This is a genomic window from Mycobacterium sp. E2238, from assembly GCF_001672665.1.
Lineage (GTDB): Bacteria > Actinomycetota > Actinomycetes > Mycobacteriales > Mycobacteriaceae > Mycobacterium.
Genome location: NZ_LZKF01000217.1, coordinates 1 through 44,296 on the forward strand (window position 1 = coordinate 1; position 44,296 = coordinate 44,296).

The following is a 44,296-nucleotide window of genomic DNA, read 5'->3' on the forward strand; positions in this document are numbered from 1 at the left end:
ACCGCTGGATGATCCGCTGCGTGATCAACGGCCCTCACGAGACCATGGAAGCCCTCGAGCAGGAGGCGCGGGCGGCGTTGGCGGACACCGTGGTTCGCCGCGGTGACACACCCCTTCCGGTGCGCACGCCGTTGACCGTGCAGCTGCCCGAGCCGATGGCGCAGCAATTGCGGGAAGCCGCGGCCGCCCAGCAGGCCGAGGCGCAACAGGCCCAGCAACAAGACGACGCGCAGGAGGGGGCCAACCAGCCGGCGGCCCGTCGCAGCGTCGACGGCTCGGCCATGCAACAGCTGCGCACCACCACCGGGGGCTGAACCGAAACCGCTAGCTCAGCTCGGCGAGAGCGGCCAGGCACGCCGCGCCCAGCGCGGCGGGATCCGAGCCGATCTGGTCGAGCGTGACCGTCCGCAGCGCCGCCCGCGGCGCGGCCTCAACCCATTCCACGCCGACCTGCAGTGGGTGGATGGGATCGTCGACGGCGGACGCCACAGCCAGTGGCACGGCCAGCCGGGCCAGCTCGGCGTGGTTGGGCGCCACGTGGCCGGCGGCTTCGTCCATGGCGTCGGGCAGTTGTGGCCACTGGGCGCGCCACGAGCGCGCCAGCTCGTCGGCCAGCCACGGCGGGCTGGACGCCCGCATCTGGTTGGTCGTCGCCTCCAGTCCGTCGGCGCGGAGCTGCGCTGCCGTATGCCGCGCCGCAAGGGCCGCGGGCGCCGTTTCGGGTTCCCCGGCCCAGGCCGGCAGCGCGGCCAGGACGGCGACCGTCCGGGCCGGGTGCGCCAGTGCCCAGGCGACCGCGACCGCCGCGCCGATCGAGACGCCGCCGACGGCTATCGGGCCCGTGCGCGCGGCGGCGTCCAACGCGGACACGTAGCCGTCGATCAGCCGATCCGGGTTGGGCGGCGGGGTCACCAGAACGGCGCCGGCCTCGCGCAGTGGGCCCGAAAACGCCCGGCGAACGTAGTCGTCGTCGGACCCCGTGCCGGGCAGCAAGACGGTCGTCACACCCCGCAGATCGACAGCCATCCCCTGATATTGCCCCGGCGTTCATCTGCGCCCAACATCGGTGTTTGAGTCGGTTGGCGCGTGGGAACCAACAGGTCTACGGTGTCCGTTGGCATAAATGGAAGCGCCAAGGCTTATCGGCATTGTCAGGAGGGGCCATGGGGGCCCAAGGATATCTGCGCCGGCTCACCCGCCGCTTGACGGAGGCACCGGAGCAACGCGACTCGGAGGAGTTGTCCGACGAGGTCGCACTTACCGGCGCGCAACGAGTCATCGACTGCGAGCGCGGCCAAGAGGTCACGATGGTCGGCACGCTGCGAAGCGTGGAATGTAACGGCAAGGCCTGTGCGGGCGGTGTCCGCGCCGAGCTGTTCGACGGCACCGACACCGTCACTTTGGTCTGGTTGGGGCAGCGCCGGATACCCGGCATCGACTCGGGCCGCAAGCTGCGGGTACGCGGCCGGCTGGGCAAGCTGGAGAACGGAACCAAGGCCATCTACAACCCGCACTACGAAATTCAGCGGTGACCCAACCCGGCGATTTGGGGTCGAGTTCGGGACCCCACGAGTCGGGCGCTGCTGAGCGCGCGACCGTCAACCGCGTCACGGCCGAACGTCTACTGCGCCAGGCGGGCGGGGTCAGCGGCGTCATCTATTCTTCGCTGCCCGTTGTGATCTTCGTCATTGCGTCGAGCCTGTCGGGCTTGTTGGCGGCCATCGTCTCCGCGTTGACCGCGGCCGCGCTGGTCCTGGTGTGGCGCCTGATCCGCCGCGATTCAGTACAGCCGGCCCTCTCGGGATTTTTCGGCGTGGCGATCTGCGCGCTCATCGCCTACATCGTGGGGGAGTCCAAGGGCTACTTCCTACTGGGCATTTGGATGTCGCTGGTGTGGGCGGTGGTCGTCGCGGTGTCGGTCGTCATGCGGCGGCCGCTGGTCGGCTACGTGTGGACCTGGGCCACCGGGCGGGGCCACGGCTGGCGCGATGTTCCGCGCGCCGTCCACGCGTTCGACCTCGCCTCGGTCTGCTGGGTGCTGGTGTTCGCCGCGCGGTTCGTGGTCCAGGGTCTGCTCTACAACGCCGACCAGACCGGCTGGCTGGCCGTCGCGCGCATCGCGATGGGGTGGCCGCTGACCGTGGCGGCCGCGCTCGCGACGTACCTGGCGATCAAGTCCGCGCAGCGTTCCATGCTCGCGGTCGGCGACTAGCCGTCGAGCGGCGGGCCGTCCGGCAGCAGGAGCTTGCGCAGGTCCTCTTCGACCTCGGCGACCGCGACGAAGAGCAGTTCGTCGCCGCCCTCCAGCGGCTCGTCCGCCTCGGGCACGATGACCCGCGGACCGCGCAGGATCGTGACCAGCGAGGCGTCCCGGGGCAGTTGCAGGCGGCGCACCGGCTTGCCGCCCCAGGGCGTGTCGTCGGGCAGGGTGATCTCGACGAGGTTGGCCTGTCCGCGGCGGAATTCCATGAGCCGCACCAGATCACCGACGGCGACGGCCTCTTCGATGAGCGAGGCGAGCATGCGCGGCGTGGACACCGCCACGTCCACGCCCCAGGCGTCGGTGAACAGCCACTCGTTGCGGGGATCGTTGACCCGGGCCACGACCCGGGGCACCGCGAACTCGGTCTTGGCCAGCAGGCTGAGCACGACGTTGGCCTTGTCGTCGCCGGTCGCGGCGACCACCACGTCGAAGTCCTGCAGATGCACCGATTCCAGCAGGCTCAGCTCGCAGGCGTCGCCGAGCCGCCAGTGCGCGGCGGGGATGGCGTCGACGTCGACGTGATCGGGGTTGCGCTCGATGAGCGTCACGTCGTGGCCGTTGCCGATGAGTTCGCGACCGACGGAGCGGCCGACCGCGCCGGCCCCGGCGACAGCTACCTTCATGTTCGCCGCTCCTTAACCGAGGTCTTCACTGGGGGGCATGGCCGCGATGGCGATCGCCTCGGCGGCGCGCCCGGAGATCGCGGCGACGTAGACCTGATCGCCGGCCTGGATGACGGATTTCGGTTCCGGCAATACGCCTGCACCGAACCGGATCAGGAACGCCACGCGGGCGCCGGTGGCCTGCTCGAGATCGGTGACGCGCTGCCCGATCCACTCCTCGTGCAGGACGACCTCGGCGACAACCACCGTGCCGGTCGGGTCCCGCCATTTCGCGGTCTCGGTGTCGCGCAGCAGCGCGTTCAGCAGGCGATCGGTGGTCCAGGGCACGGTGGCGATGGTGGGGATGCCGAGGCGTTCGTAGACCTCGGCCCGCTTGGCGTCGTAGATCCGGGCGACAACCCGCTTGACGCCGAAGGTCTCCCGGGCCAGCCGTGCCGAGATGATGTTCGAGTTATCACCGGACGACACGGCGGCGAACGCGTCCGCCTCCTCGATGCCGGCCCGCAGCAATACGTCCCGGTCGAACCCCTGCCCCAACACCCGCTCCCCGGCGTACTCGGGGCTGAGCCGGTTGAACGCGGTGCTGTCGCGGTCGATGACCGCGACGTCGTGGCCGATCCGCGATAGCCCGTCGGCCACGGAGGAACCGACGCGGCCACAGCCCATCACCACTACTCGCACTTTCCGATCCTCTCGGCCGCGTCCTGCGCCCCGATCGGCAACCCACGTCGGCCAGCCGATTTCGGGTCGGCAAACATTCTCGCCTACGAAGCTACCGCCAAACCCTTGTGGGCTTACTCTTGGCTCTCGTGTCCAAACTTTCAACCGCAGCGCGTCGGTTGCTAATTGGCCGGCCGTTTCGCAGCGACCGGCTGAGTCACACCCTGCTGCCCAAGCGGATCGCCTTGCCGGTGTTCGCCTCCGACGCGTTGTCATCGGTGGCGTACGCGCCCGAAGAGGTCTTCCTGATGCTCTCGGTGGCCGGCCTGTCCGCGTACGCGTTGACGCCCTGGATCGGTCTCGCCGTGGCCGCGGTGATGTTGGTCGTGGTGGCCAGCTACCGGCAGAACGTGCACGCCTACCCGTCGGGCGGCGGCGACTTCGAGGTGGTCACCACCAACCTCGGTGACACCGCAGGCCTGGTGGTCGCGAGCGCCCTGATGGTGGATTACGTTCTGACCGTTGCCGTTTCGACGGCGTCGGCGATGTCTAACATCGGCTCCGCCATCCCGCTGGTGGCCCAGCACAAGGTGTGGTTCTGCGTGGCCGCGATCCTGCTGGTGATGGCGTTGAACCTGCGCGGCATCCGGGAGTCCGGGGTGGCGTTCGCCATTCCGACCTACGCGTTCATCATCGGCGTCTTCATCATGATCGGCTGGGGCCTGTTCCGGATCTTCGTGCTGGGCAACCCGCTGCGCGCGGAGTCGGCCGGCTTCCAGATGCACGCCGAGCACGGCCAGGTCGTCGGCTTCGCACTGGCATTCCTGGTGGCGCGGTCCTTCTCCTCGGGCTGCGCGGCGCTGACCGGTGTGGAGGCCATCAGCAATGGCGTCCCGGCTTTCGAGAAGCCCAAGTCGCGCAACGCGGCGACGACGTTGCTGATGCTGGGGGCGATCGCGGTGGCCCTGCTGATGGGCATCATCGTGCTGGCCCAGCAGATCCGCGTCCAGCTGGTCGAGGATCCCGCCACGCAACTGGCCGGCGCCCCGCCGGGCTACTACCAGAAAACCCTGGTCACCCAGCTGGCGGAAACGGTGTTCGGCAGCTTCCACATCGGCTTCCTGCTGATCGCCACGGTGACCGCGCTCATCCTGGTGCTGGCAGCCAACACCGCGTTCAACGGCTTCCCGGTGCTCGGCTCGGTGCTGGCGCAGCACAGTTACCTGCCGCGCCAACTGCACACCCGCGGGGACCGGTTGGCGTTCTCCAACGGGATCCTGTTCCTGTCCGGTGCGGCGCTGCTGGCGATCATCGCGTTCCGCGCCGAGGTCACCGCCCTGATCCAGCTGTACATCGTGGGCGTGTTCATTTCGTTCACCCTGAGCCAGATCGGCATGGTGCGGCACTGGACTCGATTGCTGCGCACCGAGACCGATCCGCGGGCGCGGCGCAAGATGATGCGCTCCCGGGTCGTCAATACCGTCGGATTGCTCTCCACCGGCGCGGTTTTGTTGGTCGTCCTGGTGACGAAGTTCGTCGCCGGCGCGTGGATCGCGCTTTTCGCCATGGGGTTGCTGTTCGGGATGATGAAGATGATCCACCGCCACTACGGCACCGTCAGCCGGGAACTGGAGGAGCAGGCCGCCGCCCAGCACGACGTGGTGTTGCCCAGCCGCAATCACGCGCTGGTGCTGGTGTCCAAGCTGCATCTCCCGACGCTGCGCGCGCTGGCCTACGCCAGGGCGACGCGCCCCGATGCGCTCGAGGCGCTCACAGTCAGCGTGGACGACGGGGAAACCCGCGAGTTGGTGCACCAGTGGGAGGAAAGCGACATCAGCGTGCCGCTGAAGGTCATCGCCTCGCCGTATCGCGAAATCACCCGGCCCATACTGGATTACGTCAAGCGCGTCAGCAAGGAATCGCCGCGCACCGTCGTCACCGTGTTCATTCCCGAATACGTGGTGGGCCATTGGTGGGAGCAGGTGTTGCACAACCAGAGCGCGCTGCGGCTCAAGGGCCGGCTGTTGTTCATGCCCAACGTGATGGTGACTTCTGTTCCGTGGCAACTGAATTCGTCGGAACGGCTGCAGACGCTGCAGCACCACGTGGCCCCGGGGGACACTCGTCGGGGAATCTTCGATTGACCCGCGAATCCCCCCGCGCACCCGCAGCGGTGGCGCCCCCGCACGAGGAGCTGACGTTGGTCACCGGCGCCCCGGCGAACGGCGGCAGCTGCGTGGCGCACCACGAGGGACGCGTGGTGTTCGTCCGCTACGCGTTGCCGGGTGAGCGGGTGCGGGTCCGGGTCACCGCCGACCGTGGATCTTATTGGCACGCCGAGGTTGTCGAGGTGCTCGAGCCTTCGGCCGACCGCGTCGAGTCGCTGTGCCCGATCGCCGGGGTGGATGGCGCCGGGTGCTGTGACTTGGCGTTCGCCGCCCCGGAGGCGGCCCGCGCGATCAAGGCGCAAGTGGTGGCCAATCAACTGGAGCGGCTGGGCGGACACCGCTGGGATGGCGGGGCGGAACCGCTCCCGGGCTCCGGGCCGACGGGTTGGCGCACTCGGGTCCGGCTCGACGTGGGCGCCGACCGCCGCGCCGGGTTTCACCGGTATCACAGCGACGAGCTGGTGACCGACCTGCGCTGCGCGCAATTGCCGGCCGGCATGCTCGACGGGATCGCCGAATCCGAGTGGCCGCCGGCCGCTCAGCTGCACGTCGTCGTGGACGACGACGGTGCCCGCCACGTGGTGCGCACGCTGCGGCAGGGCAAAAAGACCGCGACCAAGGTCGTCGAGGGCAGCTACGAGGCGGTGCAGCGGGTCGACGGCCGCAGCTGGCAGATCCCGGTGACGGCCTTCTGGCAGGCGCACCGCGGCGCGGCCACCGTGTACAGCCGCCTGGTCGCCGACTGGGCGCAGCCGGACACCGGCGCGACCGCATGGGATCTGTACGGCGGCGCCGGCGTTTTCGCCGCGGCGCTCGGGGCCGCGGTCGGGGAGTCCGGTCGGGTGCTGAGCGTCGATACCTCGCGCGCGGCCACCCGCGCCGCCCGGGCCGCGCTGAACGACCTGCCGCAGGTGCAGGTCGTCAACGACTCGGTGCGGCGGGTACTCAACGCGCAGCGATCCAGCGCCTCAACCGCAGATGTGGCGGTGCTGGATCCGCCGCGTGCGGGGGCCGGGCGCGAAATCGTCGATCTGCTGGCCGCGGCCGGTGTCCCGCGTATAGTGCACATCGGTTGCGAGGCCGCGTCTTTCGCCCGTGACATCGGGCTCTACCTCGGCCGCGGCTACGCCGTCGAGAAGATCAAGGTGTTCGATGCGTTCCCGCTCACGCATCACACCGAATGCGTCGCGCTGCTGACCCGTTAGCGATTAGAGGAAGGGCGCCGCAGCCGATAGACTCCGTCACGGTGTGCCGGGAAGTCTGGTCGGCGATGTCCTTGTCGACCGACCGAGAGGCTTAGGTGCCTACCACCGAAGTGCGGGCCGCGCCCGTCGATGTGTCCAGCGGTAGGGGACCGCGGCCATCGTGACGGAAACTCTTCGCTACGCGCTGATCATTTTGTTCTGCAGCGCAGTCGGTTTGGTCGCGGTCCTGGCGAACCGCCTCACCGAACGGGTGAAGATCCCGGTGCCCCTGCTCGTGCTGGTCGGGGCCGCCGTGGCGGTGCACGCGGTGCCGGCGGTGCAGTCTCCGTCCGAGCCGACCGTCGAGCGGGTGATCACCATCGCGCTGGTGTTGGTGTTGTTCGACGGCGGCATGCATATCGGACCATCGCGGTTCCGCGCGGCGGTCGTCCCGATCCTGTCGTTGGGCGTGGTGGGAACCGCCCTCACCGCCGCTGGGGCGGCGCTGGTGGTGCACTACGCATTCGGGATCGGCTGGTTCCCCGCGGTACTCGTCGCCACGGCGGTGGCCCCTACCGATCCGGCCGTGGTCTTCTCCGTCCTGGGCAAACGCGAGATCAGGGGGCGCAGCAGCACCATCCTCGAGGGCGAGTCCGGCGCCAACGACCCGGTCGGCATCTCCCTGATGTCCAGCCTGATCTTCGCCGGTGGCCTCAGCGCGGCCGGATTCGCCGATGTGGGAACGCAATTCGCTCGCCAGATGGTGGTCGGACTGGCCGTCGGGGTGATCGGCGGCCGGGCCCTGCTCGTCTTCATGCGCCGGGTCGCCCTGCCGAGCGAGGGCCTCTACTCGCTGCGCACGCTGGCGTCGTGCCTGATGCTGTACGGCATCGCCACGCTCGCGCACGGCTCGGGTTTCCTGGCCGTATTCGTCGCCGGCATCGTGATCGGCGACGCCCGCGCGCCGTACAAGCCGGAGATCAAGCGGTTCCACGCCGCCCTGGCCGGTCTGGCCGAAATCGTCGCGTTCGCGTTCCTCGGGCTGACCGTCGACATCAACGTGCTCGCCCATCCGGACGTGTGGATTCCCGGCGTCGCCCTCGGTGTCGCGCTGACATTGGTGATCCGGCCGCTGGCGGTGGGCTCCTGCCTGGTTCCCGTCCGGCTGCAGCGAAACGAACGCGTCTTCATCATGTTCGCCGGGCTCAAGGGCGCGGTGCCGATCCTGCTGGGCGAGTTGCTGCGCGCCGCGCACGTCGCCGACGCCGAACGCCTCTACGGCATCGTGGTCGTGGTCGTGATCTTCTCGGTGCTGGTGCAGGGCAGCTCGGTGCCCGGCGTCGCGAACCTGCTGCGGCTGCCCATGCGGACCGTGGAGACCCAGCCTTGGGAGATCGGCGTCCGGCTGGCGGACGAACCGCACGGGGCGCATCGCTTCAGCGTTGCGAAGGGGTCCGCCGCGGAGGGCTACACGGTCGAGGGGCTCGGTGACCGGGTCGGCGACATCTGGGTGAGCATCGTGGTTCGCACCACCGGTCTGGTCCCGGTCCGCGGCGACACCAAACTTCAGGCCGGCGACGAGGTCGTCATACTGGCGGATCCCGAACTCCACGACACCCTGGCCGAGCTGTTCGGACCCGCGTAGGCCGGCTACCTCGGCTCCCTGCTGTTCCTGCGGTGGCTGCGTAGACTATCGGGATGCTGGAACAGATCCGCGGGCCCGCTGATCTGCAACACCTGTCCCAACAGCAGCTGCGTGAACTGGCCGCCGAGATTCGTCAGTTCCTGATCCACAAGGTCGCTGCGACCGGGGGACACCTCGGGCCCAACCTCGGCGTCGTCGAACTGACGCTGGCGCTGCATCGTGTGTTCGACTCGCCGCACGACCCGATCGTCTTCGACACCGGTCACCAGGCATACGTCCACAAGATGCTGACCGGACGCGCGCAGGACTTCGAGAGCCTGCGCAAAAAGGGCGGGCTGTCCGGCTATCCGTCGCGCGCGGAGAGCGAACACGACTGGGTCGAGTCCAGCCACGCCAGCGCGGCGCTGTCCTACGCCGACGGCCTGGCCAAGGCGTTCGAGCTGACCGGCCACCGCAACCGGCACGTGGTCGCCGTGGTCGGCGACGGCGCGCTCACCGGCGGCATGTGCTGGGAGGCGCTGAACAACATCGCGGCGTCGAAGCGGCCGGTGATCATTGTGGTCAACGACAACGGCCGCAGCTACGCACCGACGATCGGCGGCGTCGCCGACCATCTGGCCACTCTGCGGCTGCAGCCGGCCTACGAGCAGGCCCTGGAGAAGGGCCGCGACGCGGTGCGCTCGCTACCGTTCTTCGGCGAGCTCGCCTACCGGTTCATGCACAGTGTCAAGGCCGGCATCAAGGACTCCCTGTCCCCGCAGCTGCTGTTCACCGACCTCGGCCTGAAGTACGTGGGACCGGTCGACGGGCACGACGAACGCGCCGTGGAGATGGCGTTGCGCCACGCGCGTGGCTTCGGCCGGCCGGTGATCGTGCACGTCGTCACCCGCAAGGGCATGGGTTTCGGTCCCGCGGAGGACGACGAGGCCGAGCAGATGCATTCCTGCGGCGTGATCGATCCGGTCACCGGCCAGGCCACCAAGGTCGCCGGTCCCGGTTGGACCGCCACCTTCTCCGACGCGCTGATCGGCTACGCGAAAAAGCGCCGCGACATCGTGGCCATCACCGCGGCGATGCCCGGCCCGACGGGGCTGAGCGCCTTCGGGCAACAGTTCCCGGATCGCCTCTTCGACGTCGGCATCGCCGAGCAGCACGCGCTGACGTCGGCGGCCGGCCTGGCGATGGGCGGCATGCACCCGGTGGTGGCCATCTATTCGACGTTCCTCAACCGGGCCTTCGACCAGATCATGATGGACGTGGCGCTGCACAAGCTGCCCGTCACCATGGTGCTCGACCGGGCCGGGATCACGGGTTCGGACGGCGCCAGCCACAACGGCATGTGGGACATGTCGATGCTGGGCATCGTGCCCGGCATGCGGGTCGCCGCGCCCCGCGACGCCACCCGGTTACGCGAGGAACTCGGCGAGGCGCTTGACGTCAATGACGGGCCGACGGCGCTCCGCTTCCCCAAAGGCGATGTGGGCGAAGACATTCCGGCGCTCGAGCGACGCTCGGGTGTGGACGTGCTCGCGCTGCCGGCCGCCGGACTCAACCACGACGTGCTCCTGGTGGGCGTCGGCGCGTTCGTCCCGATGGCGCTCGAGGTCGCCAAGCGGCTGCACAACCAGGGGATCGGCGTGACGGTGATCGACCCGCGTTGGGTGCTGCCGGTGTCCGAGGCTGTCATCGAGCTCGCCGCGCAGCACAAGCTGGTCGTCACGTGCGAGGACAACGGTGTCAACGGCGGCATCGGGTCGGCGGTGTCCGCGGCCCTGCGGCGCGCGGAGATCGACGTGCCGTGCCGCGACGTCGGCCTGCCGCAGCGGTTCTACGAGCACGCCTCGCGGGGAGAGCTGCTGGCCGACCTGGGGCTCACCGATCAGGACGTGGCCCGCCGCATCACGGGGTGGGTCGCCGCGCTGGGTAACGCCGTCACCGAAGCGGAGATCCGCGAGCACCTCGACTAGTCGGTTTCGGCCTCCGGCTCGTCGGGTGGTTGCAACGCCCGAGCGAGCACGGGATCCACCAATTCGCGCTGCCATGACCGGGCCTGCCCGGCCCGCAGAAACGTATCGACGGCCTCCAAAGGGTCGGGGGCGGGCTCCCAGTCCCAGCACAGCCGTCGAACCAGGTCGGGCGAGACCAGGTTCTCGGTGGGGACGTGCACCCGCTCGGACACCTCCGCCAGCGCCGCACGCGCCGCCTCCAGCCGCGCGGCCGCCTCCGGTTTGCGCCTGCTCCACCGCGCCGCCGGCGGCGGCCCGTTCGGCGCTTCGGCATCGACGGGCGGGTTCTTGGTTTGCCGCGCCGCCTCCAGCGCACCCAACCACGTGGCGGCGCTGCGACGCTGATTGCGCCCACCGAACACCGGCAAGGCGGTGAGGTCCTCGATGGTCTTCGGGTCGGCGATAGCGGCCTCGATGATGGCCGAGTCCGGCAAGATGCGTCGCGGCGCGATGTCGCGGCGCTCGGCGATGCGGTCGCGCGTCAACCACAGCTCGCGGACCGCCGCCAGGCCGCGCTGGTCGCGCACCCGATGGATCCCCGACGTCCGCCGCCACCGGTCCCGCCGCGTCGCCGCGCTGGGCTCCTTGGCGCCCGCCACCCGTAGGTAATCGAATTCCTCTGCGGCCCAACCGCTTTTGCGTTGCTCGGCCAGCACGTCGGCGATCGCGGCCCGCAGTTCGATGAGCAGTTCCACATCCAGCGCCGCGTAATTGAGCCATTCGCTCGGCAGCGGGCGTTTGGACCAATCGGCCGCCCCATGCCCCTTGGCCAACCCGGACCCGAGCAGCCGCTCCACCATGGTCGCGAGGTTCACCCGCTCGAAGCCGGCCAGCCGCCCCGCGAGCTCGGTGTCGTACAGCGCGGGCGGCCGCAGGCCGACCTCCGCGAGGCAGGGCAGGTCCTGGTCGGCCGAATGCAGGATCCATTCGTCGTCGCTGAGCACCTCGGCAACGGGCCGCAGTGCCTCGAGCGGGTCGGCGCCGTGGCTGACGGGGTCGATGAGCACCGTGCCCGCGCCGGCCCGCCGGATCTGAATCAGGTAGGCCCGGTTGGAGTACCGGAAACCGGACGCCCGCTCGGCGTCCACCGCAAACGGTCCGCGACCACTGTCCAGGAACTCCGCCGCCTCCTGGATCTGGCGGACGGTCACCGAGAGGTCCGGAATCCCTTCGGCCGGGTGCAGCAGGGGCGTCGGCGCGGGTTCGATGTCTTCGGGTGCCGCGCTGCCGGCCCCATGGGCCGCCGGTTCGCACATGTCAGGCGCGTGACCGCGAGCTCAGATCGGTGACGCCCGTCGGCGGGAGACCCGCCGCGTGTTCCAGTACCTCGCAGAAGGCCTCGACATGGACGCCGACCTGCGGCGTGGTCGCCGTCCACGATGCCCGCAGCTCCAACTGGTGGGCGCGCGGCGGCCCCGAGATGTCGCCGTAGCGCACCGAGGTGGTGGCGGTGACCGTGCCGCCGAGGGCGGTGACCTGCTCCATCCGAGACTCCAGCGCGTCGACCAGCCAGCTCCACGCCACCTCCGGCAGCAGGGGGTCGACGGCCTCGCTGGGATCGAGGTCGGCCTGGATGTAGGCGACCAGGCGGATGGTGCCGTCCCACGCGTCGGCGCCTTCCGGGTCGTACAGCAGGATCAGGCGGCCGAAGGCGTCGCCGTCGGATCGCTCGGGCACGATTTCGCGGTCGGGATGCTTGACCTCGGCCCCCAGCGCGTAGCTGTAGGGCGCCAGGCGTTGCGGCGGGCGAATGGGGCCCAGCTCGATTTCCGCTCGGACGGTGACGCCGTTCATCGCCGCTACCGCCTCGCGGAATGGCTCCGGTTCAGCTGAGGTCACTTGGCGCCGCTCCTGTTCATCCCGGCCACTCTGCGTCGGCGCGGCGTACGTCATGAGCGCCGCTCCTCCACATCGCTGCCATCCCCCACAAGCGGGTGGGGGAACCTCCCACTTGAGGGGGCGTGCCCCCACTGCATCGTCGCGGTGCGGGTCACAGCGTCCGACGGTAGACCTATCGGCCGACACGCGGAACCAGGCGCGCCGACCGCTACCAACCCGTTACCCGACCTCATGGGCCGGTATCGCCCCTGCTCAGGAGGCATTTCCGCCGGTAAATCGGGCCGGCCGCTTCTCGCGGTGCGCGGCCAGCCCTTCCTGCACGTCGGGGCCGCTGAAGCTGAGGAATTCCAGGCCGAGCGAGGTCTCGAAGGTGGGTGCGAACATGCGGTACCAGGAGTTGAGGCTGTGCTTGGTCCACCGGATGGCGTTTTGCGCGCCGCGGGCCAGATCCTCGGCGATCTGCGTCGCCGTGGACAGCACGTCATCGTCGTCGACGCAGGTGGACACCAGGCCGATCCGCTCGGCTTCCTCGCCGAGCAGCGTCTCGCAGGTCAGCAGGTAGTACTTGGCCTTGGCCATGCCGACCAGCAGCGGCCAGCAGATCGCGGCGTGATCGCCGGCGGCCACGCCCAGCTTGGTGTGCCCGTCGATGAGCTTCGCGGTGCGGCCCGCCACCGAGACGTCGGCGAGCAGGGCCACCACCAGCCCCGCCCCGACGGCCGGGCCCCGGATCGCCGAGACGACGGGCTTGTCGAAGTTGACCATGTTGAGCACCAGGTCGCGCGCCTCCCGCATGATGCGCATGCGGCCCTCGTAGTCGCCGATGGTTTCGGCGATCAGGTCGAAGCTGCCGCCGGAGGAGAAGGCCTTGCCCTCGCCGCGGACCAGCACGACGCGCACGTCGGGGTCGCGGGCGATCGCCGGCCAGATGTCGGCCAGGTCCCGGTGCATCTGCGGCCCGACCGAATTGAGGCCGGGGGCGTCGAGAACCAGCGTCAGGATGCCGTTGTCGCCGACCTCGCAGCGCAGGCTGGGGAACTCGTCGTAATTCACGGGCGGGTGGCTGACTGGCACGGTCGTCGATATTACGCAGCAGCACCCTCGTGGCAGCATTGAGGACAATGAGTACTCGCCGCGACCTCCCCGAGTCGCCGTATCTGGCCGCCGTCACCGGTGGCAAACCCGGCCGGACCCCGGTGTGGTTCATGCGGCAGGCGGGTCGTTCGCTGCCCGAATACCGGGCGCTGCGGGCCCAGACCGACATGTTGTCGGCCTGCTTCGACGCCGAGCTGGTCTGCGAGATCACCCTGCAGCCGGTGCGCCGGCACGACGTCGACGCGGCGATCTTGTTCTCCGACATCGTGGTGCCGCTGCTCGGCGCCGGCGTCGACCTGGACATCGTCGCGGGTGTCGGGCCGGTGATCGCGTCGCCGGTGCGCACCGCGGCCGACGTCGATGCGATGAAACCCCTTGACCGGCAACGGATTCAGCCGGTGTCCGACGCGGTGACGCTGCTGGTGGCCGCGCTCGGCGACGTCCCGCTGATCGGGTTCGCGGGTGCCCCCTTCACGCTGGCGTCCTATCTGATCGAGGGCGGCCCCAGCCGCCACCACGCCCGCACCAAGGCGATGATGCTGGCCGAACCGGATTGCTGGCATGCGCTGATGGAAAAGCTGACCGACATCACCGTGGGCTTCCTGCGTGCGCAGCTGGAGGCCGGGGTGGACGCGATTCAGGTGTTCGACTCGTGGGCGGGTGCGCTGTCGCTCGCCGACTACCGCACCTACGTGCAACCGCACAGCGCCCGGGTTTTCGGCGCGCTGACGGAGTACGGCGTGCCGATGACGCACTTCGGGGTCGGCACCGCCGAACTCCTGGGGGCCATGTCGACGGTGGGCGCGACGGTGGTGGGCGTGGACTGGCGAACCTCGCTCACCGATGCGGCCGCCCGGGTCACGGCGGGGACCGCGCTGCAGGGCAACCTCGATCCGGTGGTCCTGCTGGCGGGGTGGCCGGCCGTCGAACGCGCCGCCCGGGCCGTGGTCGACGACGGGCGCCGCGCCGTCGACGCGGGCGTGACCGGTCACGTCTTCAACCTCGGCCACGGCGTGCTGCCCGAGACCGACCCCGGTGTGCTGACCGATCTGGTGTCACTGGTCCACTCCCTATGAGCCCGCCTTCGTATTGCGTTGTCGGTGGTGGTATTTCGGGCCTGACGGCGGCATACCGACTGCGCGTGGCGGTGGGTGACGACGCCGCCATCACCCTGTTCGACCCCGGCGACCGGCTGGGCGGAATCTTGCGCACCGACCGGGTCGGCGGGCAGACCATGGACCTGGGTGCCGAGGCGTTCATCCTGCGGCGGCCCGAGATGCCCGCACTGCTGGCCGAGCTCGGCCTGTCGGGGCGCCAACTGGTGTCCACCGGCGCCCGGCCGTTGATCTACAGCCGGCAGACGCTGCACCCGTTGCCCACCGGGACGGTGGTCGGGATTCCGTCGTCGGCCGCCTCCGTGGCTGGGTTGGTCGACGAGGCGACCGTCGCGCGCATCGAAGCCGAACCCGGCCGACCCTTCAGCTGGCAACCCGGCAGCGACCCCGCGACCGCCGAACTCGTGGGCGAGCGGTTCGGCGAGCAGGTCGTGGCCCGGTCGGTGGATCCGCTGCTGAGCGGCGTGTACGCGGGTTCGGCGGCCACCATCGGGCTGCGGGCGGCGGCCCCCGGCGTCGCGGCCGCGCTGGACCGTGGGGCCACCAGCCTGACGGACGCGGTCCGGCAGGCGCTGCCGCCGGCGACCGGGGGACCCGTGTTCGGCGCGCTGGACGGCGGGTACCAGGTGCTGCTCGACGCACTCGTCGAGCGCGGCCGGCCGCACCGGGTTCGGGCCGCGGTGCAACGGCTCGAACCGGCCGGACCGGGGTGGTCGCTGACCGATGACACCGGCGCCCGCTGGCACGCCGACGCGGTGATCCTGGCCGTCCCGGCTCCGCGAGTGGCGCGCCTGCTGGCCGGTGTCGCCCCGAGCAGCGCCGCCGCCGCGGGCCGGATCACCAGCGCATCGTCGGTGGTGGTCGCGCTGGCGGTGCCCGCTGACACGCCGTTCCCGCAGTGTTCCGGTGTGCTCGTCGCCACCGGAGAGCCGTTGCGGAGCAAGGCGATCACGCTCTCGTCGCGCAAATGGGGTGCCCGCGGGGACACGCAGCTGCTCCGGCTGTCGTTCGGTCGCTGCGGCGACGACGTGGCCACCAGCGCCTCGGATGACGAACTGCTCGGCTGGGCGTTGAGCGACCTGGTCGACGTGTTCGACCTGGCCGTCGACCCGGTCGATGCACGCGTGCAGCGCTGGATCGAGGCCATGCCGCAGTACGGGCCCGGCCACGCCGAATTGGCGGCGGAGATCCGCGCGGGCCTGCCGCCGACGCTCGCCGTGACCGGCAGCTACCTCGACGGCATCGGCGTGCCGGCGTGCGTCGGGGCGGCCGGCCGCGCGATCGAGGCCCTCGACGTGGAAGTGGCACGATAGGTTCCATGGCCAAGCTCGACTACGACACCCTCAACGCGACGATCCGCTACCTGATGTTCTCGGTCTTCTCCGTGCGACCGGGCGAGCTCGGGGAAGAGCGCGATGCCGTCATCGATGACGCGTCGCGGTTTTTCAAGCAGCAGGAGGAGCGCGGCGTCGTGGTGCGCGGCCTCTACGACGTGGCGGGCCTGCGGGCCGACGCCGACTTCATGATCTGGACCCACGCCGAAACCATCGAGGCGCTGCAGGCCACCTACGCCGACTTCCGGCGCACCACCGCGCTGGGGCGGGCCTGCTCGCCGGTGTGGAGCAGCGTGGCGCTGCACCGGCCGGCGGAGTTCAACAAGAGCCACATCCCCGCGTTCCTGGCCGGCGAGGAGCCCGGCAACTACATCTGCGTGTATCCGTTCGTGCGGTCCTACGAGTGGTACCTCCTGCCCGACGAGGAGCGGCGCCGTATGCTCGCCGAACACGGCATGGCCGCCCGCGAGTACAAGGACGTCCGCGCCAACACGGTGCCGGCGTTCGCGCTCGGCGACTACGAATGGATCCTCGCCTTCGAGGCCCCCGAACTGCACCGCATCGTCGACTTGATGCGCGAGCTGCGCGCCACCGATGCCCGCCGGCACACCCGCGAGGAGACGCCGTTCTTCACCGGCCCGCGCGTGCCGGTCGAGCAGTTGGTGAACGCGCTGCCATGAGCCAGCCCGACGTCACCGACCCGGCCCGTTTCGAGGAGATGTACCGCGACGAGCGGACGTCGCACGGACTGCCCGCCGCGACGCCGTGGGACATCGGCGGCCCGCAGCCGGTGGTCGAGCGACTGGTCGCGCTGGGCGCGATCAAAGGCGAGGTGCTCGACCCGGGCACCGGGCCGGGCCACCACGCGATCTACTACGCCTCCAAGGGCTACGCCGCCACCGGCATCGACGGGTCGGCAACCGCGCTGGAGCGGGCTCGCGAAAACGCCCGCAGGGCAGGGGTTTCCGTCAACTTCGAGCTGGCCGACGCCACCAAGCTCGAAGGCATGGAAGGGCGGTTCGACACCGTCGTCGACTGCGCCTTCTACCACACCTTCAGCACCGATCCCGAGCTGCAGAGGTCCTATGTGCGGGCGCTGCACCGGGCCACCAAGCCCGGTGCACGGCTGTACATGTTCGAGTTCGGCGAGCATAACGTCAACGGCTTCAAGATGCTGCGGACGTTGTCCGACAAGGCTTTTCGCGATGTGCTTCCCCTCGGCGGCTGGGAGATCACCTACCTCGGCCCGACGACCTACCTGGTCAACATGAGCGTCGAGCAGATCGAGATGATGGCCGCGCGCAATCGCGAAATGGCCGATCAGATCGAGGAGCTGCTGGAGCAGTTTCGCTTGATGGAACCGTGGCTGGTCAACGGCCGGGTGCACGCCCCGTTCTGGGAAGTACACGCCACCAGGGTGGACTAGGCTCGCCGTCGGGCCTCGTTCTTCCGTGAGCCCCGCCTTCCACGACACATAAACCCTTGCGACGACACGCCGGAAACCGTCGCAGCGCTTTATGTCTCATGGATCCATGTGGCGGGCAACGGCGTCTTTCGTTCGTGGATGATGTGTTCGTCGGCAGTGAGGCCGTGCGGCAGGGCAGGCTCAGCCCGTATCAGCTGCGAATCGGATTTCGTGCGATTTATCCCGACGTGTACCTGGGGGAGCGGGCCACCAGTCCTTGCGGACCCGCTGCATCGCGGCGTGGCTGTGGTCGGGCAGACGCGCTGTGGTGGCCGGGCTTGCCGCGGCTGCGTTGCACGGCTCGGATTGGATCGACGACGATGAGCCCGTCGAACTGATCTGGGGCAACCAGCATTCGCCGCCGGGCATAGTCACCCGGAATCACCGGATTGAGCCCGACGAAATCACCATCGTCGGGGGTATTCCGGTCACCACATTGGTGAGGACGGCCTACGACATGGGCAGACAACGTCCCCGGGGCGAGGCGGTGGCGCGGCTCGACGCGCTGATGAGGGCAACCCCGTTTGACGTCGAGGAGGTCCTGCTCCTGGCTAAGCGGTACCCGCGTGCGCGGGGGCTGCGGCGGCTGCGTGCGGTGATTCCGCTTGTCGATCCCGGTGCCGCGTCGCCCGAGGAGACGTGGCTCCGTCTTCTGTTGATCGACGCCGGAATGCCGGTACCAGAAAGCCAGATTCCGGTGAACGAAGGCTGGCGCACCGTAGGTGTGCTCGACATGGGTTGGGAGCGGTACAAAGTGGCGGTCGAATACGACGGAGACCACCACCGCACCAACCGCCGGCAATACGCCCGAGACCAGTGGCGGTTACGCAAGCTCGAAGAACTTGGCTGGATCGTCATCCGGGTAATCGCGGAGGACAAGCCGCAAGACGTCGTGAGACGCGTTCGCGGTGCGCTCACCCGTCGCGGATGCCGCGAGATATAAACCCTTGCGACGCCCAGCGGCGTGTCGTCGCAACTGGTTATGTGTCGTGGCGGATAGCCCCCGCGACTAGGCCCCCTTGGGCACCAGGCGCAGCGAGATGGAGTTGATGCAGTAGCGCTGATCGGTCGGAGTCGGGTAGCCCTCGCCGGCGAAGACGTGGCCCAGGTGGCTGTGGCAGTTCGCGCACAGCACCTCGGTGCGCGTCGTGCCCATCGAGTGATCGGGCCGCAGGATCACCGCGTCGGAGTTCGCCGGGTCGAAGAACGACGGCCACCCGCAGTGCGACTCGAACTTCTCTGTGCTGCGGAATAATTCGGCCCCGCAGGCGCGACACTGGTAGACGCCTTCGGTCTTGGTGTCGGTGTACTCACCGGTGAAGGGCCGCTCGGTGCCGGCCTGGCGCAACACGTGAAACTCTTCGGGCGTGAGCTTCTGGCGCCACTCGGCATCGGTCAGCTGCAGCTTCGGATTCATGCATCCACGCTAGCGCCATCTCGGCGCGCCGTCAGCCACGCCGGATCGATGCCCTCGTCCAGCCGGTTCTCGGCCTTCGCGTCCAGATACCGGAACAACAGCACCGTGAACACCACGATGAGCAGCAGCGACCAGCCGTAGGTGATCTTCAGGTAGTGCAGCGCGCGGCCGTACCTCATCCACCGGTAGATCAGCCAGTCGTCCAGCGCCAAGAAGCCGTAGACCCCGAGCCATGCCGGCCAGTTGCGGATCAGCGAGTTGGGCAACACCACGGTCATCAGGAACGGGAACAGCATCATCGAGTAGTAGCCCTGGGCCAGCGACAGCACCAGCCACGACCACAGCAACAGCACGCCCGACGAGCTGGTGAACCAGAAGAGCGGGTCGCGGGTGCGGTAGTAGCGGTACAGCAGCCACATCGCCCCGATCGCAAGCACCGTGAACAGCAGCCGCAGGAACACGATCAGCCACGTGGGCAGGCCGAAGTACACGCCGTTGCCCTCGATCGAGCTGTTGAAGTAGTCACGCGTGCCCAGGATGTACGGCACCGTCTTGGTGACGAAGTCCATGGGATCGCTCACCAGAGGCCACGCGGCCAGGTTGACGACGACGGGCACCACGATCGCGGGGATCAGCGGCCGCCACTGGCGGTTCAGCAGCGGCAGCAACAGCAGCGGACCGAGCAACGGTTTGAGCGTCAGCGTCAGCCCGATCGCGATGCCGGCCCACCACTGACGGCTGACCCGGCCGTCCAGCAGCCAGCGCAGGAACAGCATCTCCGCCAGCAGCACGCAGCCGTTGATGTTGGTGAACACCAGAGTGCTGGTCACGCTTTCGGTGCAGAACATGGCCAGCAGCAGGGCGGGCGCGGCCACCGAGGACAGGGTGAATTTGAACATCCGCAGCAGCAGGTACCAGGCCAGCAGGATCGCCACGGTGTTGATCAGGACGAACAGATACCGCGACGGCGTGAAGGACAGATACCCGAACGGCGCCATCAGCAGCGTGCCGCCGGGCGGGTACAGGTAGTGCGGGTCGACGTAGTCGAAGTGCTCGTTGTAGATGTCCCAGCCGCGCCGGAAGTTCAGCACCGCCCGGTAGACCGGCTTGAAGTCGTCGGTGATGTTGCCGTTGAGGGTGAGGATGATGCTGCGGTGCAGCACCGACATAATCGCCAGGGGCCACAACGCCGAACGCACGATGGTCGCCGTGCTCGGCGGGCCGCTGCGGGGACGAAAGGCGGCCAGGATCCGATCGCGAGAGCCGGCTCGGCTCGATTCAGCTGCCGTCACCAGCGCACCGTACACCGGCCCGTGGCCGGAAAATCAGGCGGGACAGTACGTGTCGGTGCCGGGCAGTTTGCCGCTGTTGACGTAGCCGATCAGCGGTGGGACCGTGCAGCTCGAGTAGATGCTGGCGCCGTGTCCGATGCCCTGCCACATCACCCGCTTGCTGGCCGCGTTGGCGTTGATGACGGTGGCCGCCGTCGCCGCGACCCCGTCGGTGCCGACGATCGGGTCGTGCTGGACGCCCAGCAACAGGACGTCGACCTTCAACGATTTCGGCGGCGCCGGGGGCGAGCCGGTGGGCCAGTGCACGCATTTGACCATGTTGAGCGCCGCGACGGTGCCGAACTCGGGGTACAGCTTGGCCCATGCCACGACCAGTTCGCGCACGCGGTCGGGGGTGGGGCGATTGACGGCGTCGCTGCAAGTGTTGACGAACTGGCCGTCGGAGTCCTCGGTGGCGTCGGCGTGATTGATCAGGTTGGTCAGCTGATTGGTGTCGCCGGAGCGGGCGGCGGCCAGCGCGTTGGCCAGGCTGGTGGTGGAGTTGACGCGGCCGCCCGAGGGAAAGCCCAGCGCGACGGTGATGGCGCTCGCCAGCTGGGCCACCGACGCCCCGGCGGGCCCCTTGCCGGCGCGGGCGTCGGCCAGTAACCCGCTGACGGCGCCCTTGGGGTCTGGACCCAGCGCGCAGTTCACCGCGACGCACTGGGCGGCGAACGCGTCGAGCGCGGCCTGCTGGCCCTTGGCCTGTTGCTCGGCGGCGGCTTCGGCGCTGGCGCCCAACGCAACTGGCGAGTCGAGTATCAGCCGCGCGACCTTGTCGGGCCTGGCCGCCGCGTAGGCCAGCGCCACCTGCGCGCCGTTGCCGATCCCGACCAGCGCGACCGCCGGCACGTCCCACAGCGACCGCAGTCGCTCGATGTCCGAGGCGGCGTGGGCGTTGTCGTAGGCGGACGCGCCCGGCGCGATGGCGTCGGTGCAGTTGGTGGTGGCGTTGTTCGCGACGTCCGACAGGTTGGCGACGGGGTCGTCGCCGGTTTGGAACTGCGCCTGGTCGCGCATGATCTGCCGGTCGGAGGTGTCGCGGCAGTCGATCGGGTTCGACATGCCCATGCCGCGACGGTCGACGGCGACGATGGGGTGGGTCTGCAGCACGTCGGCACCGCCCCTCGACAGCCAGACCGGCAGCTGCGCCGAAGACGGCAGGTCGGAGCCGGTGGTGAAGACCAGCGGGCCCGCGTCGCGCGGCGTCTGGCTCGAGCGGGCGCGGACCACGCCGACGCTCACGGTGCCGGTCCCGCCGCCGTTCGGGTCCAGGTCGGCATCGTAGTTCGCGCAATCCAGCTGCACCCCGGCCGCGGGCGGCACCGCGGCGTCGCCGAACACCCGCGACGTGCAGTCGTGCCAGGGCAGATCGTTCTTGGGCGCGGCGAGCGGCGGCGGGCCGCTGGGTGGCGGTTTGGCGGTGGCCGCACCCTGGGGGCGGGCGCCGGAATTGGTGGCGAAGCGCGGGTCGGCGGCCAGGCCCGGGACGCAGCCGGCGACCACGGTGGTCGCCGCAACCAAGATCGTGGCGAACGTGATCTGCCGACTCATGTCGACCACAGTAGCTAGGCCTTGACGTAGCGGGTGTACAGGTAACCGGCGTCGTCGGTCAAAACGTGGGCACAGCGCATCCGGGTGAGCAGCTGGCTGGGGCCGGTCGCGATGCGCCGGGCCAGCCCTCCGACGATGTAGGGCGCGATCGTCAGGCAGAGCTCGTCGAGCATGTCGCGCTGGATCAACGAATCGAGCAGCATCGGCCCGCCCTCGGTCAGGATGCGGCGCATGCCGCGATCACCGAGGGTCGCCAGCATGACGGCCTCGTCGACCTCGCCCGGGTCGCTGCCGGAGCAGTCGATCACTTCGCACACGTCGGCGAGCAGCCTGCGCGCCGGGGCGGCGGCCGCCGCGCAGGTGAGGACCAGCGGCGGCACCTCGGTCTTGGTGAACACCGCCATGTCGCGGTCCAGCCGACCCGACTTGGTGACGATCGCCAGTGGCGGGACTTCGCTCTGCCTGCGGGCCTGCCGTTGCTGGCGCTGGGCGACGCTGAGCTGCGCGCCGGAATAGCCCTCGACCCGCACGGTGCCCGCGCCGACCACGATGACGTCGGCGAGCTCACGCAGCAGGTTGAAGACGAATCGGTCGCCGGGACCGCCCATCGTTCCGCTGCTGCCGCCGGAGGTGGCCCCGCCGTCCACGCTGGTGATGAAATTGGCCCGCACCCATGTCCCCTCGTGTTCGGGGTAGCCGTAGAGCCGGGGGAGCTCTCCGTCGTCGACTTCGCGTACCGATCCGAGCAGCGACAGCGGTGTCTCGGGAAGGGGCATGAGGTCGATTGCAGCACGCCGTTACAGTTTTGGCATGCACGGGTCCTCTTCGGGGCGAGTGACGCACCTGGTGGATCGGCATCCGACGGTCTCACCGGAGCGGTTGATCGCTCAATTGAGGCCGCCTCCAACGTTCGCCGACGTGAGCTTCGCGACGTATCAGCCCGATCCCGCCGAGCCGACGCAGGCCGCCGCCGTCGTGGCGTGCCGGGACTTCTGCCGGCGGGCCGTGGAACGACGCGCGGGCCGGCGAAAAATGCTGGGCCGACGGGAGGTTCTGCCGGGTGTGGGGTTGTACCTGGACGGCGGCTTCGGCGTGGGGAAAACCCACCTGCTCGCGTCGGCCTACTACGAGCTGCCCGGCGACGGGCCGGAATCGTCAAGCCCCAAGGCGTTCGCAACTTTTGGGGAGCTGACGCAGTTGGCCGGGGTGTTCGGTTTCGCCGAATGCGTGGAACTGCTGGCCGAGTACACCGCGGTGTGCATCGACGAGTTCGAGCTGGATGATCCCGGCAACACGACGCTGATCTCGCGGCTGCTCTCGTCACTGGTCGAGCGGGGGGTGTCGGTGGCGGCCACCTCCAATACGCTGCCCGAGCAGCTCGGCGAGGGCCGATTCGCCGCCCAGGACTTCCTGCGGGAGATCAACACGCTGGCAAGCATTTTCACCACCGTACGGATCGAGGGTCCCGACTATCGGCACCGCGGCTTGCCGCCGGCTCCGCAGCCGTTGTCGGACGAAGAGGTGGCCGCGCGTGCCGCCCGGGTGGACGGCGCGACGCTCGATGATTTCGACGCGTTGTGCGCGCACCTGGCCACCATGCACCCGTCGCGGTATCTGACCCTCATCGAGGGGGTGACCGCGGTGTTTCTGACGGGCGTGCACGGCATCGACGACCAGAACGTCGCGCTGCGGCTGGTGGCGCTGACCGACCGGCTCTATGACGCCGGCGTCCCGGTGGTGGCCTCGGGCGCGAAGCTGGACACCATCTTCAGCGAGGAGATGCTGGCCGGCGGGTACCGAAAGAAGTATCTGCGGGCCATGTCTCGGCTCCTGGCGCTGACGGCTGGCGTCAGCGAAGCGCGCGGGTCATGACGAAGTCGTTCTCGCGCCCGGCGCCGACCTGGAAGGTCCGGGTGCCGCTGACCGTGAAGCCGTTCTTGGCGTAGAACCGTTGTGCGCGTTGGTTTGCCTGATTGACGCCCAGCCACACCCGGCGCACGCCCCATTCGCCGGCCGTGGCCAGCGCGAGGTCCATCAGCGCGGTAGCGACCCCGCTGCCATGGTGCTCGGGTGCAACGTAGATCTTGGACAGCTCGGCTGCGTCACCGTCGCGAATTAGCATGGCGTAGCCGATGATTCGGTCGCCGTCCGCCGCGGTCAGGACCGCGCGTTGCGGATCGGACAGGTATTCGGCGAAGCGGTCGGGCGACAGGTGGGCCGCGACGAACGCTGCGATGTTCGCCGGTGCCATCGAGGCGGGGCAGGCCAACGGGAATGTGCGCGCGGCGATATCGGCAAGCTCTTGAACGTCAACGGAGTTCGTCGTTACGACGCGTGTCAGAGGTTCCACTGCGCGAGGTGGTAGCCCGTCTTCTTGTCCAGCAGCACCACGGTGGAGACGGGATCACGGTAGGCGTCCCAATACACTTCGCCGCGCACGATCGCCCCGTTCGGCGCGTTGGTGAGCACGTTGTCCAGGGCGTCGGGCGCATCGGTGGCTCGTGGCTTGTAGGCGTCGGCGAATGGGGTCACGCCGTCGAAGCTGAAGGTCGTCGCCATGATGAACGGATTGGGTACCCGGACGGCGCGGACGACCACGTCGGCACGCTCGACGGTGCTCCCCGGGAAGCCCTTGTACGTACCTTCGCGCGTGTAGCCGAATCCGGGGGGTGGGTCACAGGGTGACACGCCGGTGACGGTGACGTCGGCGACGTAGGTGCCGGCGTCCACCCGCAGCGTGTCGCCGATGTGGCCGATCGGGGCGTCACCGGCCCAGGCGCGGGGGGCGGAGAGCCCGGCGACGGCGGTGCCGCTTGCCGCGGCGACGAGGAACGCGGACAGGACGACCAGCCAGCGGTGCATCTTCGCCTCCTAGGCACCCTTGGAAGGGACCATCGAATGATCGCACACGCGGTGAGGCGGCGGGGAGGGGTCGGACCGCACCGATCATCCGTCCGATCGGTCGGTCTTGCCGCCGCCGAGCGATTCGAGCGCCTTGATCAAATCGGCCTCCACGCGGGCCTTGTCGACACCGCATCGGCGCAGTGGCCCTGCGTCGGGGGAGGCTTCCTCCAACTCGAGCAGGGCCAGCAGCAGATGCTCCGTCCCAATGTAGTTGTGGCCCAACCGAAGTGCTTCGCGGAAGGTCAGCTCCAGGGCTTTGCGCGCCGGTCCGCTGAACGGGATGAGGTCGGGGGTTCCGCTGCTGGGCGGGGGCAGGTTGACCGCGGCGCGCAGCGCTTCGGTGTCGACCTTTTGCAGGTGCAGCAACACCGTGGCCAGGGCGGCCGGATCATCGAGCAGACCGAGGAGCAGGTGCTCGGGGGTGATCTCGTTGTTGGCCGCCTCGTGCGCGGCGTTCTGGGCCGCCACCACGGCGCCGCGCGCCCGCGGGGTGAAGCGGCCGAAGCCCTGTTCGGGGTCCAGGGTGGCGGCCTCGGCGCGTGGGACGAACCGCTTCTGGGCCGCCTGCTTGGTGACGCCCATGCTCTTGCCGATGTCGGTCCACGACGCCCCGGATCGGCGGGCCTGATCGACGAAGTGCCCGATGAGGTGGTCGGCGACCTCGCCCAGGTGCTCCGCGGCCAACACGGCGTCGGCCAGTTGATCCAGCGCGTCGGTGTGAACCGATTTGATGGCGTCGATCAGCTCGTCAAGGCGGACGGGGTAAGCGATGCGGGTCGGGCCGGACATGTCGTCAACGATAGGTTGACGCCAACAGGGCTGTCAACCCGAGGTTGACGATTGTTAAAAATTGTTTCGCCGGCGGCAAACCGCCTGCGGGTCTGGGACGATTTCGAATTTATGAAGCTTGTTCTGACGATTTCGAGTGTTGCGGCCGTGATTGGCTTGGCCGTTCCCGCGCACGCCGATGACACCGACGACGCCTTCCTCGCGTCGCTGAATTCGGCCGGTTTCACCTATAACGACCCGGCGCAGGTTATCCAGGCCGCCCACTACGTGTGCTCGGCGGCCGGCAGCGGCACGGCGATGGCGGATATCGCGAAGGCGATGACATCGAAGGCGGCCGCACTGACCGAGGAGAAGGCGGAGAAATTCACCGCGATCGCGGCCAGCGCCTATTGTCCGGACGCGATCTCGTCGTCCACCCCGACGACCACGACCGCCAGCTCCTGAGCGCACGATTCGCTCTACGAGATGCGGGCCGGCCGCAGCTCTGGAACGATCTGTGAGCCGTGAGGCTATTTCTGATTCTGCTCGGGCTTGCGGCCGCGATCGGCCTGGCCGGTCCCGCGCGCGCCGATGGCAGCGACGACGCCTTCCTCGCCACGGTGCACGCTGCCGGCCTCACCTATTCGGATCCCGAGCAGGCGGTTACCTCCGGCAGGTCGGTGTGCAAGTTGGTGAGCGAAGGCGCGAACCTGGCGGACGTCGTCCGGATGATTCAAATGCTCAATCGCGGGCTTCAGGGCGACGACGCCACCCGGTTCGCCGCGATCGCCGCCAACTCCTATTGCCCCCAGGCGCTCTCGGCGCCCACCGCCGCCTCCTAGGGGTGGGCCCGGCGGTGAATGTGATGCGCTTTTTACATATCCGCCCGCCAACGGCGAGTGAACGAAACCTGTAATCAACAATTCGCCCATACCATTTCGGCGACGGATCGCGGCCGTAGTCGAAAGGAAGCAGGGGTTTGGACTTCCTTCAGCAGCAGTTAGTCGAACCCCTTAGCAACATCCTCAATACGCACGTCTTGATCTATTTGCTGATCGGTGGCGGCATCTATTTCACGGTGCGCACCCGGTTCGTTCAAATCCGCTACTTCGGCCGCATGATTCGCCAGCTCCGTCGAGCGCATCACCACGACGGCGGTATCTCGTCCTTCCAGGCGTTCTGCGTCGGTCTCGCCTCGCGCGTGGGTACCGGAAACATCGCCGGTGTCGCAATCGCGCTGACCGTCGGCGGGCCCGGTGCCGTCTTCTGGATGTGGGTGGTCGCGGCGGTCGGCATGGCCACGGCGGTGATCGAGGCCACCCTGGCCCAGATCTTCAAAGTCCGCTCGGGCGACGGCGCATTCCGCGGCGGTCCCGCGTTCTACATCCAACGCGGGCTGCGGTCACGCGCGGGCGGCGTCGCGTTCGCCATGCTGTTGGTGCTCACCTTCTCCACCGCGTTCAACATGGTGGAGACCAACGCGATCAGCGGTGTCCTGCAATCGTCACACGGCATCGGGGTCGGTTGGACGACAGCCATTTTGGCGGTGCTGGCAGCGCCCGTGCTCTTCGGTGGTGTGCGGCGGGTCGCCCAGTTCGCCGGATCGGTCCTTCCGGTGGTGGCGGTGCTCTACACCGTGCTCGCGCTGGGCATCGTGGCGGTCAACATCACCGAACTGCCGACGGTGATCAAGGAGATCATCGGTGGTGCATTCGGAATCCGGGAAATGGCAGGCGGTTTCGCGGGTGGCGTGCTCGCCGCGATGTTCACCGGGGTCAAGCGCGGCCTGTTCGCCTGCGAGGCAGGGATGGGCAGTTCGCCCAATATCGCCGGTGCCGCAACCGTGGCACATCCGGTGGAGCAGGGGCTGATTCAGTCGCTCGCCGTGTTCGTCGACACGATGGTGATCTGCACGGCAACGGCATTCATCGTGCTGCTCTCGGGTCCCGAAACCTACAACCCGGCCCGCCTGGGAGCGATTGCCGGTGCGAGCCTGACGGAGTCGGCGGTCGCCGCCGATCTCGGATCGTGGACCACGGTGTTGATGACCGCGGTGGTGTTCGTCTTCGCGTTCGCCTCGGTGCTGAGCAATTACGTGGTGGCCGAGGCCAATCTGTTCTATCTGGGTGGCCGGCGCCTGGCGGCCAACGTGCTGAAGGTGGTCACGCTGCTGTCCATCGTCTTCGGGGCCCTGGCCAAGCTCACGTTGGTGTGGGCGCTTGCCGATCTGACGATGGCGGTGATGGCCATCGCGAACCTGCTCACCATCTGCCTGCTGGGGAAGTGGGCGTTCGCCGCGCTCAAGGATTACCACCGGCAGTTCAGGCAAGGCGTCATACCGGTTTTCATCGCCAGCCAGGCTGGCCTGCCCGGCGTCCTCGACGGCGACATCTGGGAAGCCGCGGAGCGCCGACAGGTCGGAGCGCTGCCCGAATCGTTGATGCTGCGCCGCCCCGCGCTCCGCTTCTCCCGCGCGCCCGCCGCGTAGCCGCGGGGCCGGGGAGAGTTCACCCGCCGTTTGCCCGGCGAGGTGCTATTCCTCAACAGGTCTGCGACAATCGCTGCGTTATGCGATTTCTACTGGTGCTGACGAGCGTCGCCGCAATCGGCCTGGCCGCTCCCGCGTATGCCGACATCGACAACGATCAGGACTTCCTCAAGGACCTGCGAGACGCCGGTCTCACCTACCAGGACGGCGGCAACGCGGTCACCATCGCCAAGTCGGTGTGTGAACTGCTCGATGACGGTCAGTCGTCGGCCGAGATCGTGACGCAACTCCGCAACCAGAATCCGGCTTTTCAGGGTGCCAGCGCCGCCAAGTTCACGTACCTGGCTTCTGCCCATTACTGCCCGAAGTACATCACCGGCGAGGATCGTGGCCCCAAGCCCGAGGGGCAACCCGGCAACTGAGCGTCGGCGTCCAGACCGCGCCCGTCCAGACCGCGCCCGTCGACCGCCGTTGCGTTGCGCAATACCCTGATTGCTGTGGGCCCCAACCCCGGACCACTGACCTGGAGCGCCGTGGTTCAGACATGGCGGCTGGACCTTGCCTCCGCGACCGCAATCGTGTTGCTTGCCGGCGGCTACGCGTGGTGCTACCGACGGGCGCGAAAGGCGGAGCAGTCAGTCGGGCCCGCTCAGGCTTGGTGCCTCGCGGCGGGCGCGGTTGTGTGGCTGCTGGCGACCGCAAGCGTGATTGGGGCGTACGCGTACATCCTGTTCTGGGTGCGCGCGCTACAGGTGGTGCTGCTGCTATACGTCGTGCCCTTGTTCATCGCGCAGGGCAAGCCGGTCACGGCTTTGCGCGCTGCGCTGGGCCCCGGGGGCCGTAACCGTATCGATCGTCTGTTGGCGACGCGATTCGCCCGGATGGTCGCCCACCCCGCAACCACGTCGGTCGCGATGCTGGCCACGCCGTGGCTGCTTTACCTGACGTCCTGGTACACCGCGGCTCTGGAAAGCGAATGGGTGGGCGCGCCTACTCGAATCATGTTGGTGACCATCGGGTTTGGATACTTCTATGCGCGGCTGCAAGAAGACCCGGTTCCGCGTAGGTATCCCCCGTTGATCTCGTTGTTGATCACCGTCGCTGAGGCGCTCGGCGACGGTGTCTTGGGGTTGGTCATCTGGCAGGGCGCATTGATCGGCGCCGTGTATTACGCGGGGCTGCATCGGTCTTGGGGGCCGGATCAGCGGCTCGATCAGACGATCGGCGCGGGTGTCCTGTGGATCCTCGGTGACTTGGTCGGGTGGCCGTTCGTACTGCTTCTGATGCGCGCGTTGTCACGCGACGAGAAGGCGCACGCGGCGCGGGTCGACACCGAGTTGGACAAGGCGGAAAGCACCGAGGACAAAAGCGTCGCACCGTCGGGGCTGTGGTGGGAGAACGATCCACAGCTGCGGGAACGATTCCGGCGGGGCTGAACGCGCGCTTTAGGCTGCCCGCGCCGTCCAGGTGAAGTTGTGCATCTCGGGGATCTTCGGCGCCAGGGCGGCGGCAACTTGACCGCCGATCCGATCGGCCGCGGCCAGGGGAGTCTCGGGAGAGAGGAAGCCCTCCACCTCGACACGCAGTGTCCGGCCGGTCCAGCGGGCCCGGGCGTGCGCGTGCGTGACGCCGGGCACCGTGGCGGCGACCGCCTCGGCCGTCGTGATGATCTCGGGATCCACGCCATCGAGCAGGCGGTGAGCGATGTCGGCGGTAACCTCCCAGCCGACGTGGCAGATGAAGCCGGTGACGACGATCCCGGCGATCGCGTCGGCCCAGGTCCAGCCGAGTGCCACCCCGATCAGCCCCAGCATCGCCCCGGCCGACGACAACGCGTCCAGCCAGGAGTGCTTGGCGTCGGCCACCATCGTCGCCGAGCGAATCCGCTTGCCCACCACCAACTTGTAGCGGGCCACCAGCTGATTGCCCGCGATCCCCACGATGGCCGCGGCAATGCCCCAGCCCACGTATTCGGTACCGCCGTGCCGGAGCAGCTTGTTGATGCTCTCGTAGGCGGCGACGGCGGCGCTGCCCCAAATCACCAGGGCCACACCGATTCCGGCGAGGTCTTCGGCGCGTTCGTAGCCGTAGGGGTAGCGCTCGGTGGGAAGCTTGCGAGACGCCCGAAAGCCGACGAATACCAGGACGCTGGTGGAGACGTCCGACAGGTTGTGCAACGCGTCGCCGAGCAATGCCACCGAGCCGGACAGCAGTGCGATGGCCAACTCGACGAGCCCGGTCAGCGCCAGGCCGACGGCGCTGACGGCGACAGCCCGGTTGGCCTGCCGGCGCTCGGCCGCATCGTCGGTGAGGGTGTCGAGGGGAAAACTTGCCGCGGGGTCGCGGACGCCGTTGACGAGGTGCATAGGGCAAGCATGCCCGATCGAGGGCCGGCGCCGCACCCGAGCCGACGCCCTGTAATCACTTGCCTTGATCGAGGCGGGAGGTCTGTTCCTTAGGTGAGCGATTGCGCCTGGGCAGCAGCATGAGCATCACCGGGAACCGCAGCAGCGCGTCGCGGTGCGAGATTTCGAGGAACACGGTCTCTATCTCGAGGTTGCGTATCGGTTGCCGTTCCATCATCAACCGCGTCCGCAGATAGTGCGGGGTCCTCAGCCACTCCACCAAATTCATGCCCGTGACTGTACTCCTCTTACGAAAGTCATTGCAGCGCATGATCATTGGTCGGTGACGTTTCCGGTGCATTGAGCGGCGCATCGCGAGTGCGGGCAGGGGCGTACTTGCCATTGTCCAGTCTTCCGCCACGGCCGATTGCCAGGAATTCCCTAGGTCTTATCCACCGGTGGACGACTAAAATTCATAGCGTGAACGCGCAGGCCGAAGGCTAGCGACAATCGCCTTGGTGGACCCCCATTCACCGGAATCGCGATGAGGAAGTCGGCAGCGATATTTGTGGCCGTTGGGGCATTAATGCTCAGCGGGGCCACCGCTCACGCTGACAAGCCCTCGCCGGGTCCCACGCCGCCGCCCGGCACGCCCAAATGCCTGACGTTCGATGGCCCCCAGCTGAACTGGCTGCCCTGCGGGTGGACCACCGATGGGCGGCGATGGACTCCGCCGCCACCACCACCGCCCGCACCCTGACAACGGGCAGCTAATCCGATTATTCAGCTTCCCATAAGCTGAATTTTCCCTGCGCTTCCTATTCTTCGTATTCCTCCCGCATTGGAGCCGGTCCGGACGGCCTCGTCGCCGGCGTGAGAAAGGAAGTGGATCGATGCCGCTACCTCGTTGGCTTGCGCGACTGGTCGTCCCCGTCGTGGCAGTCGCGGCCTTGTTCGCGAGCGCCGCGATCGCCGTGGCGGATCCCGCCGACGACGCCTACCTCGCGCAACTGCGCGCCGCGGGATTTAGTTGGCCGCCGGACCACGACGCCGCGCTGACGGGGATGGGGCGCCTCATCTGTGACGACATCGGGTGGGGTTGGACCTACGAGCAGATCGCGCAGAATGTGCACGCCGACCTGGATCCGAGGAACGTGACGCTGGGAGACGTCGAGTCCATGGTGAGCATCGCGCATGCGACCTATTGTCCGCTTCAGCGGTGCTGGGCCGCGCACTGCTGATGGCTTCCCCGGCCGGGCTGTGGCCCGGCGGATAAACCCCGAACTCTCTCTCCGAGAAGTAGGTTCACACGGCGCGCCGCCGGCGCCGAAATTCAACTCGCTTAAGGGGCTGGTTCGGGATACCGCCGTCGTCGATGGGCTGGAGTTTCCTTAAGGAATTACGGCTGAGTTCTTACGACATTTCAAATACATAACGTTTGCTGCTGGTGTAGCGTCCCGATCAATTTCATAGGGACGTGGCAGAAAGACCGAGCAATGAAAGCAGCAATCGCGGCAGCGACGGCAGCCGTTTTTGCTTTGGGTCTGCCCGTTGCCGCGCCGGCTCACGCGGAGACGACTGCGACCGTCAAAGCGCAGTCCAACCGCATGAACGGCCCCAACTTGAAGGCGGGTCAAGACGGCGTTTACAACGCCGGCCAGGTCCTCACTCTCGTGTGCCATGCGGCGGGCGACCCGGTGCAGGGATTCTTCAGCTACCAGATTGCCAATGGGGGTTGGGACAGCCTCTGGTACAAGACAACTGACGGCCATTACGTCGCCGATGTCGATATCGACACGCGCACACTGGACGCCCTCGGCCCGGACTGCAGTGGCGGGGGAGCGGCCGCGTCAGCGACCGGTGAAGACAAGGCAGCCCATGCGCTGGCGTGGGCTCGCGACCAAATGGCGGCCGACCCCAATAGCACGGTTCAATGCGAGGCATTCGTCGAGCAGGCGTATAACCACGCGTTCAGATATCCGTCGGCGATGGACGCTTTCAACGACTTCAACCGTAAAGGGCAGATCCACACCAACCGCGACAATATTCCCGAGGGGGCGCTCGTTTTCACGAGCAATCCGGGATTCGATCACGGCACGGGCCACGTCATGCTCAGCGAGGGCAACGGCCAGTTCCTGACCGCCAACTACTTCACTGCGCCGCACATTCGGGAGATAAGGCCAAGCCCCAACGATTCGCAAAACATCTTCCTCGGTTGGGCCTACGCCCCGTAGTCGCCGCGGCCGAGGAACACGGCATCTGGACTCCGTCCGCGCCCAAGACCAGTTCCGGGGGACACTGCGGCCTGTGGTACTTACGACCACATGAACAATCCTTCGCCGGGCCCTGGCTGGTGGCTGGCCTCTGACGGCAAGTGGTATCCGCAGCAGTGGGAATACACGTGGGACTACCGGGAGGGGGATACCGCCATGGACGAGATGAAGCTCAGGGCCGACGAGCTGGGGCGGCTGGGGTGGGAAATGGTCGGACTCGACGCCGACCACCGCGGAGCCTTCTCCGTCGCGTGCTTCTTCAAGCGGCCGATCGCACCTTAAGCCCGACGCCCTCGGTCGATTCGGACCTCCACGAGTGAGGCTCTGCCGGCACAAGTGGGTAAACAACCCAGTAACGCGCCGGGACGCGTCGGTTGTGCGATCAGTTCACTAGTCGGAAGGCGGCAGCAAATGGTTCGTCAAGAGGGCGGCAGGTGGGACGTCGGCATCAAAGACGACGCGGTTTACGTTCAGCGCGTCTCGGAGGGCGACGAGCGATTATTCGACGACTCGCTGGACTCCGATGAGGCCCGCAAACTCGCTGAGCTCTTGACGAAATTCGCCGACAAGCTCGACCGCTCCGACAAGTCCGACGATTCCGATGAGGACAAGGACTCGAAGGGCAAGGACTCGAAGGACAAGGAGTCGAAGAAGTCGAAGAAGTCGAAAGACTCCGATGATGACGACGACGACGAAGACGACCACGATGATGATGACGACGACGAAGACGACCACGATGATGATGACGACGACGAGTCCGATGACGACGAAGAGTCCGAAGACTCCGAGAAGTCCTCGGATTAGGTGCCGCTAGACGCTGTGGTCACCGGCGGTCAGCGCTTCCCAATTTCCTTAGCTGCACAAGCCATCGCGCGTGCCGTGGGCGCCCCTAGAGCCATGGGAGGATCGCCGTGATGACCACGGTAGCCGCGGGATCGCCAGTTTCACTGACACTGACGGGTCGAGCATGCCGCTGAAACGTGTCGACGAATTGGAGCCCGGGGACAAGATCCGGATGAAGATCGGGCATGCCACCGTCGTCGCGACCGAGCCGCTCGACGACGGCCGCACCCTGCTCACCTTTGCCTACGGGACCAAAGCCCCGGCTGACAACGATCTCACGGTGGATGTCCTGAACCCTGACGAGTGGGGTTGGTAAGGCGCGATCAACCGGGGGTGCCGAGGCAATCGGCCAAAAGGCTTGTCGCCGATAGCCCTGGGTACGACCATTGGGGAAATGGTCACGGACTCAGAGGAGAAACGATGACCTCGGACCGCTTGAAAATGTTCGTCGGTTTATGCGCGGCGTCGCTCCCGATCGCGCTGTCACTTTCTCCGACTGCCTTCGCCGACAACCCATCCTGGAACGGCCAGTACGCGATCACGTTCATGGTTGGGCCCAAGGCCGGGACCAGCATGGCGGTGGGCGACCCTGAGGGGCAGCACACCGAGACCTACGGTCTCCGCTCGAACTGCACCAACGGAAAATGCGTCGCCACAATCGTCAGCGGCCCGCCGCCAAGCAACCCAACGGTTCCGCAGCCGGTTCAGTTCACGTGGGATGGAACGGCCTGGTCGCAGACCACCGATTTTCAGTGGGACTGCATGATGCCCGACACGACCATCCAATGGAATCCGGCGCGCGCCACTGTGCGCTACACGCCGCAACCCGACGGATCGCTTAACGGGACCATGCACACCGACATCTTGAGTGGGGCGTGCCAAGGCACCATCGACATGGACATGAAGGCTGAGCGCGTGTGAAGGGCGAACTCGGCCACACGCCTTGCTGCACAATGTATGTCAGAAAGATGAGCAGCGATTTCCGGGGGCCGCTAATGCGGCCGGTTGGCCATGAAGCACTGCACCCGTTTAACGGCGTCGGCCGGCGCGACCCCCATTTCCACTAATCTCGCCTCTACCTGGTTAGAGGGCACTCCACCATCGATATCCGTCGCTATGACATGAATGCTGGGAAACCAATCTTCTGCGTTTACCCCCGGCGGCGGGGGCTTCGCATCGCCTCCCACGCATTGAACGTAACCATTGACCCCGGTGTCAGCGTGAGCCGGCGACGCCCCCATCGGCACGGCGATGGTTATGCCGACCGCCGCGGCGACATAGACGAAACGCATGCTGCATTATCGCCGCGTCCGCGCGTTCGCGGAAGACCCGAATTGAGATACCAGCCGCCGACCACCACTGTGGCTTAGCGGCGGTACGCAGACGCACGCGCCAGTCGCGAAGCCCACTCGCCGCGATGGGACCATAGGCGGATGACCACCCAAACCTGCATGGGTTGTGGCCTGCAAACCCGCTACTCGTATGGGCGCACCTGCATGGGTTGCGGCCTGGAAACCCGTTACTCGTACCCTCGGCGTCCGGATCGGCACTCGCGGGCCGCGGAGGCGCTCGCGCTGCTGCGAAGAATCATCGTTCTAAGCGGTCGGCATCCCACGGCCGCGCTAGCGCTGACGGTGCCGAGCGTGATCATCGGCTTGGCCGCGGTCGCCGCGTACCCGTTCGTGTTCGTGCCATTGCTGGTTCTACTCAGCGTGGCTTTGGTGGTCTCAGCCCGCCGCGAGGAAATCCGCAACCAGTCGAAGTGACACCGGCACCCGGTGAGGGGCCGAAGCTTCTGACCGTGAGGCGCTTGGTCAGCAGCCGACCGGGCCGCCGCCCGCAGGGCAGGTGGGGATGTTGATGGGTATGCAGCTCACCGAAGTCGTCGAGACGGCGAACGCGAGCAGTAACGCCAACAAGACTTTCTTCCCCCTGATCATGAGCTGAAAGCCTACGCCACACCGGAATTCCCGTGGGCGGTTTCCGCAGAAACGGCAGACAAACGGCAACGACGACGTGCTACGCGACCTGAATGAAGTCTCGGCGCGTGACGTTTAGGCGAGCCGTAGGCATTCAGAACGCAAGCGTCAGCCGCCACCGCGTTTGCACGGTAGCGGCCTCGACGATTAGTGACTGCTTCAGTGCGCTTGCGCGGCTTGCAGTTTCCGGGTCAACACCGGCGGCTGATTGGGCGGTGCGGCGGGCCGATGGGGGTTCGTGCGCGCCGGCGCGGCACTGACGACGATTTTCCCGCCCGTGCACGTAACGAGCTTGCCGCCGACGATCACGCCCTGGCCCTCGTCGATCGGGATGTCGTAACCGTCAGGGTCGGTGTAGTGGCATCCGCCGCTCGGGCCCGTGGGCCCGTTGGGCTCGGCGTAGGCGGTGGCAGGAGCCAACGCGACGATCCCCAGCGCGCCAAACAGGGCGGCGGCGTAGTGGAAGCGAGTCGGTTTGCGGGTGGTGTTCTTCATGGTGATCTCCGTTAGGTCGTCACAGCCCGTCCTTCGGGCTGCATTCATAGACCAGGAGCAACCGCAAGAACCGAAAGGGACACTTTCCCGGAAGAATTGCGAGGGCTGGCCACACCGAGGGCTTAAGAAGCGACCGAAACGTCCCAAATGGAGAGGGGGGCCGATCAATTACTCAGGCGCAGCGTTAGGACGATTTGGTTCCACTGACTCGGACAACTCTCGTCGGTGCCTGCAGTCCCGTCAGTCCACGTCGCGCACCGACATCGGTAGCCTCGGAACCGTCTTTGACGTGCGAAAACTCGCGGCACCGTCGAACACACCAACACCGCTGGCCTGCGCAACCGCCGACCACACCATGTGGGACTACTGCCACTCACACGGTTAGCGGCGAAACGCCGCTACACCGGACCTCCAGGCAGGCCCCAAGCCTCTTCGATCCGGAGAACCTGACGCCGCAGAAACTCCGGTATCTCGCCATGGCGTTGCTCAAGCGGCTGCTGCAAGAGGTGGTCTAGGCGGTTGACCGCGAACGCTGAACGCTCAAGGACATCCCTGAACCGCTCCAACGCATCGTAGTGCGCCAGATCAATTTCAGGCGGAATAGGGTCAGGCGGCTCACCATTGTCGGCGAGGTACTGCTTGCGGTTGAGATATCCCGTTTCGGCGGCTCGCAATTGACGGATTTCTCGGCGCCACTGTTTGATCAGTTCGGTGCGGGAATCCCGCTTGAAGCGCAGTTTCTCTATCTGCCATCGGACCCAGGGTGTGAGGAGGCCACCCACAAATCCGATGCCGGCGCCTATTGCGCCGCCGATGAGTTCCGACGCCATCGCAGACCAGCCTAGAGGTCTTTTCGGGTGATCAGAAGCGTGTGCGTACGTCTTGCCGCGGTTGAAAATACTTTTCTTCAAGCCGCTTGCGCACTTCGGCGCGTTTCCGTCTGTTGCGCCAGGTCTGCACCGGAGAAAGGTGCTGCTGCCCGGCTTTGACCAGTTTGAAGACATCCTCGTTTAGCCCGCGGACGAAAGACATCATGTCGGTGAGTTTCTGACGCATGTTGTCGGGGGTCGGTTCCATTTCACCGACGCCCTTCAACGCTTTTTCCACGCCCGTGAAGTTGTTGAACGCCTCGCCCATCGCCTCGTAGCAATCGGCGTCCACGATGGTGAGCCTGCCGACGTTGAAGGCGTGACCGACGCCCAGCACCGCACGGTTCGCCTGGGTGGCTACGTCGTCAAGTTCGGCGTCGGAAATTTCACGGTACGGTTTGCCCTCGCGTTGTTTGGCGAGTTCTTCGAACACGTCCCTCATCGTCTGGATGCGCAGCGTGAGTTCGTAGGTAGCTTCGAGGATGTTGGCGATCGCCTCACGCTGTGGAGTCCGGTAGGCGTCGTTCGTCCGCCTACGTTCGCGAACCCACGTCAAGAGGTAGGTGGCCCCGCTGCCGACCAGGCCGCCACCGATTACGCTCCAAATCCCCCACACGAAGCGGAAGCATAGGCGCGGTCGCAGGGGTTGACCCTCCGATTGCGCTCAAACGCAATCCGCGGGCCCCCTGCCCGACAAGACGGCAGCCGAGTCACGCTCCTTTCACGGCGCCCGAACGATTAGCCAGACGCCATGAGTGACTGAGTTACGTCATCCATGCGCTGACTCAGAGCGCCTTCACAATCGACTGCCAGATCGAATGGTTTCCGTAAGATCGGAGCGTGGGTAAGTACGCAATTCTTTTTGTCGGCTCAACCGGCTTGGCGATGCTCGTAGTCGGCATCGTGGGTCAGTTTATGCACGAAGCGAGCGCAACGAACATCACGCTCATCGTCGTCGGTGCCGGCGCCGTCGTCATCGCGCCTCTATTGCCAAGGCTTAGAGAATTCACGTTCGGTGCGACTGGCGCTGCAGCGAAATTCCTTGACGCCGAAGACGACATCGAGAAGGGCAACCTTCTCGAAGCAGATAAGGCAGTCAACGCTGTTAACGCTGTTATCGCCGCGCCACCCATGCAAGCCACTGCGACCATGAATGCCCCACAAGTGGAGCTGTCAGGGACCGTGATACCACCAAATGTCTCGATGACTCCGGATGCGATGGCCGCACTCGCACGCCTTGGTTCAGACGACCGCGTGGCTGTTGAGTCTGCGATGGCGACACTTAACGGCAACGATCCCCGCGCAATAGAGCCGGGGTCAGGCGGCCGCTCCTACTTCGTCCGCCGGGTCGCTCCGCAACTGCGGCTGTACTACCGGCTGATGGACAAGAGACGCCCAAACGGTCCAGACCAATGGGTCGTCGTCAACATCCAAGCTCAGTAAGGACGGCCCGTTGCGGTGTGGTTGAGTTCGCGGCGGGCGCGCTTCTCCACAAGAAGCGGTACGAAATCGCGGATCCGGCTTGCTTCGAACCGGGCGCGCTGCTGGCGGATCAGGGTGTTGACGGTCGTCGGGGAAACATGGGGAAACTCGTCGATCAGTCGTCGTTCGACATCGGATAGCAGCATCTCTTCGCCCATTTGAACAATGTCCCCCACGAGAACGCGGTTGCCAATGCGTGATTTCGTTGAACGGCTAGGTCTTGGTTTCTCCCCCCGTGACGCGGTTTTTCCTCCTGGGCACGCCCCCAGTTGAGCTTGGGATACTGGCGCGGTGTTCGACGTCGACATCTGGGGGACCGTCGCCGCGTGGGCGAGTGCGATCGGAACAGGCACTGCGGCCATCGCCGCTGCGAGTTACTACATCCTCAGTACCCGGAACCAGAAACGCGCCCAAGCACGGCAAGTCCACGTAAATGTAAAGTTTCCTGAGCGCGGCAAGGTCCGTCCGTATCACTTCGTGCTCTACAACGACTCTGAGGACCAGATCAGCGGCTTTGGTATTGGCCGTTACAAAGAGCGCCGGTTGATCCCATCGCTATTCAATTACCGTGTTCCGTTTCTGCTGATGCGGGACGACAAGGTGATTCAAACCGGCATGGCCGACATGTTGCGCCACCCGAAGAGTGAGCTAATCGGCTTCGACGGCCGCCAGGGCGATTTTCGCTTGATTGTTGAAGGTGCTTCGAGGGTGTTGCCGCCCGGAGAGTCGGTGGTGCTTAAGCAAGGTCCCAATGCCCGCTTCCGCTGGAGCACCGTCTATTGGATCGGTTTCCTCGACGCGAATGGAAACCGCTGGGAGCGTGAGGTCACGAACAGCGTCACGACTTATGGGCGTCTTCGAAAAGGGAAACCGGTCTTCTTTGCCCGAAGCCGGCCGGCACAGACACTTGGGGCGAACCGGCGGCCGGGGCGGCTTAGGCATTTCTGGGACGTCACCCGGTGGGTCTGGCGCAACCGCGGGTTGGAGACATATAGCCAGCGGGAGCCGCTCGATAACGTGGCGGTTCCGCCGCCCCACACTCCCACCGGCATCCGTTCCAAGGCAGTCAGGCTCAGGCTGAAATGGTTGGCCTGGCGTCGCGATCGGGACTTGGTATATGGGCGAGTTACTGCTGATGTTTATCGCCTGCCGCTATAAATAGCGCCGCGGCCGAAGAAGGTTGACGGCCGTGTCGACGCCCGGCGATTCTCTCGGACGTCGGGCGTCGTCGGAGCGGCGCCCACCGAATTTCGCTGCCACGGCGGTCGATGGCGCCGGGCCGCCGAGCTGGCCGACGCTACCCGCGCAGCTCTTGGAATCCCTCCGCGTTACCAGAACTAGCGAATCCCCCTGTGGCAAAATATTTCGGCGATCAGGATGGGCTGTGCTGCAACGGTTTCCGCGCGATGAAGCGAACGCTGCCACGGCAAAACTTTCGTGGAGGTGTTCGGCGGCGTCGATGAGCAGGCCGGCTGGTGCGGTCGTCGTCATCCGGCCGCTGGGGCAGTTTCCCCCTTTAGTGCTGGTCGACGACCTCGATAAATGCCTTCACTCGATCGAGTGCGAGCGACGCCGATTGTTCAACCATCTCGCGCGCGTTCATTTGATGCCCCGTACCCACGACTCGGAATTGAGTCCGACTCGCGTGGCCCACTCCACCGCTAAAGATCGAGCGCTGCAACCATGAGTGCCTAAACGGGTTTCGCGCACGGTGCAAGTCTCGGTAACGCGGATCGCCGAGTGTGTCTTTTACCCAATTGAGGAACGTCGGCGGCAACGACGCCCTGAGTGATTTTGCGTCGCGCGGTCGGTTTCCTGCGGGCTGCCGCCGGGTGCATCTCATCAGAGCAGACCAGCGCGTCCGCTCTTGCTTCAGGCGATTGGATTTCGGGTCGAAGTCGCGCAAGGCTCAGCTCGTGCGGACCTGTGTTGCCGCAAAACAGACGGCCGATGGTCGCCGCACAAAGGTCGATGGCCGTGATGGCGTTCCCGGTTGCCCAGCGGACGTGTGCGATGTCGACCAAATCGGGGTGGGTACCGGTGGGCGGAACGTGGGCGTCTCCGCCGGGGTGGCCGGCGTCGAGCTTTTCGAGATAATCCGACACCTCCGCCGTCCAGACGGCCCATGCGAAGCTGTTCGGCAGCGTCGTGCCAGGGCCGTGGCGCTTATTGAACCGTTGCTCGACTGCTTGCGGGCCGGTGGGCCACAGCTGCGGAGCCATAGTCATGCGTTCCCTCCCTCCTGTGGGTGCCGCGCTTTCACACGGGAGTCCACGGGGAGTCCACGAACTTTGATCTTGACCGTAAAAACCGCGGTTGATCTGCAAAAACTCTGGTGCGCGATACTGGGATTGAACCAGTGACCTCTTCCGTGTCAGGGAAGCGCTCTCCCGCTGAGCTAATCGCGCCGGGGTCAAAAGCTGGAGGTGGAGACGGGAATCGAACCCGTGTGCACGGCTTTGCAGGCCGTTGCCTCACCACTCGGCCACTCCACCGCTGGATTGATGCCACTTGCACCTTCGAGCGGATGACGGGATTCGAACCCGCGACCCTCACCTTGGCAAGGTGATGCGCTACCAACTGCGCTACATCCGCGCGCCTCGGACGACATCGTCGCCCGGTGCGAAGCACGACGATAGTCGACGTGAGCGGGCACATACAAATTTCTCGGTACGGACCGCGTCCAGGCTATCGCGGCGTACCGATGACGCGCAGGCGGCCGGTACTGTCGAGACCGGGCTCGTGCTAATCTTCGACGTCGTTCGCCTCTTGGCGCCGGTCCCGTGGCTCAGTGGGAGAGCGTCCGCTTCACACGCGGAAGGTCGCTGGTTCGATCCCAGCCGGGACCACAAGTAAAGACGCAGGCACCACGGCGCGAGTGCTGCTCAACCCCGCAGCTGAAACACCTCGGTGAGCGGACGGCGCGGCGTCGGTCTGCGCGGTTCGGCCGCCGCGGGCGCCACACCCACGCGGACCAGGACCTGCGGCCGCCTGCCCTCTTCCATCAGGTCCGCAATCATGTCGCGCGTGACTTTGAGCTCGGTGACGTGAGTGACCGGGCACGTGGCCAGGTTCGCCATCGTGCATTCCAGTAACACCGCGGAGAGCGCTTCGCCGGACAATAATGCGCCGAGCCGAGTGTCGTCGTCGGTGGACAGCATCAAAATCGTCGCCTCGTCGGCGGGGATGTCGGTGCGCCGTTCAAGGTTATGCGGCATCGGGAACGTCCGCCCGACGTCGACGCGCTCCCTCTCGGCCGGCGACACCAGCGCATCGTATGGAATGCCCTCAGCTGCCTCGAAAGGCGCTGTCCACCAACGAAGTTCCTCCTGATAGGCGGTGTCATAGAGGCGCACCGATTCGGCCACCCACGATGCTTGCGCCAGCCTGTCGCGCACGTCGGCGGCCATCACGTCCAGATGCACGGCGTCGTCGTCGATGACGCCCCGCAGCGACGGCTCGAACGCCTCCCAGTTCATCGGCGCGATGAACGGCAATCGGTCGGTCCGGCGCGCCCAGATCGCGGAGGCGCGACGCTTTTCTTCGTCGGTGACGTTCTCCGCGGGGGTGACGTCGATGGACGCCAGATGGTTCGGATCCTTCGGGTCGGGGAACCGGGAGATCCGGGCTCGCCACCCCGCAGCGGCGAATGCGACTCGAAGGTGATCGAGCGCGGCGCCGCAGCTGATCACCGCCTCTCGGCCAGACCGGTCGGTAACCATCGCCCGGCTTGGATCGAGAAAAAGATCCAGCTGACCGCCGCCGGCCACCCACTGCCAGGGTTGGCTGTTATGCAGTGAGGGCGCGCGGCATGCTGACCGCACCGCGTCCTCGATGAGTTCGGTGTCCGCCATGGCGGCTGGCATATCGACCTCAATTCTTTGGCTGGCACCGAGCATTCCACTTCTGAAGCCTATTGTCGGCCGAGTTTCCATACGACGATCGCGAACGCCCAGATGACGGCGGGGACAGACGGTTGGACACACGCTCATGAGGAGCCCAGCGACTAGTTCGCTAGGGCTTTAGGGGCGCTCCTGGATAACGCACTCCACAATCCGATGGGCCAAGCGCTGGTCGAATCCCATCCGCGACACCTTCTGCGCTTCAGCAGCCGGCGATACACCAGAATTGAGGTCCTGCTCGATAACGCCAATGAGCTGCTGGTTTTGGGAGTCGTGCTCCCACAGCGGGACTTGCGTAACGCTTCCCACGCAATTTCCGTAACCGCTCAAGTCGGCGCGAGCCGGTGCGGCCACCAGAGCGGCGATGGCTATGCCGAGTGCCGCAGCAACGGAAAAGAAACGCACGATCTCCTGGGTACCCGGGTACAACGCCGATTAATCAGCAAACGCACTCGGCCGGCTGGGTGACCGGAACCTTTCACTGTTGGCGCTAGCGGGGGCCCGTTTCACGGCTCCGCTCCCGCGGCCGGCCTCTCGCTCGAAGACGTGTTGCCCACAGCCATGAACGATGCTGGGATTCAAGAGAACTCCGCAAAGGATGGTGGACGATGGTCGGAAATTCCGAAGGTATCGGCACGCTGAAACTTGAGTGTCCACAAGGTCATCCCGTGGGCCGGATCCTCAAGGACGCCCCGCACCAGGCCGTTCAATATGACCCCGGCGCCATGGTGGGATCGCGCCGGTTCTGGCCGGACGAGGACGACCAGCCGCAGTTCCAAACGAGCTGCCGATTCTGCGAGAAGCCGGTGGGGGATGCCACGGCCACGCTGCAGGTGAAACTGGCCGAGGTGATCGCCGACGCCGCCTTGACCACCGGGACGGCCACGCTGGCGTACCTGTAGGCGGCCGCCGCGGCTACTGTAAGAGCGACAGTAGCGACCGACGCAAGAGGAGTCCCGTGGCCCAGGTTCCCCCGACCTCGCAGGAAGCCCCCCGCCCGCCCGAGGGGGATTGGCTCGGAACGCCCTACCTCAGGTTCGAGCGTCATGGGTCGATCGCGGTGTGCACCATCGACCGCCCCGAAGCGCGTAACGCGCTGACGCCCGCGATGTACTTCGGAATCCGTTACGCCGTTGGGCGTCTCAACGAGGATCACGATTTGGCCGGGCTTGTGCTCACCGGAACCGGGGACGTGTTTGCGCCCGGCGGTGACATGGGCGGCGGGGGAGCCGCCGACAACTGGATCACCTTCGGCGGCGCCCTGGGCATGGACGTCACCCCGTTCGACACCGTGCGCACGTCGGCCAAGCCGATCGTCTCGGCGGTCAACGGCCTGTGCCAGGGCGGCGGGTTCCAGATCGCGCTGTGCAGCGACCTGTCGGTGGTGAGTGACCGGGCAACCTTCCGCGTGCCCGAGCTGTTCCGCGGCTACGCCGACACCTACTACAGCCAGATGCTCACCCGGGTCATCGGGCCGGTCCGCACCCGCGACCTGATGTTCACCGGGCGGGTGCTGACCGCCGTCGAGGCCCTGGACTGGGGCCTGGTCACCCGCGTCGTACCGCACGAGAGCCTGCTCGACGCCGCCAAGGACCTGCTCGCGCAGTGCTGCCGCACCGCGCCGCGCGCCCGCGGTGTCATCAAGTCCAGCATCGACAGCTACCTGGGCCTCTACGACCGAATCGGCATGACCAGCAGCCTGAGCGACGCCGAGGCGCGGGAAGGCTTCCGAGCCTTCAAGGAGCGCCGCTCGCCCGACTGGGTGCACCCGGATCTGCGCGCCGAGGGGCGGCTATAAGTCGATCCACTCGCCGTGGGGAGCGACCCGCAAGCGGTCGCCGATCCCGGCCTGATCGAAGGCCGCGGCGAACTCGTCGACGCCCTCGCTGAAGTGCGCCCAGCCGTCGACGTGCGCGGGTATCACCACCCGGGCGCCCAAGATCTCGGCGGCGGCGGCCGCGCGCGCCGCGGTCAGCGTCAGCGGACGCCCGCGCTCCTTGGTCGGCACGCTGGCCGCCCCGGCGAACAGCACCGCGACGTCGATCGTGCCCACCCGGTCGGCCACGTCCTTGACCGCCGCCATCGAGGCGTTGTCCCCGCTGAGGTACACGGTCGGCAGGCCGCGCCCGGACAGCACGAATCCGGTCACCTCGCAGTTGACGTGGCCGCCTTCGTCGCGCTGCCCGTCCGCCGGGCCGTGCACCGCCGGAACAGCTTGCACCGCAAGCGATCCGGAGAGCTCATGCGTC

Annotated in this window: 53 protein-coding genes, 4 tRNA genes and 1 pseudogene; 30 read left to right on the plus strand and 28 right to left on the minus strand. The window is 67.0% G+C overall.

What is annotated here, in order from left to right:
• A partial coding sequence (locus A5711_RS19775; RefSeq protein WP_156745003.1) for a DUF3710 domain-containing protein occupies positions 1–314 on the plus strand: 314 nt, incomplete at its 5' end.
• Between the two features lie 10 nt (positions 315–324).
• Here A5711_RS19775 and A5711_RS19780 read toward each other — a convergent pair.
• A complete protein-coding gene (locus tag A5711_RS19780; protein ID WP_067949492.1) occupies positions 325–1,026 on the minus strand; it encodes an alpha/beta fold hydrolase in 702 nt (233 codons plus the stop codon).
• A 137-nt stretch (positions 1,027–1,163) separates the two neighbouring features.
• On the opposite strand from A5711_RS19780, the gene A5711_RS19785 reads away from it, so the two are divergent.
• Together A5711_RS19785 and A5711_RS19790 are read left to right on the plus strand one after the other, a co-directional pair.
• Complete coding sequence (locus A5711_RS19785) at positions 1,164–1,532, plus strand: OB-fold nucleic acid binding domain-containing protein (RefSeq protein ID WP_067949493.1); 369 nt, start codon at positions 1,164–1,166, stop codon at positions 1,530–1,532.
• 14 nt (positions 1,533–1,546) lie between these two features.
• Complete coding sequence (locus A5711_RS19790) at positions 1,547–2,212, plus strand: DUF3159 domain-containing protein (RefSeq protein ID WP_067949583.1); 666 nt, start codon at positions 1,547–1,549, stop codon at positions 2,210–2,212.
• Here A5711_RS19790 and A5711_RS19795 read toward each other — a convergent pair.
• Positions 2,209–2,886, minus strand: coding sequence for a TrkA family potassium uptake protein (locus tag A5711_RS19795; RefSeq protein WP_067949495.1), 678 nt, complete (start codon positions 2,884–2,886; stop codon positions 2,209–2,211). The two genes, A5711_RS19790 and A5711_RS19795, sit on opposite strands and share 4 nt — an antisense overlap.
• 12 nt (positions 2,887–2,898) lie before the next feature.
• Positions 2,899–3,567 carry a TrkA family potassium uptake protein gene (locus tag A5711_RS19800; RefSeq protein WP_156673364.1) on the minus strand — a complete coding sequence of 223 codons (669 nt, stop codon included), beginning with the start codon at positions 3,565–3,567 and terminating at the stop codon, positions 2,899–2,901.
• Between the two features lie 128 nt (positions 3,568–3,695).
• Here A5711_RS19800 and A5711_RS19805 point away from each other — a divergent pair, with 128 nt between their 5' ends.
• From A5711_RS19805 to dxs, 4 genes are all read left to right on the plus strand, one after another.
• Positions 3,696–5,690, plus strand: coding sequence for an APC family permease (locus A5711_RS19805; RefSeq protein ID WP_067949499.1), 1,995 nt, complete (start codon positions 3,696–3,698; stop codon positions 5,688–5,690).
• A 29-nt stretch (positions 5,691–5,719) separates the two neighbouring features.
• Entirely contained in the window at positions 5,720–6,919 is a 1,200-nt protein-coding gene (locus A5711_RS19810) for a class I SAM-dependent RNA methyltransferase (RefSeq protein ID WP_067949508.1), read from the plus strand.
• A 160-nt stretch (positions 6,920–7,079) separates the two neighbouring features.
• On the plus strand, positions 7,080–8,543 hold the full coding sequence (locus A5711_RS19815) for a cation:proton antiporter (RefSeq protein ID WP_067949511.1): 1,464 nt from the start codon (positions 7,080–7,082) through the stop codon (positions 8,541–8,543).
• Positions 8,544–8,596: 53 nt separating this feature from the next.
• Positions 8,597–10,510 (plus strand): 1-deoxy-D-xylulose-5-phosphate synthase, encoded by a 1,914-nt coding sequence (gene dxs / locus A5711_RS19820; protein ID WP_067949513.1) that lies wholly within the window; start codon positions 8,597–8,599, stop codon positions 10,508–10,510.
• Here the strand turns inward: dxs and A5711_RS19825 are convergent.
• The 3 genes from A5711_RS19825 to A5711_RS19835 form a co-directional block, all read right to left on the minus strand.
• The gene (locus tag A5711_RS19825; protein ID WP_067949514.1) at positions 10,507–11,805 is read right to left on the minus strand and encodes a ribonuclease D; all 1,299 of its coding nucleotides are present in this window, start codon (positions 11,803–11,805) and stop codon (positions 10,507–10,509) included. The two genes, dxs and A5711_RS19825, sit on opposite strands and share 4 nt — an antisense overlap.
• A gap of 1 nt (position 11,806) precedes the next feature.
• On the minus strand, positions 11,807–12,442 hold the full coding sequence (locus A5711_RS19830; RefSeq protein WP_082953484.1) for a DUF3000 domain-containing protein: 636 nt from the start codon (positions 12,440–12,442) through the stop codon (positions 11,807–11,809).
• A gap of 198 nt (positions 12,443–12,640) precedes the next feature.
• Positions 12,641–13,462, minus strand: coding sequence for an enoyl-CoA hydratase/isomerase family protein (locus A5711_RS19835; RefSeq protein ID WP_067949518.1), 822 nt, complete (start codon positions 13,460–13,462; stop codon positions 12,641–12,643).
• A 47-nt stretch (positions 13,463–13,509) separates the two neighbouring features.
• Between A5711_RS19835 and hemE the strand changes: the two genes are divergently transcribed.
• From hemE to A5711_RS19860, 5 genes and pseudogenes are all read left to right on the plus strand, one after another.
• Positions 13,510–14,559, plus strand: coding sequence for a uroporphyrinogen decarboxylase (hemE, locus tag A5711_RS19840; RefSeq protein ID WP_067949520.1), 1,050 nt, complete (start codon positions 13,510–13,512; stop codon positions 14,557–14,559).
• Positions 14,556–15,911, plus strand: coding sequence for a protoporphyrinogen oxidase (locus A5711_RS19845; RefSeq protein ID WP_067949522.1), 1,356 nt, complete (start codon positions 14,556–14,558; stop codon positions 15,909–15,911). The genes hemE and A5711_RS19845 overlap by 4 nt, the downstream gene beginning before the upstream one ends.
• 5 nt (positions 15,912–15,916) lie before the next feature.
• Entirely contained in the window at positions 15,917–16,612 is a 696-nt protein-coding gene (hemQ, locus tag A5711_RS19850) for a hydrogen peroxide-dependent heme synthase (RefSeq protein ID WP_067789672.1), read from the plus strand.
• Entirely contained in the window at positions 16,609–17,358 is a 750-nt protein-coding gene (locus A5711_RS19855) for a class I SAM-dependent methyltransferase (RefSeq protein WP_067949524.1), read from the plus strand. The genes hemQ and A5711_RS19855 overlap by 4 nt, the downstream gene beginning before the upstream one ends.
• Before the next feature lie 134 nt (positions 17,359–17,492).
• Positions 17,493–18,340 (plus strand): annotated as a pseudogene (locus tag A5711_RS19860) (endonuclease domain-containing protein).
• Positions 18,341–18,406: 66 nt separating this feature from the next.
• Here A5711_RS19860 and msrB read toward each other — a convergent pair.
• From msrB to A5711_RS19880, 4 genes are read right to left on the minus strand one after another with little or no spacing between them, the layout of a single operon-like run.
• Positions 18,407–18,814, minus strand: a complete 408-nt coding sequence (msrB, locus tag A5711_RS19865) for a peptide-methionine (R)-S-oxide reductase MsrB (protein WP_067744194.1) — start codon at positions 18,812–18,814, stop codon at positions 18,407–18,409.
• Complete coding sequence (gene aftC / locus A5711_RS19870; RefSeq protein WP_067949530.1) at positions 18,811–20,121, minus strand: arabinofuranan 3-O-arabinosyltransferase; 1,311 nt, start codon at positions 20,119–20,121, stop codon at positions 18,811–18,813. Before aftC ends, msrB begins: the two co-directional genes overlap by 4 nt.
• An 18-nt stretch (positions 20,122–20,139) precedes the next feature.
• Complete coding sequence (locus A5711_RS19875; protein ID WP_067949532.1) at positions 20,140–21,699, minus strand: alpha/beta hydrolase; 1,560 nt, start codon at positions 21,697–21,699, stop codon at positions 20,140–20,142.
• Positions 21,700–21,713: 14 nt separating this feature from the next.
• A complete protein-coding gene (locus A5711_RS19880) occupies positions 21,714–22,475 on the minus strand; it encodes a pyrimidine reductase family protein (RefSeq protein WP_067949535.1) in 762 nt (253 codons plus the stop codon).
• Between A5711_RS19880 and zapE the strand changes: the two genes are divergently transcribed.
• Positions 22,474–23,571, plus strand: coding sequence for a cell division protein ZapE (gene zapE, locus A5711_RS19885; RefSeq protein ID WP_156745005.1), 1,098 nt, complete (start codon positions 22,474–22,476; stop codon positions 23,569–23,571). The two genes, A5711_RS19880 and zapE, sit on opposite strands and share 2 nt — an antisense overlap.
• Here zapE and A5711_RS19890 read toward each other — a convergent pair.
• The 3 genes from A5711_RS19890 to A5711_RS19900 all read right to left on the minus strand — a co-directional run bounded on the left by A5711_RS19890 (position 23,549) and on the right by A5711_RS19900 (position 25,392).
• Entirely contained in the window at positions 23,549–24,049 is a 501-nt protein-coding gene (locus tag A5711_RS19890; RefSeq protein ID WP_067949539.1) for a GNAT family N-acetyltransferase, read from the minus strand. The genes zapE and A5711_RS19890 overlap by 23 nt on opposite strands.
• Positions 24,037–24,561, minus strand: a complete 525-nt coding sequence (locus tag A5711_RS19895; protein ID WP_067949541.1) for a hypothetical protein — start codon at positions 24,559–24,561, stop codon at positions 24,037–24,039. Before A5711_RS19895 ends, A5711_RS19890 begins: the two co-directional genes overlap by 13 nt.
• 84 nt (positions 24,562–24,645) lie before the next feature.
• A complete protein-coding gene (locus tag A5711_RS19900) occupies positions 24,646–25,392 on the minus strand; it encodes a Clp protease N-terminal domain-containing protein (RefSeq protein ID WP_067949543.1) in 747 nt (248 codons plus the stop codon).
• Between the two features lie 111 nt (positions 25,393–25,503).
• Here A5711_RS19900 and A5711_RS19905 point away from each other — a divergent pair, with 111 nt between their 5' ends.
• The 5 genes from A5711_RS19905 to A5711_RS19925 all read left to right on the plus strand — a co-directional run bounded on the left by A5711_RS19905 (position 25,504) and on the right by A5711_RS19925 (position 29,295).
• On the plus strand, positions 25,504–25,836 hold the full coding sequence (locus tag A5711_RS19905; RefSeq protein WP_067949544.1) for a DUF732 domain-containing protein: 333 nt from the start codon (positions 25,504–25,506) through the stop codon (positions 25,834–25,836).
• Positions 25,837–25,895: 59 nt separating this feature from the next.
• Positions 25,896–26,213, plus strand: a complete 318-nt coding sequence (locus tag A5711_RS19910; protein WP_067949545.1) for a DUF732 domain-containing protein — start codon at positions 25,896–25,898, stop codon at positions 26,211–26,213.
• A gap of 137 nt (positions 26,214–26,350) precedes the next feature.
• The gene (locus A5711_RS19915) at positions 26,351–27,859 is read left to right on the plus strand and encodes a sodium:alanine symporter family protein (RefSeq protein ID WP_067949550.1); all 1,509 of its coding nucleotides are present in this window, start codon (positions 26,351–26,353) and stop codon (positions 27,857–27,859) included.
• Between the two features lie 80 nt (positions 27,860–27,939).
• Positions 27,940–28,281, plus strand: a complete 342-nt coding sequence (locus tag A5711_RS19920; protein ID WP_067949552.1) for a DUF732 domain-containing protein — start codon at positions 27,940–27,942, stop codon at positions 28,279–28,281.
• Between the two features lie 75 nt (positions 28,282–28,356).
• Complete coding sequence (locus tag A5711_RS19925; RefSeq protein ID WP_067949554.1) at positions 28,357–29,295, plus strand: cytochrome c oxidase assembly protein; 939 nt, start codon at positions 28,357–28,359, stop codon at positions 29,293–29,295.
• Positions 29,296–29,304: 9 nt separating this feature from the next.
• Here A5711_RS19925 and A5711_RS19930 read toward each other — a convergent pair whose 3' ends face one another.
• Together A5711_RS19930 and A5711_RS19935 are read right to left on the minus strand one after the other, a co-directional pair.
• Positions 29,305–30,225: a cation diffusion facilitator family transporter gene (locus tag A5711_RS19930; protein WP_067949556.1), complete on the minus strand. Its 921-nt coding sequence runs from the start codon at positions 30,223–30,225 to the stop codon at positions 29,305–29,307.
• A 55-nt stretch (positions 30,226–30,280) separates the two neighbouring features.
• Positions 30,281–30,493: a hypothetical protein gene (locus tag A5711_RS19935; protein WP_067949559.1), complete on the minus strand. Its 213-nt coding sequence runs from the start codon at positions 30,491–30,493 to the stop codon at positions 30,281–30,283.
• 604 nt (positions 30,494–31,097) lie between these two features.
• Between A5711_RS19935 and A5711_RS19940 the strand changes: the two genes are divergently transcribed.
• The 6 genes from A5711_RS19940 (at position 31,098) to A5711_RS19965 (ending at position 34,241) form a co-directional block, all read left to right on the plus strand.
• Positions 31,098–31,445 (plus strand): DUF732 domain-containing protein, encoded by a 348-nt coding sequence (locus A5711_RS19940; RefSeq protein WP_067949561.1) that lies wholly within the window; start codon positions 31,098–31,100, stop codon positions 31,443–31,445.
• Between the two features lie 255 nt (positions 31,446–31,700).
• On the plus strand, positions 31,701–32,438 hold the full coding sequence (locus tag A5711_RS19945; RefSeq protein WP_156673367.1) for a hypothetical protein: 738 nt from the start codon (positions 31,701–31,703) through the stop codon (positions 32,436–32,438).
• A gap of 90 nt (positions 32,439–32,528) precedes the next feature.
• Positions 32,529–32,759, plus strand: coding sequence for a hypothetical protein (locus tag A5711_RS19950; RefSeq protein ID WP_067199165.1), 231 nt, complete (start codon positions 32,529–32,531; stop codon positions 32,757–32,759).
• A 129-nt stretch (positions 32,760–32,888) separates the two neighbouring features.
• On the plus strand, positions 32,889–33,281 hold the full coding sequence (locus A5711_RS19955) for a hypothetical protein (protein ID WP_067949563.1): 393 nt from the start codon (positions 32,889–32,891) through the stop codon (positions 33,279–33,281).
• A 163-nt stretch (positions 33,282–33,444) separates the two neighbouring features.
• A complete protein-coding gene (locus A5711_RS19960; RefSeq protein ID WP_066950207.1) occupies positions 33,445–33,636 on the plus strand; it encodes a hypothetical protein in 192 nt (63 codons plus the stop codon).
• A 104-nt stretch (positions 33,637–33,740) separates the two neighbouring features.
• Positions 33,741–34,241 (plus strand): hypothetical protein, encoded by a 501-nt coding sequence (locus A5711_RS19965; protein WP_067949564.1) that lies wholly within the window; start codon positions 33,741–33,743, stop codon positions 34,239–34,241.
• Between the two features lie 71 nt (positions 34,242–34,312).
• Here A5711_RS19965 and A5711_RS28095 read toward each other — a convergent pair whose 3' ends face one another.
• Positions 34,313–34,612: a hypothetical protein gene (locus tag A5711_RS28095; protein WP_082975779.1), complete on the minus strand. Its 300-nt coding sequence runs from the start codon at positions 34,610–34,612 to the stop codon at positions 34,313–34,315.
• 141 nt (positions 34,613–34,753) lie between these two features.
• Between A5711_RS28095 and A5711_RS19970 the strand changes: the two genes are divergently transcribed.
• Complete coding sequence (locus A5711_RS19970) at positions 34,754–35,086, plus strand: hypothetical protein (protein ID WP_067949565.1); 333 nt, start codon at positions 34,754–34,756, stop codon at positions 35,084–35,086.
• Between the two features lie 48 nt (positions 35,087–35,134).
• On the opposite strand, the gene A5711_RS27925 is transcribed toward A5711_RS19970, so the two are convergent.
• The 4 genes from A5711_RS27925 to A5711_RS19985 form a co-directional block, all read right to left on the minus strand.
• Entirely contained in the window at positions 35,135–35,260 is a 126-nt protein-coding gene (locus A5711_RS27925) for a hypothetical protein (protein WP_255398285.1), read from the minus strand.
• 198 nt (positions 35,261–35,458) lie between these two features.
• Positions 35,459–35,794 carry a hypothetical protein gene (locus tag A5711_RS19975; protein WP_067949566.1) on the minus strand — a complete coding sequence of 112 codons (336 nt, stop codon included), beginning with the start codon at positions 35,792–35,794 and terminating at the stop codon, positions 35,459–35,461.
• A gap of 398 nt (positions 35,795–36,192) precedes the next feature.
• Positions 36,193–36,624 carry a hypothetical protein gene (locus A5711_RS19980; RefSeq protein WP_067949567.1) on the minus strand — a complete coding sequence of 144 codons (432 nt, stop codon included), beginning with the start codon at positions 36,622–36,624 and terminating at the stop codon, positions 36,193–36,195.
• Positions 36,625–36,655: 31 nt separating this feature from the next.
• Positions 36,656–37,279, minus strand: a complete 624-nt coding sequence (locus tag A5711_RS19985; RefSeq protein WP_067949568.1) for a hypothetical protein — start codon at positions 37,277–37,279, stop codon at positions 36,656–36,658.
• A 224-nt stretch (positions 37,280–37,503) separates the two neighbouring features.
• Between A5711_RS19985 and A5711_RS19990 the strand changes: the two genes are divergently transcribed.
• On the plus strand, positions 37,504–38,106 hold the full coding sequence (locus A5711_RS19990; RefSeq protein WP_067949570.1) for a hypothetical protein: 603 nt from the start codon (positions 37,504–37,506) through the stop codon (positions 38,104–38,106).
• Here A5711_RS19990 and A5711_RS19995 read toward each other — a convergent pair.
• Positions 38,100–38,303, minus strand: a complete 204-nt coding sequence (locus A5711_RS19995) for a three-helix bundle dimerization domain-containing protein (RefSeq protein WP_067949572.1) — start codon at positions 38,301–38,303, stop codon at positions 38,100–38,102. The two genes, A5711_RS19990 and A5711_RS19995, sit on opposite strands and share 7 nt — an antisense overlap.
• 133 nt (positions 38,304–38,436) lie before the next feature.
• On the opposite strand from A5711_RS19995, the gene A5711_RS20000 reads away from it, so the two are divergent.
• Complete coding sequence (locus tag A5711_RS20000; protein ID WP_067949574.1) at positions 38,437–39,303, plus strand: hypothetical protein; 867 nt, start codon at positions 38,437–38,439, stop codon at positions 39,301–39,303.
• A gap of 533 nt (positions 39,304–39,836) precedes the next feature.
• Here the strand turns inward: A5711_RS20000 and A5711_RS26970 are convergent.
• The 4 genes from A5711_RS26970 to A5711_RS20015 form a co-directional block, all read right to left on the minus strand.
• Positions 39,837–40,373 carry a hypothetical protein gene (locus A5711_RS26970; protein ID WP_156745006.1) on the minus strand — a complete coding sequence of 179 codons (537 nt, stop codon included), beginning with the start codon at positions 40,371–40,373 and terminating at the stop codon, positions 39,837–39,839.
• Positions 40,374–40,478: 105 nt separating this feature from the next.
• A tRNA-Val gene (locus A5711_RS20005) sits at positions 40,479–40,553 on the minus strand.
• A gap of 13 nt (positions 40,554–40,566) precedes the next feature.
• Positions 40,567–40,640 (minus strand) — tRNA-Cys (locus tag A5711_RS20010).
• Between the two features lie 27 nt (positions 40,641–40,667).
• Positions 40,668–40,740 (minus strand) — tRNA-Gly (locus tag A5711_RS20015).
• 182 nt (positions 40,741–40,922) lie between these two features.
• Here A5711_RS20015 and A5711_RS20020 point away from each other — a divergent pair.
• Positions 40,923–40,994 (plus strand) — tRNA-Val (locus A5711_RS20020).
• Positions 40,995–41,030: 36 nt separating this feature from the next.
• On the opposite strand, the gene A5711_RS20025 is transcribed toward A5711_RS20020, so the two are convergent.
• Together A5711_RS20025 and A5711_RS20030 are read right to left on the minus strand one after the other, a co-directional pair.
• Positions 41,031–41,999, minus strand: a complete 969-nt coding sequence (locus A5711_RS20025; RefSeq protein WP_369829950.1) for an NAD(P)H nitroreductase — start codon at positions 41,997–41,999, stop codon at positions 41,031–41,033.
• 168 nt (positions 42,000–42,167) lie between these two features.
• On the minus strand, positions 42,168–42,452 hold the full coding sequence (locus tag A5711_RS20030) for a hypothetical protein (protein WP_156745008.1): 285 nt from the start codon (positions 42,450–42,452) through the stop codon (positions 42,168–42,170).
• A 203-nt stretch (positions 42,453–42,655) separates the two neighbouring features.
• Between A5711_RS20030 and A5711_RS20035 the strand changes: the two genes are divergently transcribed.
• Both A5711_RS20035 and A5711_RS20040 read left to right on the plus strand, forming a co-directional pair.
• Positions 42,656–42,949 (plus strand): hypothetical protein, encoded by a 294-nt coding sequence (locus A5711_RS20035; RefSeq protein ID WP_067949579.1) that lies wholly within the window; start codon positions 42,656–42,658, stop codon positions 42,947–42,949.
• 56 nt (positions 42,950–43,005) lie between these two features.
• Entirely contained in the window at positions 43,006–43,845 is an 840-nt protein-coding gene (locus tag A5711_RS20040; RefSeq protein ID WP_067949582.1) for an enoyl-CoA hydratase/isomerase family protein, read from the plus strand.
• On the opposite strand, the gene A5711_RS20045 is transcribed toward A5711_RS20040, so the two are convergent.
• On the minus strand, positions 43,840–44,296 hold a 457-nt coding region (locus tag A5711_RS20045; RefSeq protein ID WP_231987508.1), incomplete at its 5' end, for an MBL fold metallo-hydrolase. The genes A5711_RS20040 and A5711_RS20045 overlap by 6 nt on opposite strands.

What these genes read in the sequence shown, in the direction of transcription:
- A5711_RS19780 (WP_067949492.1), bottom strand. Translation starts at nt 1,026, where the DNA reads ATGGCTGTCGATCTGCGGGGTGTGACGACCGTCTTGCTGCCCGGCACG.
- A5711_RS19785 (WP_067949493.1), top strand. Translation starts at nt 1,164, where the DNA reads ATGGGGGCCCAAGGATATCTGCGCCGGCTCACCCGCCGCTTGACGGAG.
- A5711_RS19795 (WP_067949495.1), bottom strand. Translation starts at nt 2,886, where the DNA reads ATGAAGGTAGCTGTCGCCGGGGCCGGCGCGGTCGGCCGCTCCGTCGGT.
- dxs (WP_067949513.1), top strand. Translation starts at nt 8,597, where the DNA reads ATGCTGGAACAGATCCGCGGGCCCGCTGATCTGCAACACCTGTCCCAA.
- A5711_RS19825 (WP_067949514.1), bottom strand. Translation starts at nt 11,805, where the DNA reads ATGTGCGAACCGGCGGCCCATGGGGCCGGCAGCGCGGCACCCGAAGAC.
- A5711_RS19830 (WP_082953484.1), bottom strand. Translation starts at nt 12,442, where the DNA reads ATGACGTACGCCGCGCCGACGCAGAGTGGCCGGGATGAACAGGAGCGG.
- hemE (WP_067949520.1), top strand. Translation starts at nt 13,510, where the DNA reads ATGAGTACTCGCCGCGACCTCCCCGAGTCGCCGTATCTGGCCGCCGTC.
- A5711_RS19845 (WP_067949522.1), top strand. Translation starts at nt 14,556, where the DNA reads ATGAGCCCGCCTTCGTATTGCGTTGTCGGTGGTGGTATTTCGGGCCTG.
- hemQ (WP_067789672.1), top strand. Translation starts at nt 15,917, where the DNA reads ATGGCCAAGCTCGACTACGACACCCTCAACGCGACGATCCGCTACCTG.
- A5711_RS19855 (WP_067949524.1), top strand. Translation starts at nt 16,609, where the DNA reads ATGAGCCAGCCCGACGTCACCGACCCGGCCCGTTTCGAGGAGATGTAC.
- msrB (WP_067744194.1), bottom strand. Translation starts at nt 18,814, where the DNA reads ATGAATCCGAAGCTGCAGCTGACCGATGCCGAGTGGCGCCAGAAGCTC.
- A5711_RS19875 (WP_067949532.1), bottom strand. Translation starts at nt 21,699, where the DNA reads ATGAGTCGGCAGATCACGTTCGCCACGATCTTGGTTGCGGCGACCACC.
- zapE (WP_156745005.1), top strand. Translation starts at nt 22,474, where the DNA reads ATGAGGTCGATTGCAGCACGCCGTTACAGTTTTGGCATGCACGGGTCC.
- A5711_RS19880 (WP_067949535.1), bottom strand. Translation starts at nt 22,475, where the DNA reads ATGCCCCTTCCCGAGACACCGCTGTCGCTGCTCGGATCGGTACGCGAA.
- A5711_RS19895 (WP_067949541.1), bottom strand. Translation starts at nt 24,561, where the DNA reads ATGCACCGCTGGCTGGTCGTCCTGTCCGCGTTCCTCGTCGCCGCGGCA.
- A5711_RS19900 (WP_067949543.1), bottom strand. Translation starts at nt 25,392, where the DNA reads ATGTCCGGCCCGACCCGCATCGCTTACCCCGTCCGCCTTGACGAGCTG.
- A5711_RS19905 (WP_067949544.1), top strand. Translation starts at nt 25,504, where the DNA reads ATGAAGCTTGTTCTGACGATTTCGAGTGTTGCGGCCGTGATTGGCTTG.
- A5711_RS19920 (WP_067949552.1), top strand. Translation starts at nt 27,940, where the DNA reads ATGCGATTTCTACTGGTGCTGACGAGCGTCGCCGCAATCGGCCTGGCC.
- A5711_RS19930 (WP_067949556.1), bottom strand. Translation starts at nt 30,225, where the DNA reads ATGCACCTCGTCAACGGCGTCCGCGACCCCGCGGCAAGTTTTCCCCTC.
- A5711_RS19935 (WP_067949559.1), bottom strand. Translation starts at nt 30,493, where the DNA reads ATGAATTTGGTGGAGTGGCTGAGGACCCCGCACTATCTGCGGACGCGG.
- A5711_RS19940 (WP_067949561.1), top strand. Translation starts at nt 31,098, where the DNA reads ATGCCGCTACCTCGTTGGCTTGCGCGACTGGTCGTCCCCGTCGTGGCA.
- A5711_RS19945 (WP_156673367.1), top strand. Translation starts at nt 31,701, where the DNA reads ATGAAAGCAGCAATCGCGGCAGCGACGGCAGCCGTTTTTGCTTTGGGT.
- A5711_RS19950 (WP_067199165.1), top strand. Translation starts at nt 32,529, where the DNA reads ATGAACAATCCTTCGCCGGGCCCTGGCTGGTGGCTGGCCTCTGACGGC.
- A5711_RS19955 (WP_067949563.1), top strand. Translation starts at nt 32,889, where the DNA reads ATGGTTCGTCAAGAGGGCGGCAGGTGGGACGTCGGCATCAAAGACGAC.
- A5711_RS19960 (WP_066950207.1), top strand. Translation starts at nt 33,445, where the DNA reads ATGCCGCTGAAACGTGTCGACGAATTGGAGCCCGGGGACAAGATCCGG.
- A5711_RS19965 (WP_067949564.1), top strand. Translation starts at nt 33,741, where the DNA reads ATGACCTCGGACCGCTTGAAAATGTTCGTCGGTTTATGCGCGGCGTCG.
- A5711_RS28095 (WP_082975779.1), bottom strand. Translation starts at nt 34,612, where the DNA reads ATGCGTTTCGTCTATGTCGCCGCGGCGGTCGGCATAACCATCGCCGTG.
- A5711_RS19970 (WP_067949565.1), top strand. Translation starts at nt 34,754, where the DNA reads ATGACCACCCAAACCTGCATGGGTTGTGGCCTGCAAACCCGCTACTCG.
- A5711_RS27925 (WP_255398285.1), bottom strand. Translation starts at nt 35,260, where the DNA reads ATGATCAGGGGGAAGAAAGTCTTGTTGGCGTTACTGCTCGCGTTCGCC.
- A5711_RS19975 (WP_067949566.1), bottom strand. Translation starts at nt 35,794, where the DNA reads ATGAAGAACACCACCCGCAAACCGACTCGCTTCCACTACGCCGCCGCC.
- A5711_RS19980 (WP_067949567.1), bottom strand. Translation starts at nt 36,624, where the DNA reads ATGGCGTCGGAACTCATCGGCGGCGCAATAGGCGCCGGCATCGGATTT.
- A5711_RS19995 (WP_067949572.1), bottom strand. Translation starts at nt 38,303, where the DNA reads ATGGGCGAAGAGATGCTGCTATCCGATGTCGAACGACGACTGATCGAC.
- A5711_RS26970 (WP_156745006.1), bottom strand. Translation starts at nt 40,373, where the DNA reads ATGACTATGGCTCCGCAGCTGTGGCCCACCGGCCCGCAAGCAGTCGAG.
- A5711_RS20025 (WP_369829950.1), bottom strand. Translation starts at nt 41,999, where the DNA reads ATGGCGGACACCGAACTCATCGAGGACGCGGTGCGGTCAGCATGCCGC.
- A5711_RS20035 (WP_067949579.1), top strand. Translation starts at nt 42,656, where the DNA reads ATGGTCGGAAATTCCGAAGGTATCGGCACGCTGAAACTTGAGTGTCCA.